Here is a 57,671-nt window from a genome sequence, read left to right as displayed (position 1 = left end):
GCACCACGTCGACCAATCCATCTCGCATGAGCTGGATCACGCAGTTCTGATCTTGCTCAGGGGTGCACAGACCGATGCGGTTGATTTTGCCTTCCTGGCGTAGTTTCTGAAGCACGAGCAAGGGCTGCGGGTCATCGTTCCAAGCCGCCGTCCACGAATGCAATTGCAACAGATCGAGGCATTCGACGCCGAGGTTGCGAAGACGCTCCTCGACATTGGCCCGAATGTACGCGGCCCCGTAACGATCTTGCCAACGACAGTAGGGGCTTGGCGGCCAGGGGCCCTCCGAAGGCGGCGTCTTGGTCGCCACGTGAATCTTTTCCCGCATCGATGCGGGCAATTGTTTTAGGAACTGGCCGATGACCTGTTCACTGCGACCGTCCCCGTATCCGGGTGCGGTGTCGATGAAGGTGACCCCATGCTCGATGGCATGCTGAAGCGTCGCGAGGGAGGCGTCGTCCTCTTGAACGCCCCACTGCCCGCCCAGGGCCCATCCACCGAAGCCAAGTTGAGAGACCGGGAAACCGTCGTGGCCAAGCGGGACTTGTTTCATAGCAAACGTTTCACGTCGTGAGTTTCTGGGGGGGTAAAAAAAGAATGGGTCTGGAAAGCGATGACGATTATCGGGCCGGTTCGTTCGACTCAAAAGGAAGTTGCCCGCTTTCGGGACGAACCGACTCGATCGTCTCAACTGGAATCATGCTCCCGTCCGAAATCCTTTCTCAGCGGCGACCCGAGGGTCTCGGTTAGCCCGGTAAGCAGAATCCTTGGCAGGTGCAGTGGTGCGAAAATTGTCCAACATCCCGCGTTTGTCGATCGTCGTCCCCCATGGTGGTGATGACGCGGCTTTCGAATCCTCGCTCGCAAGCGTATTGCAGCATCGCCCAGATGGGTGTGAGGTGATTGTGTCCCATGACGGGAACTATGACGACCCGTTTGATTTGGCCGAGGAGGTTCGGTTTGTCGACAGCGGCTCAACCAACGTTCTCCGCCAAATCACCGACGCAGCTGAACTGGCAATGGGCCGGTTCGTGCACGTCGTCGCGGACGGGCATGTCGCCACCGCGGACTGGACCGATGCGGCACTGGCCCAATTCGAAGGCCATGAGACTGGCGTCGTCGTGCCCGTTGTCCGCGACCCTGAATCGCAGCGGATCGAACACGCGGGCTGGCGAACGACCGCCTCGTCCGCCTGTGGACCGATCGGCTTCGGTGACAAACAAGTCGCTCGGAAAGCCGCCGCTCGCGTCGAAGGAGCCTTCCTCGCCGCGTCGTTCTGGCGCCGAGATCTGCTTCGCAGCTTGTCCGGAACGTATCGCGGCACCGACACCATCGAGGCCTCCGTCGGCTTCGGCCACCTGGTCACGCAAGCCGGCTGGCGATGTGTGATTGCCGAAGACAGCGTGATGGGAGTGGACTTCGAAACCGAAGTGCTCGACTACGATCTTCGCATCCAGCGGAACCATCGTCGACTGCAAGCCCTGTCGGACCACCTTCGCAGTGGTGGATCAGCGGGATGGGGACGCGGGGTCCAACGTCTGCTCACAACCACTCTGGCGGGCGGACTTCGCCCCTCGAGTTTGCTCGCAGGACTTCGACGGATGACCGCTCCCTTGGCCGGAAACGCGATCTCGCGTTCCGTGCAAACCGCGGGTGTGTTGTCCGTTGACGACAATCCCGAAACGTTGCCAATGCCAGCGATGGACCGAGAACCGCTTCGACGCGCGGCTTAGCCGGACGCGTTGCGTCTCGGCTCAGCCCATTGGAATGGCTGCTCGGACGACGGTCTTGCATGACCGTCGCGACTCGTACGATGGTCTTCCAAGACCGTCGCTCGGGTTTGGCTGGGCTCGGAAGCCCCGCCTACGATTCACTCGCCTACGATCTCACTCGGGAACAATCCGCAGCACCAAGTTGTTGCGGTGGATCACGTTCTCGTAGGGGCGATGCCCGAGGATCCATTCGATTTGCTCGCTGGGCTTGCCGGCGATGCGAGCCACTTCTTGGCTGCGATAGTTCGACAAGCCACGTCCGAACTCCTTCCCGTTGGGACCAACCAAGCGGACCACATTCCCGTGAGCAAAGGTTCCTTCGACTCGCTGAATGCCGATCGCGAGCAAGCTTCGGCCTTGCTTCTGGATCGCGTCCACGGCACCTTGGTCCAGGTGCAGCGTCCCTGCCACGTTGGCGGAACTGCCGATCCAACGTCGACGTCCTTTCAACGAGCGTTTAGGCGGAACGAAGAAGGTTCCCACCGCTTCGCCCGCGAAAATGCGATCCAGCACCGTGTCGTCGTTGCCGGGGCCGATGATGGTCGGATGCCCGTGTGAGTTGGCCAGCTTGGAAGCACGCAACTTACCGCCCATCCCGCCTTTGCTGACCGCGGAAATCTGGTCATCCACCAACGCCATCACCCCATCGTCCACGCCGTGGACCATGCGAATCGGCTGGCTGTCTTCCGCGTCCGGGTGACCATCGTACAACGCCGAAACGTCGGTCAACAAAATCAACATCGCATCGTTGAAGAGGCCCGCCACATGCGCTGCCAAACGATCGTTGTCACCGAAGGTCGTTTTCAGTTCCGAAACCGCCACCGAATCATTTTCGTTGACGACCGCGATCGCGCCGAGTTCATCGATCCCATTGAGCGCGTTGCGAACGTGCAGGTAACCACTGCGGCGTCGAAGGTCATTGCGAGTCAGCAGAACCTGCGCGGCGTGTCGCCCTCGTTTCTGCAGCGATTTTTCGTAGGCACCGATCAAGTCGGCTTGCCCAATGGCGGCGATCGCTTGCAGGGTCTTCAAATCGGTTGGACGCTGGGGCAACTTCAGCTTGGCAACGCCAGCGCCGACAGCACCGCTGCTGACCATGATGGTTTGCCGTCCGGTGTCCGCGATGCGGCATAGCTGCTCCGCCAGTCGATCCACGCGTTCGAGATCGAGCTTGCCGTCCGAAGTGGTGAGGACTCGCGTCCCAACCTTGACGACCACACATTTCGTTTCATCGAGGATCCGTTGCCGAATGGCGAGATCGTTGAGTTCAGTGGATTCTTTCAAAGCGTTGATTGCAATTCAGCCAATTGGTGCATGTCGTCTTTCAAACTGCTGTACAACGATCGGTACACAGGAAAGAGCTTGTTGTAAGTGTTTTTCGCGGAACGCTCCGCTTTCGTTTCGGCGGCCACTTCAATGGTCGCCTGGCAAGCCTGTGCGATGTGTTTGTAGGCTCCGTCGCCGACCGCGGCGAGCAGAGCGACACCGAAGGCCGGCCCCTGTTCCACCTTCAAGGTGGTGATCTTTTTGCCAAACACATCCGCCTGCATTTGACGCCAAAAGACGTTTTTGCTGCCGCCACCGCTGGCGCGGATTTGGCGAACTGGAACGCCCAGTGACTCGATGATCTCCAGGCTGTCTCGCAGAGCAAACGTGATGCCTTCCATCACCGCACGGGTCATTGCTGCTCGATCATGAGTGAGATTCATGCCGACGAAGGCACCGCGAGCGTTGGGATCCGCGTGCGGCGTCCGTTCACCATTCAAGTAAGGCAAGAACAACATCCCACCGCTGCCGGCGATCGCCTTTTCAGCTTCCGCCGTCGCGGCCTCGAACCGTTTCGAGGCGGGCACACCTGCCAAACCTTGCAAGACCTGATCCACCCACCATTGCAGCGAACCACCGCTGGTCAAGTTCACCCCCATCATGTGCCACTTCCCACGGACGGCGTGGCAGAACGTGTGAAGTCGCCCAGACGCATCGACGTTGGGTTCGTCACTGTGGACAAACATCACGCCGCTGGTTCCGATCGACGTGCTGAGCAAACCCGATTTCACGATGCCGTTGCCGATCGCACCCGCAGCGCAGTCGCCCGCGCCCCCGACGACTTTGCAATCCGTCGTCAACCCGAGTGCCTTGGCCGCCTCTTTGGTGAGCGTGCCGGTGACGTCTTCCGACTCCACCACACGTGGCAACAAATCAGGGGACAAATCCAGTTTCCCGAGCAATTGCTTCGACCAATCACGCTTTTTCACGTCCAGGAACAACGTGCCGCTGGCGTCGCTGACCTCGGTGACATAGTCGCCGATCAGTCGCCGGCGGATGTCATCCTTGGGCAGCAAAACCTTCGCCAGTTTGTCGAAGTTGCGTTTCTCATTGTCACGCAACCAAAGCACCTTGGGAGCCTGAAACCCCGTCAGAGCAGGGTTCGCGACCATCCCGATCAGCTTTTCACGGGAACCGGCTGCCGACGTGATTTGATCACACTGATCCGCCGTTCGTTGATCGTTCCACAGCAGGGCAGGGCGGATGACATTGTCGTCTCGGTCCAAGAAAACCGAGCCGTGCATTTGTCCTGACAAACCGATCGCTTTCACGTCAGCCTTGTCGACACCTGATTTTTTCATCACCGCCTTGACGGTCTTTTTCGTTGCCGCCCACCAATGCTCCGGATCCTGCTGGGTCCAACCTGGTTTGGGTTGTTCCATCGGATATTCGGCGTTGGCCTCCGCGACCACTTGCCCCGTTTCGTCGATCAGCAGGGTCTTGGTGCCGCTGGTGCCAATGTCGATGCCGAGATAGTGAGCCATGGTGCGTTGCTTCAGTGCAATGAATTCAAAGACAAGGGGGGATGAGAGCCGCTCTGAGAAAGCGAACTGGCGGGTAGTATAACGCGTACTTGCGTTTTCAACCACGCAACCAACCTTCCAACTGACGTCCCACGAGCTCCCACGATGCCTGCGAAAACTCGCCTCGCGAAGATTGAATCTGCCGATCGGGACGCGTTTCGTTCCGCTTCCGCCGACGATGCCGAGCAGCATCCGGCGATCCTAGCGTCGTCTTCGAGCCGCTCAATCCATTCCCAAAACAACCCACCAACCCTCTGGCAGCGCCGCCAGTGGTTGGCCTGGACGTCCATCGCCGGAACCGCCGTTTTGACGGGTTGCCGCGAATCCTCCTCGACCGACGAAGCCGAATCAGCGTCCATCATTCGGACCGACGTGCCACTTCGAATCGTTTGGACGGGAACCGATTCCGACGCCGAAACGTTGCGTCGAACCTGGCAATCGATCAGCGAACAACCGCTCCAAATCACCGTGGTCACGCCGCCGACGGAGTCCGCATCGTCCCAGGATTCCCCCGACAAACCCGATGGCGACGCTGACCAAGAAGCATCGATCTGGGATGCCGCAGCCAAGGCTGATGTCATCGTCTTCCCACTCAGCCAGTTGGGCGAAATGGTGTCGCGGGAGCGGATCATGCCATCGCGAAAGTCTCCATCCGGGACGAAACCGAACCCACCGGCGGTCCGAGTGGCCACGACGTTCGGACAAGAATCGCGAGCCCTCTGCTTGGGCGGGGCCTTGCCCGCTTTGTTGGTTGGCGAGAAAGCGACCTCCAAGGTTTCAACCTCCTCCACGATCACCTGGGACGACCTCGAAAAGCTTGCCGCAGAGTTTCCAGGAAAAGTCGCCGAGCCAACCGCGGAGGGCTGGGCTGGCGTGTCCTACCTTTGGCGACTCGCTTCGGTCCTCAGTGCCAGCTGGTTGTTTGACCGCGACACGCTGGAGCCGTTGCTGACTCAACCCGAATACGTCGACGTCTTGCGTCAGATGGTCGCCACGACCCAGCAGGGGCCTGATTCATTCATGACTCCTGGCGAAATCTTTCGCAATGTCGGTTCCGGTAAACTCGTTGCAGGCATCGGATTCCCGCAAGTCGAAATCGACCCAGTGGATGAAGATGACGAGTCCGCCTCAGCCGGCAACGTCCAAGTTTCCGGCTTGCCCATCGCCGAGCGCGGCGTGGCCAATGCCGACGGCGTGATCATGGAACGAACCGGCCGCGCAGTGTTCGCGCCGCAAACACTCGCGGGATCACTCGCCGCATCCTGCCGCCAGACCGCCGCCGCGAATCAGTTTCTCAAATGGTTGGCGGGAGGCGAGGGCAGCGAACCGTTGTACCGATCGATTCCCGGCCTGCAGCACCCCACGACCGAATCATCGATTGATGGTGCCGCCGGTGGCAACTACCAACCCTGGTTGCGATCGGCCTGGCAGAACCCCAACGTGATGCCGCCACTGAACCTGGTCGGCGGAGATCGCTACTTGGCAGTGCTGGATTCAGAGATCCGCAAGTGTTTGACAGGCGATCAAAGCCCTGAGGACGCTTGCGCCGCGATTTCCGAATCTTGGTCCGAACTGCACAAGGAGTACGGCGTGAAGAAACAAAAGCGTTCCTGGCAGCAGGCCCTCGGACTTCTTTGAAGCAGGTCAGCAGGAATGATTGGGCACAACCATGTGAGCCGTTTGGGCGTTGGCCTGGACTGCGAAAACTTGAGGGTTTACACGGACAATGCGGCATACATTTTGGTTCTGTCTCACGCCCCAACGGGGCGGCCCTAAGGACCACGTGAACAACAAGTGACGTAGCGGAAGGGCGCGAGCCCTCCGGTTCCTCACCGGGCGGCTTGCGCCACACCGCTAACATCGTCGCTTGTTGTTCACGCGTTGCTAGCCGTAACCCAGGGCGTTGCCCTGGGCTGTCATAGCGCTGCCCGGTTGGGGCGAAGTCGTGGAACAGAACTTGCGCAAACCGATACGCTCCACAACATCAAACATTCAGCAGTCCAGCGTTGGCCCCGGCGGGATGGAGAGTATTTCTTGGAGGCTCGTTTTCCGGGGGGTACGCTGCTACGCAGCAACCCCCGGCTACCATCTGAGATCCCTACCGGGACGAAGAAAGACAGCATCCAGAAGAAAAGTTGCATCCGCTATCAGAACGCCGATCGCGAACGTTTCGGTCTGGCTCAATACTCGAAACGTTTGAGATTCGGAAACATCGCTTCGAGTTCTTTGGCGGGGGCTTCTTCCAAACCAAGATTGGTGACGAACAAGGTTTCCAATTCTTGCAGTGGCTCCAGTTGCGGCAGGGAATCCGGTGCCACGCTGGTCTTGCCCAAGTGCAGCAACTTCAAGTGAGGCAGCGAGACGATCACCGGGATGGCTTCTTCGGTGATCGCAGGGCAATTGTCAATGTTCAAGATCGTCAAGGATGCTTTGCCTTCGAACGCCTTCAGGGACTCGTTGTCGATCTTGGTCAGCCAAAGATTGATCTTTTCCAAGCCTTCGATTTTCGCGATCGCCGGCATCCCCTGGGGACCGAAATCCGTTTCAGCCAATTCGAGATCCTTCAAAGGCAGCTTTGAAATGGGATCAAATGCATCGCCAGTGACTTGAGTGCCTCGCAGGTTGAGTTTGGCCAGTTTTGGCAAGGAGGAAATGGACTCCAGCACTTTGTCCGTGACCGGCGAGTTCATCAACGATGCCTCCTGCAGTTCATTCAATTCGGCCAGAACACTCGCTCCTTCGTCCGTCACGGACGTGTCCTGAAACGTGACCCCGATCAATGCTGGCAAACCGGAAATCGTTTTGGCTTTCGCATCGTCGAATGATTTGCCATAAACTCGCAGCCGCTTCAGATGGGGCAGTGCCGCCAATCGCAAAACCATTCCGTCGGTCCAAGCCGCAGCCGGCACGAACAACTCGCTGACCGTGCTGGTGTTGGACAACAACTTCACCGCGTCATCCAAATCGGGCTCGGCCACTTCCCGCAGGTCAACGACCACGACATCATCGCCTCGCAACTTGGTTTTGGCACCCGCGACACCATCCCATGCGGACGCCAAACTCTCGCCCGTGGATTCTCCACTTTCCGATTGGTTGTCAGCGGGAACAGGGATGGTTTTGCTGCTGCTGACACCGCACCCGAGCGTTCCAATGACCAGGCAACCGACCAGCAAGCTTTGTGCGAGCCGAACTTGTGAGAGATTCATCGGAACTCCGCTGAAGTGAAATTGAGAAACAAAAAATGAACAGGGATGGAATCATCAGCGACCACGACTCAGACGAACTCGACGATTCGAACCACACGCCCAGCGAGGAATCCGCCATCGATCCCGTGCCCGAATGGCAACAATTGCTGAACGACGACCCGCTGCCTCAGGAAGAGGACTGGGAAACGTCCGAGTCAGCCTCCACGGATGCGGATTTGGACGGCACCTACGTCTGTGACAACTGTGGCGAGGAAATCGTGATCCCGCTGGACATCGCCGCTGGACGCGACCAACAGTATGTCGAAGATTGTCCGGTGTGTTGTAGCCCGAGCGTGATTCATGTCCATTTTGACGATTCCGATCACGCCGATGTGTGGGCGGAAGCCGAACAAGACCGCTACTGATCGACTCGACACACCGCCCCACTGAAACCATCCCCTGATTTCAATCAACATGAAAATCGAAACTTGGCTGACGCCCAACGCCGCTGGTGAATCCGAACGAACCCGTGCTTCGGTCGTCGTTGTCATCGACGTCTTGCGAGCGACCACGGTCGCGACCACCGCGCTGTCCGCGGGCGCCAAATCGATCACGACCTGCGGTGAAATCGAAGAAGCTTTCGCGATGAAAACCGCCGCCGCACCCGACAACGTGCCGCTGCTGTGTGGCGAACGAGGCTGCCAGCCGATCGTGGGATTCGACCATGGCAATTCCCCCGGGGAATACTCGCCGGCCGGCGTCAGTGACCGCGAATTGGTGCTGACGACCACCAACGGAACCGCCGCGATCCAGGCAGCGGAAGATTGTGATCACATGTGGCTGGCCTGCTTCGCCAACTTGTCCGCGGTCATCGACCGCTTGGTTCGGTGGCACTCGGCCAACCAAGAGAATGATGCATTCGTGCGAATTGTTTGTGCAGGGACCAATGGCTGTGTCACCACGGAAGACGTGCTGTTGGCCGGTGCGATCATCGCGATGTGCCACCAACGTCTGGCCGACTCCCCTCGTTTTTACGACGGTCCGATTGAGCTTTTGAACGATTCAGGTGCCCTCGCGCTGTCCGCTTGGCAACACTGCATCACACACGATGGCGTCAACAGCTCCGAAACACTGGCCGAACGGCTAAAACTGACCCAAGGAGGCAAAAACCTGATTGCCGCCAACTACGCCGGCGATTTGGTGGATTGTGGCAGCATCGATGTCTTTGAGCTGGTCCCCACCAGGGACCAACGGGCCCCCGCTCGGTTTGTGGCGGGCTGATCCAAGACGACTTTCAATGCAAAAACGCATTCAGTTTGCTTGCTATTTCGACTAAACTGGCGGGTTGTCGAAAAGACTTCCGATCCACTCACTTGTTCCATTTGTCACGCCATGACGTTTGATTTGAAACGCTCTCTCCGCCCACTCGGCATCGCAGCCGTCTGCTCGATGGCAGCTGGGTCGATCCTTTCACCGGGCGCCTCCAATTCGGTGCACGCCCAAGAAGCCGCTGTGGAAACCAGCCAAGCGGCGATCGTTGGAATCGCCAGCGAAAAGCCCTCCGACGGCCCCTTCGTGGACCTGGGCGATGGTCGCTTCATGGTCTCTTACACTGAAAAAATCCCCGGCACCGACATCTCGTTTGAGATGGTCCCGGTTCCCGGTGGCACCTACACGATGGGCAGCCCCGAAGATGCCGACCCACGTGTGGAAGATGAAGGACCAACCGTTGAGATGAACGTCTCACCGATGTGGGTCGCCAAAACCGAGACGACCTGGGCGATGTACAAGGAATACATGCGAATGTACGCCGTGTTCAAATCGTTCGAAGCCGATGGCGTCCGCACCGTCGACGATTCCAACATGGCCGATGCGATCACCGCGCCAACTGAGCTGTACGACCCTTCGTTCACGTACGAGTACGGCGAAGAGCCCGAACAACCCGCCGTGACGATGACTCAGTACGCTGCTCAGCAATTCACCAAGTGGCTCAGCCTGATCACCGAAAATCAGTACCGATTGCCCACGGAAGCGGAATGGGAATACGCCGCTCGCGGTGGCACCACGACCGCTTACAGCTGGGGCGACAGCGCGGACGACATCGAAGACTACGCTTGGTACTTCGACAACTCCTACGACGGCCCTGCCCATGTCGGCACCAAAAAGCCCAACCCGTATGGCTTGCATGACATGCACGGCAACGCCGCGGAATGGACCGTCAACGAGTACTCCGAAGACGGGTACGAGTGGCTCAAAGAGTCCCCTGTCGACAACGCCATCGACGCGGTTCGTTGGCCCGAAAACCCTTGGCCGTGCGTCGCTCGTGGCGGCAGCTGGGAAAGCGACCCACCGGAACTTCGCAGCGCCGCTCGCTTGGCTTCCGATGACGATGAATGGAAGAACGAAGACCCGAACTTTCCCAAGAGCCCCTGGTGGTTCACCGACGACCCTTCCCGTGGAGTTGGTTTCCGCTTGTTCCGTTCACTCGAACCACTCGACCGCGAAGCGCTGAAAAACTTCTGGGAGCCCACCGCCCTCGAAACGGTCGACGATGTTCAAAGCCGCATCGACGGTGGCCGAGGCGGATGGGGACTGGTCGACAAGGACCTGCCCGAAGCCGCCGCAGAATGATCTTCCGCCACAACGAAATCACGCTGGCGTGAGCTTCACGCCAGCGGCACCAGGCCCGAGTTCACTCGGGCCTTTTTTCATGCGCCCCGCACACCAGTGAGCGTGGCAGAAGTCATCCCGACTTTCGCGAACCAGTGAGCGATTCCAAACTCGCGCTGAGTTGCTCTACCGGAACGAGCCATACGACTCACTCGCTCGCACGCCATTGAACTTGATCCGAGGCGTCCCGCGCTTGATAGATCGCCTTCGCGGTTGCCCACGCTTCGTCACTGGAATCGCGAATCGTCAGGGCATACGGCGCACGCCAAGCGGCCAAAGCATCCACATCGCCGTACTTCACGATGCCTGGGACGAAACTCTCGTCGTCCTGGTGACGCAGGTCAGCGAATCGGAAACCATTCACATCAATCACGGCTTCGGTCAGAAACGGCCCCGCGATCGCCGCCGCAGGCAACGCATACGCCGCGGCGCCTTGGGGTGCCACCAACGTCACATCACCGGGTGAGTTCTGAAACGCGGAGATCACCGCCAAAACATCCCCGCAGCGTGTCGCTGGCAACGGCCGGTTGTAACCATACGTGAAGGCCGCCGAAGCACGTCGCGGCTGCGGGTTCGTTCGCTGCTTCCCTGCCTCCGCATCCGTGGGCATCGAAGCGATGTCGATCACGATCAGCACCTTGGATTGTTCCAATTGATCAGCCAGGGCAGCGGACCATTCGGGTTCGCCCGTCGACTCCTGAGCCGTTGCCTGAACCCACAGAACCGTTGTCGGTGGGGAGACATCCTGGGCCGATTTCGCGATCCATTTTTGAATCGGAATCTCACGCCGACGAGCCCGATCGACCACCACTCCCGAGACAACCGTCGCGCCCGATTCATGCTGCACTGGCTCCGAGAATTTCACCGACACGCCGGAGGTCTCTGGCAGGGGCAGGTCAAACAACGTCGCCAGGGCAGGGCGGATGGTTTCATCGAATCCCGCTGCCGTTGCAGACTGCCCCAGGCAATCTGCCAGCAAGCGTTCGCTTTGCTGGTCCCACCAACTCAGGACCGACTTTTCATGTTGGGGGCCTCGCTGCGTGGGGGCAGGGTGCTCGTCATCCCAGACCGCACCTTCCTCGTCGGTGATCGCAGGAAAATCGGTCTCAACGATGGGGGTCTCCAACCCAAGCCCCAAGTGCTCGTTCATCCATCCGTACATGATCCGGCGGGTCACATAGTTGTAGTTGTGCTTGAACTGCACCACCGATTCACACAACACATTCTCAGGTTGCCCCATCATCGAATACAGTTGCTTCAGCTCGGGATACCCGTCCAACATCATCTTGATCGTCCAGTCATCGGCCGCCGTCATCCCCATGGGTTTGGGGGCCATCAAAGCGGCCAACTCCACGTTGCCCGTGCCAATGCGAAGCAAGCAGGCATTCTCGCAGGCACAGCCGCCTTGCATCGATGTCGACACCATCCCGTTGGGAAAGCTGGCCATGATTCGCGGCTCCAACGCATCCAACAAAATCGTTTGAGTCCCGCCGCCGCTTCCACCGGTGACCGCCAAACGGTTTGGATCCACATCCTCGAGCGAAGCCAGGAAATCAAAGGAACGCAACGCGTTGTAAGTTTGCAAACCCAGGATCGATTGCAGACGAGCGTCCGCCGGCGTACTGAAGAACAACTCCGGATCCGATCCTGCGGGGACGACTTCTTCCTCACGAGTCTCATGGCGACGGTGAGCGAACTCATAACCCAACTGCACGGAATCGGCGTAGCCGACCATGTCATAGATGAACGCCACACAGCCCATTCGAGCCAAAGTCGCACAGCGGGCCAACTTTGGAAGACTACCGGATTCCATGTACAGCTCATCGCCGTTTGCGATCAACGCCTTCATCCGGTCCGCATCGTTACGCATCATCCGGCCACCGTGCCCGTGCGGGTTCAGCACCCCCGGACGCTTGCCGTCTGCATTGAGCCCACGCGAAAGACTTTCGCCGGCGGGACGGAACAACAACCCGGTCACAAAGTGGCCTGGCAAACTTTCAAAGTAGACCTTTTCAACCTGAAACCCATCTCGCTTCACAACCGAATGAATCGTGGCCTGGATCGGTGGCCGCGGCAACATGGGATGCAGGCCAGTCGCCATCGCGACACGCGTTCGAAGTTGCTCCGCCCGAGATTCCCATTGCTCTCGTGACTCAGGAACATCAAAGGGGAAGTGCCCATCAAGTGTCTTGAGATCCGGCAGATCCTCCGAAGCGACCGTTTCTTCCAACTTGGTCTCCTCGGCTTGCAGGTCGCGCGGCAAGGCGACAGAAACCAAAACCATTCCGGCGAGCAGAACGGCCAAGCCATTCCCAAACACCGAGTTCGGGACGTGTTTCACTATCGGTCGGGTTCTCATGGAGATCTCTTTGGCAGGAGGGGTGCTGAAACAGCGGAGGGGAAAGAGTGCGTTGAATTCTAAGCTTCCAGGACCGACGCGATGCGAGTTCGCATCCGGCCGATGGTCGGAAACATCGCGACGACACCAACCAAGGCGACCACAGCGCACATCAAATTCACGGGTGACCGGGTCAAAAACATCATCACAAAATTGATCACAGCGGTGCCCTCCAACATGGCTTGCCCGATCAATCGAGCCGTTTGGTCAGCCTGACAGAATCGACTCAGCGGCATCGGCATTGGCTCTCGCTCGGGCCACTGAACCCAGCTGCGAGCGGACGCGACCGCCCCTTCGGCGGCTTTCAATCTCGTTGCCGCCGCCGATCGCAACATCGCGGGAACCAGAAACGCCAACACCGTGTTGAACACCAACGCCGCCACACCAATCAAGACAAAGAGGGTTGGGTTGCCTTCGGGTGCATCGTCGCTTCCTATCACCCCCAAGATCACTCCGATGAACACACATCCCGTGGCCAGCCCCAACGTGACCACCATTCCCTGAAAGGCCCAACCGGCCAAAGTCATGCCTCGCGAATCCATTGCGGAATGGGCGTCGGGGTTGGCGGCTGTTGAAGCGTCGTCAGACATTGGATTCATTCGTCTTGTCGAGTGCGATAAGGTGGTTGTGTGCAGCCCGGTGCTGCCCTTGAAACAGATTGCTGCGTTGACACACGTTGTCGACGACGCAGGACAAAGTTTACCTCTCAACCAACCCGCCTGCATTGCGTCTGTATTACACCGATCACTTTGACCTGCCGTTGCCTGACGGCCACCGGTTTCCGATGGCCAAGTACCGTTTGCTGCGCCAGAGGGTGGCGGAATCGGAGCATCATCGCGATGACGTGTTGGTCGTCCCCCAAGCTGCAACGGACGAGGAACTGCTGACCTGTCACACGCCGGATTATGTCCAACGGGTTCAAACGGGAACCCTGACCAAGCAAGAAATCCGGCGAATCGGATTCCCCTGGTCCTTGCAGATGGCCGAACGCTCGCGGCGAAGCACCGGAGCCACGATCTCAGCCGCACGAGCGGCCCTGGCCGAAGGAATCTCCGCCAATCTTGCCGGCGGCACCCATCACGCCTTTGCGGGCGAAGGGGAAGGCTACTGTGTTTTCAATGACGCCGCCGTGGCCATCCGAACTTTGCAAGCCGAAGGGCTGATTCAGCGGGCCGCGATCATCGACCTGGACGTCCACCAAGGCAACGGAACCGCATCGATCCTGAAAGAAGACCGAAGCGTTTTCACCTGTTCCGTGCACGGGGTCAAAAATTTCCCGCTGCGGAAAGTGCCCAGCGACTTGGACGTCAGTCTGCCAGACGGGACGGCGGATGAAGACTACTGTCAGGCATTGCAAATCGTTCTGAACACACTCCAGAAACACCAAAACCAATCAGGCCGATTTGAACTGGTCGTCTACTTGGCTGGCGCCGACCCATTCCAAAATGACCGCTTGGGCCGTCTGTCACTCACGATGGAAGGGTTGCGTCAGCGCGATGAGATGGTGCTCCAGTGGTGTCATCAAAACGAATTGCCGGTGGCAATCGCCATGGCTGGGGGTTACGCTAGTAGTGTCAGTGAGATCGTTGATATTCACTCCCAAACCCTCCATGTCGCCAAAGTTTGGTCACTGTCCCGCTGAGCTTCTTTGATGTCGTCGATCACGCAAATCCTACGAAGTAGTCAAAAAGGTGACGCGGCCAAAACCGACCAGATGTTTTCGTTCTTGTACGATGACTTGCGTCGGATGGCGGGTCGATTTCTGCAATCGGAACCGCAGCGGGAACGCCTGAGCAGCTCTTCGCTGGTGCACCAAGCCTATGTCCGAATGGTCGACCAAGACCATGTGGACTGGCAGGGTAAAACGCATTTCTTTGCCATTGGTGCCACCGTGATGCGTCGCATTTTGGTGGACCATGCTCGACGCACCCACGCCCAAAAACGCGGGGGCGGCTGGATTCGACGTCAGCTGGACGACGAAGTCACCTTTCTCCTGGATCAGGATGACGATGTCGTTGCTCTGGACGAACTGTTGCTGCAATTGGCGGCCTTGAGCCCCAGGCAAGCTCGGGTGGTCGAACTCCGATTCTTCGGCGGCTTGGGAATGAAAGAGATTGCCGCGGAACTCAACCTGGGACTTCGGACCGTCGAAAAGGAATGGGCCATGGCTCGCGCCTGGATGCGTCGCGAACTCCGCGACCCAGACGACGACGCCAATGACTCCAGCGCCGACAACGCTGCCCCCGACGAAAAATCTTCGACCTCATGATGGATGCGGATCGTTACCAGCGTGTCCGTGACCTGTTCTGGGAAGCTGAAGAGATCGCAGAGGACGCGCGGGAAGAGTTCGTTCGCACCCAAGCGTCCGGGGATGAAGACCTGGTCCGCGAAGTCCTTTCGTTGCTGTCCGAGCACGATCCCGACGCGGCTCGAGTGGAAGGCACCGCATCTCGAAAGACGCCCGGAAACGGTTTGTCGCATTTCGGACAAGGCCTTCCCACACCACGCGAGACCACCGAATCCGAAGTGGTGCGTGCGATCCGCTCCATGGCAGACACATCCTCGGGTCCCACGCCGGATTCGGTGTCCGATCTCGACCGCCCCCCGCCCTCCAGGACCGCCGCATCCAACGGTGTTCGTGAGAGCCACACGGTGCACTCCGCGCAGCGCACTCATGCGATGCCGCGTCACGATGTCGATCGCCCGCAACCCACTCCCGGGCGACATCGAAAGACACTGACCTCCATTGGTCCCATCGACCGAGCCCAACAGTACAGCTGGTTGGTTTGGCTTCTCGCTGCCACCACCATCAGTTGCATCTGGTTGGTAGCAGCTTGGGTCGACCATCGACTTCGACAAGAGAAAGAATCGTCCGCCCAACGATCGTTGTCGCTGACACTCGACCTCTCCACCCTCCAAGTCGAGCGGCTTCTCCGTCGCGACAAACAGTTTGCAATCGACTTGGCGGGGGACCCCAACGTTCGAGAGGCCATTCGTTCCCTCACCGGTGACACTTCCACGTCAATGGATCCCGACAAAGCCGATGACACCCAACAAAAGCTCAACGCTTCCGTTCGAGATTTGAACGCGGCATTGCCAGAGCGGAATCCTCCGGAACTGCCCCCTTTCCAAGCACCCGAAGTCGTCTTTTTCAATCGAGAACTGCAACCACTCGCCCTGATTTTTCCCGATGGAAGCAACGGTTCACTGAACGATCCAACGCTCGCTCCACTTCCTCCTGACGGCGCAGCAGATTTGGCCCGAGCACTCAGCGGACGAACCGTGCTGCATGCTCCCGCTCCCCTGGCAAGCTTGCTCGGCAAAGACCTGGCCAACGAATTCAACGCGTCACGATCCAACCCGTTGGCTTGGATCGTTCCTGTTCATGATCACCCTCCCACAAAGTCGAAATCGCAAACCAGCCTGCGTTCCGAGGTGCTTGGAGCAGCCGTTGTCATTCCACCGAGCACCAACCGCTGGCTGAATGACTCCCTGTCCTCGATCAGTCGCTCGCAGGATGTCGATGCGTACTTGGTCGATCGCGATGGTTTCATGCAAACGACCAGCCTGAACCTGCCCGACAAAATTGCTCCGTCACAGGGAACCCCATTCCGAGTGACAGAGAGCCCCAATCCATCGGAAGCCAAGGAACGCTTGGATCGCTTCATGGCCCAACTGGATCGGTTGACCGAATCAGCCTTGCTCGATGACGATCACGAATCCACTTTTCATCGCACCATTTACCCGCTGACCATCGCAGCGGCTTCGGTTTCACACAGCTCCGAACCTCAGGTTCATGGCCAGCTTTACCGAACCTACACCGGCAAGTGGTGCATCGGTGTTTGGCGATGGCTGCCAGAATTTGGTCTTGGCCTGATTGTGGAAAGTGATTCTCAGCAAGCGGCCTATCCGTTGGCGTCCACCTGGCCCTGGGCGTTGCTCCTGTCGCTTGCCTCGATTGCTCCGATTTTGCTCGCCAAGCGATTGTCCAAGGGCCCGGCACCCTCGGCGCTCAAGCAACCACTTGGACGGTACAACATCCACGAAGAACTGGGTGCCGGCGGCATGGGCGTTGTCTACCGAGCGAGCCACACCGAACTGGGACGAGAAATCGCACTGAAAGTCCTGCGGGTCGATCGGCAGGACGACGACGATCACCGACGCTTCGACCGCGAAGCCCGCTTGGCAGCCAGCCTGTGCAGCCCCCACAGCGTGACCATTTACGATTACGGTCGCAATGAACACGGGGAAGCATTCTGTGTCATGCAGTTGCTCGAAGGTTTGACGTTGTCAGAGGTCGTCGCTCGCAGTGGTCATCAAGCCCCCGGCCGGGCGATTTGGATCCTGCGTCAGGTCTGCCAAGCCGTCTTGGAAGCCCATTCCCAAGGCTTGATGCATCGCGACCTGAAACCGCAAAACGTCATGCTCAGCTTCGACACCATCGTGGGTGATTGGGCAGTGGTGTTTGACTTCGGATTGGCGAAACCGCTCGAACCCAACCAAGGTGTCTTTCAAACCGCCGAAACCGTTTGGGCCGGAACCCCCATGTACATGGCCCCCGAAAGGTTCCGGGCTCCATCGGTCATGGACCCCCGAAGCGATGTCTATTCACTCGGTTGTGTCTTATACTTCTTGTTGACAGGGCATCCGCCGTTCGCGGAATGCGACCCCGAATCCATGTTCGCTCTGATCCTGACGCAACAACCTCTCGAAATCGAAACGCATCGCGGCGAGCCGATCGATTCAGGCCTGAATGCGTTGGTCCAAGCTTGCATGGCCAAGGACAAACATGACCGAGTGGGATCGGTTGCGGATCTGATCCAGCGCTTGGATGCATTCGCCCCGCGGTATCCCTGGACGCAAGAAGACGCACACCAATGGTGGCAACGTCACGCCGATGAAGAACTCGCCAAAAAGCTTTGAACTCATGCGACGATGGTGGACACAACTTTGGCGACGTCCACGATCTTGGGTGATCCTGATCGCGTTGGTGGCCATCGCCGATGCGATCACGCCGCCAGACTGGGCCGTCGTGGTCGCCCATTTGATTCTGCTGCCGCTGGCCTGGCGAGTGCTTCACCGCCGCTTCATCACCTGGATGACCGCCATCCAAAGCCTGGCGGTCGCAGCCGTTGGCCTGCTGCATGTCTTTGGTCCGATCGCGCATCGGTTTTCGGGATCCGCCCCGACCGAGACATTCGCGTGGCTCGAACCGGTTCGTCTCTGGACCTTCTTTGCCCTGATGGCCACCGGCTACTTCCACATTTACTTGCAGGGCCGCTTGCGAACCCGGCTCAAGCACCAACGCATGCTGCAGCACCGTGTGCATCGGCGATCGCTGCAGATCCGACGCGTCAACCGTGCCCTTCGCAATGAAGTCACGCGACGACAAGAAACCCAACACCGCCTCGATCAAAGCGAAACCACCTTCCAATCACTGATCGATCGCATGCATTTGCAGGTCGCACGCAAAAGTGCCGAAGGGGTGTTCACCTACGCCAACGAACAGTTCTGCGCCGACATCGGCATGACGCCAGTCGATGTGATCGGAAGCACCGATGCGGAGTTGTTCGGGGATGCCATCGGCGAAAAATACCGCACCGATGACATGTCGGTGATGTCGACCGGACAAGCGGTCGACAAAGTCGAAGTGCACCCGGGTCCTGATGGTCGCGTCGGTTTTGCTCAAGTCTTCAAAGCCCCCGAGTACGACCAAAACGGACAATGCGTTGGCGTTCAAATTATCTTCTGGGACATCACCGAAAAACACCGCAACGAAATCGCACTCCGAGACAGTGAGGCTCGAAAACGGGCCCTGTTCGATGCGGCCGGTGACGCGGTGCTGTTGATCGATGACCAGCGTGCGATCGTGGAAGCCAACCCGTCAGCCAGTCAACTGCTGCAAGCTGGCGGCGGACGTTTGGTCGGTCGCCCATTGAATGACTTGATCTCGCCAGTGTCCAAACAGTGGGCCTCTCTGCCGTTGACCGAGCGACACCAATTGCAACTTCGCCGCGGGGATGGAAGCGCATTTGAAAGCGAGGTGTCCGTTCACGACATTCCGGTGGGCGGTGCAACCGGACATGCTGTGATCATTCGCGATGTCACTCTGCAGCGAGCTGCCTTTGAGGCCATGCGAGAAGCCAAAGCCGCTGCGGAACAAGCCAACCGTACCAAGACGCAATTCATGGCTGGCATCTCTCACGAGTTGCGAACGCCGCTCGGCGGGATCCGCGGGTTGACGGATCTGCTGGCGCAACAAACGCTCCCCAATGCCGCCCGCCGTTACGTCAACCTGATCGCTCAAAACACCGAATTGCTACGAGATGTCATCGAAGACATCCTCGACTTTGCCGCCATCGAAGCCGGTCGCGTCACGATCGACCCGGTTCCAGTGAACCTGCACGAAGTCGTGGGCGATGCCTTTGGTTGCCTTGCTGTTCGTGTCGCCGACAAACCCGTTCGACTGTGTCTGTCAATCGATCCCAACACACCGCGAAGCGTGATCGCTGATCCCAAGCGACTCCGGCAAATCGTGCTGAACCTGGCAGGCAACGCGATTAAATTCACCCATCAAGGCGAGGTGAGTTTGCGACTCAGCCCCATCGGTGAACCACGGAATCTTCGAGAAGACAACGGCACCTCCTCCAACGCCAACGTCGACCAACGCGACATCACCGCACCAATGGCATGGTTCGAACTCACCGTTGCTGATACCGGCATTGGCATTGCTCCTGAGAATCAATCGCGAATCTTCGATGCGTTTGAGCAAGCCGATCGTGGCACCAACAAGCAATTTGGTGGCACTGGCTTGGGGCTTGCGATCGCTCGCGGTTTGGCCCAACGAATGGGCGGCGACATCACCGTGACCAGCCACGTTGGCCAGGGCAGCCAATTCCAATGTGCGTTGGCATTGCCCCTGGATCCCCGGCCCGTCAAAGCAGAGAAGTCACACGCTGCCGTTCCGCCGGAAGGTGCCACCGCGGTGGTCTCGGTTGACAACGCCACCATGCAGGACGCCATTGCAGAAACGCTGCTGCATTGCCAATGGCCGATCCGCACCCCCTCCATGCTAGAACCCGACTGTGTTCACTTGCACTGGATCCTGACGGATCAAACGGCCGACGCCGCCTTCCGCATTCGAGCCCGAAAATCCAGTGACCGCGTGATTTGGCTCACCCGGGCTGGCGAGCCCACTCCCCGGCGTGCCAAGCGTGAAGACGCGATTGTGATTGAACCGCTTCATCCAGATGAGCTTCGCCGTTGGCTCTCGGGAAAACCCTTGCTGCAATCCAGCCGAGGCCAACGCAAACGACGCCGCGGAATCAAACCATCCTCGCCAACGGCCAGTGCTTCGGTCGCTCCCGTTCCGCCAGTGGGTCAAACGACGTCGACCAACGAATCAGACACGCCCCATGTGACGAACGACGCGCCCACCGCCGACGCCGGGTACCGGTTGCTTGTCGTCGACGACAGCGCGACCAACCGCTTGGTGATTCACGATCAATTGGTCGCCTCGGGGCATCACGTGCAGACCGCTGACTCGGGAGATGTCGCTGTCCAGAGGTTGGCGTCCAACACGTTTGACTGCGTCATGATGGACTTGCAAATGCCAAACATGGACGGCACCGAAGCCACCCGAATCATTCATCAACAATTCGAAAAAGCAGGCCGAACCCCGCCTCCGATCATTGCCCTGACCGCCCATGTGACCGACCAACACCGTCAACTTTGTCGCGAAGCCGGCATGGATGGCTACATCACAAAACCGGTCGACCTGGATTTGCTGCTGGGTGAAATTGAACGCGTGATGGCCGCATCGAAAACGCCTGAACCCGATGCCATGCTGCCTCCCGAATTGCCGTCGAACGACAACGCCCCTCAACCATTCGGGACAAACGAATCCCCCCTCCCTTCCACCAGCAACCCGACTTCGGTCGCGCCCCATTCGGAGTCGCCTGCAGCAGAATCTGCCGCGGAAGAGGCGTGGGACTGGCGATCTCAATTGTCAAAGCACTGCGGGAACGACCCTGATACGATGGACTCCGTCTGCGATGCCTTCTTGATGGAAGTCCCCTCGCTGCTGAAGAATTTGACGCAGGGTGCCAAGCGAGGCGATGCGAACAAACTTCGTTCTGCATCGCACACCTTGAAGTCATGCCTGCGCTACTTTGCTCCGCAACCCGATGTGGCCAAGGCCGCCGAAGTCGAGTCGGCCATCCAAGACCCCGAGTGGGTCGAGCGTCTGAAGGCAGCCACCAACCATCCCGACCCAGCCTCGCTGGAATCACCCGAGTCCCAGGCAATCGAGACTCTTCTCAACACGGCAACCAACTGGGTCTCGCGGATTCGCGAATCGTCCAATCAACGCTAAGATAGTGTTTCTGCTGTGTCACCTCGGACGCCCCTTGTGTGACCTTGGATTTCCCGTTTGATGAACGTCCTCTTCAACGAGTTCGACCCATGAAAGCTGCCTTCATCACTGAACCAGGTCCCGCCGATTCCATCCAAATCGCGGAGCAACCGGATCCCACTCCCGGACCTGGCCAAGTCTTGATTCGTGTTTACGCCTCAGCCATCAATCCGATCGACACGTACATTCGCTCCGGCGCCATCGCCATGGATTTGCCTCAGCCATTTGTGCCGGGATGCGATGCGGCGGGTGTGGTCGAAAACGTGGGGCCCGGTGTCAAACGGTTCACGATTGGCGACCGCGTTTGGTGCACCAACCAAGGACTGCTCGGCCGCCAAGGGACTCTCGCTGAATTGATTGCGGTCGAGGAAGGCTGGGTGTTCAAGTTGCCCGAACCCGTGCCCTACGAAGACGCCGCTGCGTGCGCTCTGGTCGGTGTCACCGCTCACCTCGGATTGTTCCGTGAAGCCCAACTGTCACCCGGCGAAAGCATTCTGGTCATCGGTGGAAGTGGGGGCGTGGGATCGATGGTGGTGCAAATGGCCGCTGCCAAAGGAGCCCGTGTGATCACGACCGCGGGCAGTGAAGCGAAAGCCCAAGTCTGTCGCGATCTCGGTGCCGAAGAAGTGATTCTGTACAACGAAGAATCCATTGCCGAGAAAACCAAAGCCTTCGCGTCCGACGGCGTCAACGTGTTCTGGGAAACTCGCCGCGAACCAGACTTCGATGTCGCCGTCGACTTGCTCGCGGGCCGCGGACGCATGGTGTTGATGGCAGGGCGAGACGCCCGGCCCGCCTTTCCGGTCGGCCCGTTTTATGTCAAAGAATGCTCGCTCCATGGCTTTGTGATGTTCAAAGCCACCCCCATGGAAATGAAGACTGCTGCCGAAGACATCTCCAATTGGCTCGCCTCCGGTAAACTGTCCGCCAACATCAGTGCTCGCTTCACTTTAGAAGAAGCCGCCCAAGCTCACGCCTTGCAAGAATCAGCGACGCTGGAAGACAGCAGTCAACTGGCCGGCAAAATCATCGTCAATCTCAACACCTAATCGCTTCCATGCCTTCTCCCATTCCCAACTTTGACGCCGGGGTTCCGTGCCCCAAGACCGGCCAACCACTGCTCCCCGCCATCGCGCAAGACGCCACCACCGGGCGAGTGCTGATGCTAGCGTGGATGAACCGCGAAGCATGGGACGAAACGCTGTCGGGCAACCGCGCCGTCTACTTCAGCCGTTCACGGGGCAAACTCTGGCGCAAAGGTGACACCAGCGGCCACGCCCAAGTCGTGCGTGAAATCCGAGTCGACTGCGACGCCGACACGATCCTGTTGTCCGTCGACCAAACCGGTGCGGCCTGCCACGAAAACTACGAAAGCTGCTTCTTCCGCCGCGTCGATCCCAACGGCAAAACTCACATCACCGAAGACCGCATCGCCTAAAAGGTGTCAGGTACCTTTTTGGTAAATTGGGTAATCTAGCTGCAATCGTCCACCTTGCCTGCTGAATGAATTCGGATGCCGATCCAGGTCGGCAATGCTCACGCAGAAGTGCAAGGCAATCACGCCAATCAACCATCCAGCTTCTCGACATCACGCCGAGTCAGGAACGAACAAATTGCCTATTCTTCCAAAAAGGTACCTGACACCTTTTGGGGCTGCAGGGCGGGGGGGAGGCCGTTCGGCAGGGGATGGATTTGTGGGTGCAGGGTGTTCGCAAGAATCTCTAAACTGTCCACCAATCTCGGGCCAGGTCGACTGAAGTAAGCGGAACCGTCCACCACGTGGACACGTTCTTCCCGCACACACTTCATCTCCGACCAACCGGGATAGCCACGCAGAATCGGCATGTCTTCCAAGGTTCGCGACACGCTGAAACCGCAGCAGGCGATGAACAAGACATCGGGATCCGCGTCTCGAATGCGATCCCACGACGTGGTCACGGAACGCTCGCCCGACTCGCCCACGCATTCGTGGCCTCCCGCCAATCGAACCAACTCGGGGCTCCAGTGCCCGGCGCTAAACGGTGGATCAATCCACTCCAACAGCATCACACGGGGCACTTCGACTCCCGGCCGAGCCAGCCACTCGGTCGTGCGTTCCTGCACTCGATCCACCCTTGCTTGCAAACTGCCAATCAGAGCCTCGGCCCGGTCGGGACACCCCGCGGCTTCACCGACCAGCGTGATGCAATCGAACATCTCGGACAGCGAGGTGGGTTCCAAATTCACCACACGCGGTTGCCCGGGCAGGGAGCAGGCCGCCGCGTTGACTTCAGACTCCGCCACCGCGCACACATCGCACAACGCCTGCGTCACAATCAGATCGGGGCACAACGATTCCACCACCGGCATGTCCAGCGAGTACAACGCCCGCTCGGTTTGCAATCGCTCCCGAACCATCGCATCAATCTCGCCACTGGTCGCATCGTGCGGGATCAAGGTCCGGGTCACCTTCGGAAGACTCTCGACACCAGGCGGAAAATCACACTCATGCGTGACACCGACCAATTGGTCTCGCAACCCCAGCGCGCTAACGATTTCGGTCGCACTGGGCAGGAGTGAAATGATGTTCATGAAGGGTTTGCTAGGGCTAGAGTGGCGATGGAAGAAACTTATCACGCTCCTGCAATCTTCCCACCCGTGATGCTTGCCTGATTGCCGGACTTGCTTGGCACCTGCCCAGCAACGATGATCAGAGCCCCCTCTCGCGAACTTACGAGCGAGGATCCCACCCAAGTCATCCCACCGAGCGATTCACCATGCATCCCCCCACCGGCCCGCAACCTGCCTTTCAATCAGCGAAGCACCTTGCTTCCTGGATCCGGCCTTGCACTTGCCTTGTCGTGCTTGCAGCCATCTGCGTCGCTTCCCTCGCCACCGTGGCCCACGCTGATGACGAAGCGCTCCGGACGGTTCAGGATGGCGTGCCCCAAGGCAAACTCACCAAGGGCGTGTTTGAGACCAGCGAAACGTTTCCGGGAACTCGTCGCGATTATGCCGTTTATGTTCCATCGCAATACGATCCGGAAACACCAGCGAACTTGATGGTGTTCATGGATGGCATGAACTACGCGAAACCCAATGGTTCGTTTCGTGCTCCGATCGTGCTCGACAATTTGATCGGCAAGGGGTTGCTGCCGCCAACGATCGCGGTCTTCGTCAACCCCGGCACGGTGCCCGCCACCAAACCAGGTGCCAAAGCTCGGAGCAATCGTTCGTTCGAATACGATTCGCTGGGAGATCGTTACGCGGGATTCTTGATCGATGAATTCCTCCCCGTGGCCTTGAAGGACCTGCAGGTTTCTTCCGATCCCAAACGACGCGCCGTGGCGGGCATCTCTTCGGGTGGCATCTGTGCGTTCACCGTGGCTTGGGAACGGCCAGATCAATTTGGCAAGGTGCTCAGCCACATCGGCAGCTACACCAACATTCGTGGCGGTTGGGCTTACCCTGGTTTGATTCGCAAAACCAAATCCAAACCCAAACCAATCCAGGTTTACCTGCAAGAAGGTCGCGATGACTTGAGCAACCTGCACGGCAACTGGCCGCTTGCCAACCGTGACATGGCCGCCGCACTTCAATTCGCAGGCTACCAATACAAATTCGTGATGACCGAGGGCGGGCACAGCGGCCAGTGGGGCGGAAAAGAACTGCCCAGCGCCTTGCAGTGGCTTTGGAACGACAACGCGGAATCCACCGTCATCCCTCCCGCATCGACCAAACCCAAATGGGAGCCTCACCCGCTCGCCGTCGTCAACGAAAACGTGCCGCAAGGCAAAGTGGAAACGATGCCACCTTGGAATTCGAAGATCTTCGGCAACACGATTCGTGACTGGGCGGTTTACGTTCCGGCTCAGTACGACGCGAGCAAACCAGCGGCATTGATGGTGTTTCAAGATGGCGAACGAATGCGAGACACCAAGGGTCGTTGGCGAATCCCAACCGTGTTCGACAACTTGATTGCCAGCGGTGAGATGCCTCCCACGATTGCAGTGTTCCTCAACCCAGGCCACGACAAATCGAAACCTCGCCAAGGCCGCAAATCATCCAATCGTGGCTTCGAGTACGACAGCCTCGGTGATCGTTACAGCCGATTCTTGCTGGAAGAAATCCTTCCTGAGGTCGAAAAGAAATACAACCTTTCCGACGATCCCAACATGCGTGCGATTGGCGGATCGAGCTCCGGAGCGATCTGTGCTTTCACCGTTGCCTGGGAACGTCCTGATCAGTTCCGCAAGGTTTACTCCAACGTCGGCAGCTTTGTGAACTTGCGTGGTGGCGACATCTATTCGTCCCTGATTCGCAAGACGGAACCCAAACCGATTCGCGTTTCCATGGCCGACACCAGCGGTGACAACGACAATCCTTTTGGGCACTGGCCGATCGCCAATCAACGCTTGGAATCCTCGCTGAACTACATGGGCTACGACGTGCGTTTGGATTGGGCGGAAGGTTACGGGCACAACGCCGACTTTGGCAGCATGCAATTCCCCGAAGCCATGAAATGGTTGTGGCGAAAGGAGACTCACACGCCTGCCATCGATACCTCGGACGACCTGCGAGGCGACCTGACGCTTCTGAATCTGTTGGTTCCTGGCAAGTCTTGGGAGGTGGTGGCAGACAACCTCGGCTTTGCCGACGCTCCCTGCAGCGACGCGGAAGGAAACTTCTACTACTGCGACATGCGTGCTCCCGCGGTTGTCCGAGTCAACGTGACCGACCAAAGCAAAACTGTCATCGCGAAAGAATCGGTCAGTGGGTTGATGTTTGGCCCTGACGGGTTGCTCTATGCCTGCCAGGGATCCAAGAAGCGTGTGATCTCAATCGACCCGAAATCGGGGGAAGTGAAAACGATCGCCGAAAACGTCGCCCCCAATGACCTGGCCGTTTCCGATGAAGGCGACTTGTTCATCACCGAAACCGGGGCTCACCAAGTCACTCGAATCAACATTGAAACGGGTGAGGTGACTTCGGCCGATGAAGGAATCTCGCGTCCCAACGGGATTGCGTTGTCCAACGACGGCGGCACATTGGCGGTGTCCGATTACGGTGGGGAGTTCACTTGGACATTCCGAGTCAATGCGGACGGTGTGCTCAATGCCAAGATGCCGACCATGCCGATGCGATTGCCAATCGACCCCAAGGGTGAATTCAAATTCAATGAACCACCGCCCTATCTCACCGCTTCCAAAGGTGACGGCATGGCGGTCGACAAGATCGGTCGGTACTACGTCACCAGCGAATTGGGCGTGCAGATTTTTGACCCCACGGGTCGTCCCTGCGGCGTGCTTCCCAAACCGAATCCGGCAAAGCCACTGACCAGCTGCGTGTTGGCAGGACCAGATCACTCCCATTTGTACGTGACCAATGGAACGACGATCTATCGCCGGGAATTGACCGTCAAAAAGTGACGTCTGCGGACTGGATTCGCTTCAAGGCAATCAAATGCGATTCCTTGAAGCGTCATCCATCAGCAACTCTTTCGTCCGCTTAGGCGGACATGTTCTTGGGGAGCAACGCTCGCAAGAACTGAGGCAACACGCCCATGTAGCAGCTGCACTTCGGGCAGACCGTGGATTGGTCGCTGACCAAGTACTCGCATCTCGGACACGGTCGATGTGACCCCGTGGATGGGTCGCTGGGTTGAGTTTCACTCTGCTGAACCGGCATGCTTGCCTCCCCCAGAATTCGCATCACCCCCGTGTCTGAAAGCGAATCTCGCTGAGGGGGTTGCTCGGGGACGGTGAAAGCATCCTCCCACGGTACGGTGACCGCGACGCCACAACGTGGGCAGGGCAAAGTTTTGCCAGCCAGCGCCCCAGCGGCTCGCAAATGGTGCCCATTGCTACAAGTCAGTGATTTTCGATTCATCTTTTCATCCTGTTTGGTGAAACCGTGTGAGTCTCCACTCTCGGCAAGGCTTCAATGCCGATATCGGGGCAAGGTTCCGCCAAATGAATCGGGAAATCGTTTCCCCAGGGATTCGTTTTCACACGCCTTTTCCGTCGGAACCTTTTTCCAGGACTGGGGTTCCAACGCCTGAACGTTCGTGCCCAAGCAGGAAAAAATGCAATGCAAGATCGACTGCTATTGGTCGAAGATGACACTCACTTGGCAGCGATGGTCAGCGATTTCCTCCATGAACACGGTTTCACGGTTGAAATCGAAAATGATGGTGAACTCGCAGCGAAAAGAATCGTCCACAATCGGTTTGATGCCATCGTGTTGGACATCGGTCTCCCCGGCATGAACGGGATCGATGTCTGCCGCGCGGTGCGCAACCAATTCTCGGGACCGATCATCGTGTTGACGGCTCGCGGCGAAGAAATCGATGAAGTCGTTGCGTTGGAGGTCGGCGCGGATGACTTCATGAGCAAACCAGTTCGTCCACGTGCCTTGCTCGCGCGTCTGAAAAACCACCTTCGAAAGTCTGACACGCAATTGAACGAAGAGGACCGAATCATTGTCGGCGATCTCATTGTGACGCCCGCCAAACGCCAGGTCACCATCGGGGGAGACACGGTCGAGATGACCACCGCGGAGTTTGACTTGATTGAGTACCTGGCAATACGAGCGGGATCGGTCGTCGCCCGCAAAGACATTTATGTCGACCTGCTGGGTTTGCCCTACGACGGCCTGGATCGTTCCATCGACCTGCGTGTCTCGCGTGTTCGTCGAAAACTCGGCGATGACCCAAACCAACCCACACGAATCAAATCGGTTCGCGGGGTTGGATACCTGATGGCGAAGTAAACACCACCCATCCTCTCGCATGCCAAGACGTCATTTCGCCGTCGCGTGCTGTTCCATTCGCTTCGCCAATTTGCGAGCCTGCTCGCCCATCAGCATCGTGAAGTGATCGCCATCGGTCTGTTCCACAATGACCTCTGTGTCGAGCTGAGACGCCCAATCCAAGTGGTCGGTCCAGCGTTCTCCCGAGGAACCCTCCAGCGCGGTGGTCTTCACTGGCAGGATCAGCTGCACACTTGGGCTGGCCGGATCAATCTCATACGACTTGATGAACTGAACATGCCGCCGACTGGTGTCGATCAACTTGCGAACCATCTCGGCAGAAGCTGACTGACTGAGAACCCCGGCACGCTGCGCTTCTTCCAACACAAGCTGCCAGATTTTGTCTGTCCCACGCGCGCCTTCCAACTCTTCCGCGGTCAGACGCATGTTGGTCCCGGAAAACGCATTGGAGAACTGAATCAGATCGGCGACAAACTGAACGTCATCGTTCGGATCCACGTTGCGGTAGATCGATGGAAGCGGGGTGTCCAACAAAGTCACCGACACATCGTCGCGACCTCGTTTTTCCAAACGCCGGGCCAACTCAAGAGCGAACACGCCGCCCGCAGACCATCCAATCAACCTCAGTTCCTCATCGGCAAACTGTTCCTGCACCAGATCAACGTACTCGTCCATCATCGCATCGAGCGTTGCCGGTGGCTCACTGACTCCGTCGGATCCCCCGCCTGCCAACGCGTGCACGGGCTGGTCGTCATCCACCTGTTGCGAGAAATCGGAGTAGCAGGCCGTGGATCCACCCAAGGGATGAATGCACAGCCAAGGCGAACGGCTTCCCTCGGCTTTCAATGGAACGATCAACGCAGTCCGATCGTTCGCGTTTCGTGTTGGTTTGCCACGCGCGGCTTTCATGCCTCCATCCTCGTCAGCGAACTGCGAGACCACATGGCCAACCAAACTGTTGATCGAGGGGGACTCAACGAGTGCTGACATTGGGATGGTGATGGCCAAACGTTGTTCGAGATTGTTCTTCAACTCCATCGCGATCAACGAATCCATGCCCAGCTCACTGAGCTTTTGCGTGACGTCAATTTGCTCGGCTTCCCATCCCATCAATCGAGCCAACTCGGACGCGAAATAATGACGCAACTGGTCGGTTCGTTCGTCTTCTGGGATTCCCGCCAACCGAGCCCGGAATTCATGATCAACCTGATCCACCTTCGAATTGGAATCGGCCAGTGAACTGTCTGCGAATTCGGTGAAGAAAGGCCGGGTGCGACGCATGCTGTTTGTCATCGCTGGCCAGTCCACATCCATCACCGCGACGTAGTGATCGCCGGCCTCAATGAGTTCTTGCATCGTTTGCAAACACGCCTCGGCGGGAAGCAAACGCATGCCCCGAGATTCCAACTGAGACGAGCGGTCTTCCGTGGCCGCCATGCCCGATTCCGCCCAGGGTCCCCAGGCGATGCTGGTCGCGGGCAAACCTTTGCCACGCCGATACTCAGCGAGAGCGTCCAAGAACGAATTGGCCGCAGCATAGTTGGCTTGTCCAGGCGATCCCAAGCACGCGGCGATGGAAGAGAACAAGACAAACGACTCAATCGGAAAATCTTTGGTCGCCAAGTGCAAATTCCATCCGCCTTGCACCTTGGGCCCCATCGGAACGAGCAACTGCTCCGCCGTCATGTCCATCAACAAACCGTCCTGAAGAACACCGGCCGCGTGATAGACGTGTGCGATTGGTGGCATGCCATCGGGCAGTTGCTTCAGCGCCGAACGCAGCGATTCCAGATCCCCCACATCGCCTTGCAACACGATCACGTTGGCATCGTCCGATTCTTCCGTCAAAGCATCAATCTTTGCCGCGACCTCGCCGGTTGGCTGACGACGGGACAGCAGTGCAATGCTGGTTGCCCCCTCATCGATCAATCGTTTGGCCAGCTTCAATCCGATCGCGCCGGTCCCGCCGGTGATCAAAACCGTCGACGCAGCCGACTCATCCTTCGCCTCAGTCTCAGCGGTGGAATCCATCGTGCTCTGCGTCGACATTCGCGTGATGACTTTGCCGATGTTCTTTCGCTGCGCCATGTAGCGGAACGTTTCGACCATTTCGGTCTGATCAAACTCGGTGCAGGCAATCGGTTGCAAGTCGCCTGCTTCGAATCTCTCAGCAAGCTCCGACCACAATTTCTCGATCTTCGCTGGACGCTGCCGCAACACGCGATCCAAGTCGATCGCGTGATAAGACAGGTTGTCTTGGAAGGGCAGCAACCCCACTTTGCGGTCTTGGTAAATGTCGGTCTTGCCGATTTCCAAGAAGCGACCGTAGGCGTTGAGCACACCGAGACTTTTCGGAATCGCTTCGCCGGGAAGCGAATTCAAAACCACGTCCACGCCTTGGCCGCCAAAGGCACGCCGAATGTCGTCAGCAAACGCCGTGGTCCGCGAATTGAAGACATGCTTCACCCCGCAGCCACGCAGAAAATCGCGTTTCTCATCGCTGCCCGCCGTCGCGATGACTTCGGCACCCAGGTACTGAGCGATCTGAGTGGCGGCCAATCCAACCCCGCCGGCCCCAGCGTGGATCAACACGCGTTCGCCAGGTTGCACATCGGCCAAATGCACCAGCCCATACCAGGCGGTCAAAAACGCGATCGGGATCGTGGCGGCCTCGACATCATCGATGCCGGCCGGCCGTTTGACCAGCGTGTACTCCGGTGTCTTCGCGTGCGAACCAAAGCTGAACGGAGCGACTCCCATCACTCGATCGCCAACTTGAAAGCGTTTTGCATCTTCGCCGACCGCAGTGACAACGCCGGCGCATTCAATCCCCAGTGGCACCACTTTGTCAGTGATACCGGGGTACAACCCCATCACCTTCAGCACATCGCTGAAGTTCAACCCGGCGGCATTGACCCGCAGTTCAACTTCACTTCCCTGAGGTGCCTCGCGTTCCATGGGCTCAAAGTACAGCGAATCGAAACTGCCGGTCTGACGAAAACGCAAGCGGTGTGGCTGCGACGGAATGGTGATCGTCGTTTCGCCACCTGCACCGTCCTGAGCATGTCGTTTCACCAAGCGAGCGAGATAGAGTTTGCCACCTCGATAAGCAACGTGATCTTCCTCATTCTCCGCAACCGTCTCAGCCATGACCGCGGATGCATTGGATTGGTCCGTCGCCGATGGATCCAGATCCAACAAACGAGGCTTGAGATCCGCGAGCTCCATCATCGCAACGCGAATCATCCCCCACACAGGCGCGTGAGCCAAATCAATGTTTGTCTCCGATGCAGAAACCGTTTGGGCTCCCTTCGTGACATGCCACCACCCTCGAAAGTGTTTTCCAGGCGTGACGTGCTCAATGGCCGAGCGGACTTGCGTGAGCGCCTCCTGACACGCGACTTCCGCGTCACCCGCCGGGTCGCTCGATGCTTCGTTTGAATCCCAAAGGGTGATGATCGCCGCGAGTGGCTTCGTCGACTCCTCCCGCGCGGCAAGTGATTTCAAATCACACTCCAACTCGCCGGTCACGACCTGCGCCCCGAGACCAACCAACTGCTTGGCAACCGAATCTCGCAACGATCCACCTCCGCCGAGCAACCATACCTGCTGCCCATCCAAGTCCACCTCAGCAGGCACAACCGGCGATGACTCAGCGTCCTGCCAATCGATCTGATACAGCGAATCGTCCAGTGACTCTGACGCACCACCACCCACGCGTCCGACACGTGTCACACGAACGCCAGTCCATTCGGCCACGACCTCGTCGCGTTCGTTGACCAGCCAAACGTCGCCTTCCACGAATTCGGGATCCAAGACCTCTCCCGCTGAAGTCCGCCGGCCATACGTCCGAAGCGTTCCCGAGGGACGCTGATGAACCACCGCCCGCGAAACTTTCGTGGGCATGTATGTCGCTTCGCTGAACGTGTCGTGATCTGGACGCGGAACCAATGCCGAGAACGTTTGCATCAACGCATCGCCCAACACGGGATGCAAGATGTAGTCATCGAATTCAGCTCGCGTGGTATCGTCGCACTGAATTTGGCCCAGTGCCTCGTCGATCGAATAGTCGACGCGATGCAACATCCGGAATCGTGGTCCGTACTCCAGTCGTCGATGCGACATCAAGTCATAGAATTCGTCGTGACCTTTTCCCCCGACAAAACGCTGAGCAACGGTCGACATGCCGGATGGCGGCAAGACGACTTCCACCTCGGTCGATTCGTCGGACTGTTCCGCAGGGACCAGCGAAGCGGACATGTGCCGTTGCCAAGGCTCACTGGCATCGACACGATCGCGAGAAAAGACCTCCAGTGAAAGACTTTCATCCACGATGGTTTGAAACGTCTTCCAACGATCTTCGCTGACGAACATGGCGTGTTCGATGTTCGCATCCGTGATCGCATGCGAACCAGCACCGAAGCGATCTCGAGCCGCGGCGAAGGCGACCTCCATGAACGCAGCTCCGGGCAAATTGACCGATCCTTGCACCGCATGATCGGCCAAGAACTCCGGTGAGCGAGCAGACAAAGCGTTTTCATACAACCGACTCTGCAGCGCCGATGGCTGCAATCGGCCCAGCATCGGATGCAGGAATTCGCCTGCCCCCGAGCGACTGCGAGATGGATCCTCGACGATGTCATCCGATGGATCCAACCAATATCGCTGGCGATCAAAGGGATAGGTTGGCAACACCAAACGTCGTCGTTTCCAAGGTTGATCGAAGGCACGCCAATCAACCTTGCCGCCGCGAGCGTGAACGTCGCCCACCGCTTCGTACAGGACTGTTTCGTCGTCGTTGCCGGACCGGAGCGATGGTGTCCAAGTCGCGTTGGATTCTGGCAAGCAACGTTTCCCCATGCCGGTCAAAATCGGTGACGGACCAACCTCCAACATCACATCGATGTCCATCTCGGAAAGAGCTTGCATACTGGGTTGGAAACGAACCGCGTTGCGAATGTGATCGCACAGGTAGTCGGCGTCCCAAGCCTTGGTCAGTTGCTCCCCGGTCAGGTTGCTGATCAAAGGAATCCGTGGTGCCTTGAATTCACATTGCTCGGCGATCTTCCGGAACTCATCCAGCATCGGTTCCATCAACTGCGAATGAAACGCGTGAGACACCTGCAAGGCTTTGGAAGCAATGCCAGCTTCCTCGCAGTGTTTGGCGAACGCGTCGAGATCCGACAACGGTCCAGACACGACCGTGTTCTGCGGCCCATTCTCAGCGGCGATCGAAAGAGTCCCGCTGCCCGACGTCTGAAACTCTCCAAGTTGTTTGGCGATGACTTCCGCCGATTCAAACATCGCTGTCATGCCACCGCCGGCAGCCAACTCACCCATCAAGCGGCCGCGATGAGCGATCAAGCTCAATGCGTCGTCCAGCGACACGACTCCCGCGATGCAAGCGGCCGCGAATTCTCCGACGCTGTGTCCCAACACGACCTGTGGTTTCACGCCCCACGACAACCACAGCTTCGCGAGGGAATATTCGATCGCGAACAGGGCAGGTTGGGTGTACCGTGTTTGATGAACCAAATCCGAATCCGGGCCCTCCCCGTACAACACATCCAGCAAACGCTTGGGCAACACCTCCGACAGGATTTCATCGCACTGCAGCATCGCCTTGCGAAACACCGGCTGGGTTTCGAACAAACCTTTGCCCATGCCCGGCGATTGCGATCCTTGGCCAGTGAACAAGAAAGCGATTCGCGTGGCGCGGCTGGTCACGGTTTGTCCGCTGCGGATACCGGGACCTTTCTTGCCTTCGCTCAACTGCGTCAACTGCTGGCCAAGTTGCACAGAGTCCGCAAAGACGACCGTGGATCGGTGGGTGTGGTGAACGCGTCCCACGTTCATCGTGTGAGCCACATCCACGATGTTGCCATCGTTGCGTTCCAGGTGCTGCTTCAATCGCGAGGCAACCTCCGCGATGGCGGCTTCGCTCTTACCACTCAAGGCCAGCACATGCCGAGTTCGCTCCTTCGTTTGGGACTCGTTCGAACCAGCGACCTCGACCGTTTCCTTCGGCAAATACTGCTGCATCAACAAGTGCGTGTTGGCTCCGCCAAAGCCAAACGAACTGACACCGGCGATCAATGGCTCATCGTCCACAGGCCAAGGGGGTGATTGAGCGGGAATCACAATGCGGGAACGCTTCAGCGACATTCGCGGGTTCAGCTTTTTCAGATGGAGCTGACCGGGAATGGTTTGGTGACGCATCATCAACAACAACTTGATGATGCCAGCCACACCCGAGACCGTTTCCATGTGGCCCACATTGGCTTTGACACTGGTCACATAACAAGGCGGGTCGACGCCGGGTGTTCCGGAGAAGACCTGGGTCAGCGCATCAACTTCGATCGGATCGCCCAGTGGTGTTCCAGTGCCGTGGGCTTCGATGTAATTGACTCGGGAAGCGGGCAAACCTGCTTCGCGAAGTGCGGTCCGAATGACCGCTTGTTGCGACACACCGTTGGGCGCCGTGATACCACTGGTTCGACCATCTTGGTTGGTCGCGCTGGCCAGGATCGTTCCCCAGATGTGATCGCCATCTCGCTCGGCATCGCGGAGTCGTTTCAACAACAACATTCCACTGCCTTCACCGCGAACGTAGCCATTGGCATCGGCGTCGAAAGGTCGACACTGACCATCCGGCGACAGCATTCGAGCTTTCGAAAACGCGATGGTTGTTTCGGGGGTCAAAATCGCATTCACACCGCCGGCGAGCGCCGCGTCGCATTCGCCGGATCGCAAACTTTGCACGGCCAAGTGAATCGCCATCGTCGAGGACGAACACGCGGTGTCGATCGCCATGCTGGGACCACGAAGATCCATGATGTAGGACAACCGGTTGGCGGCAATCGAAAGGGCGTTGCCTGTCCCAACATGCGCATCGATGTACTGGTAGTAACCGTCGTAGGTCGACGGGACCTTCGAGTAATCCGTGCCGCCGATTCCGACGTAGGCCCCAACGGGAGTTCCCGCCAAACTGGAAACAGGGATGCCCGCGATCTCAAATGCTTCCCAACTGACTTCCAACAACAACCGTTGTTGGGGATCCATCCGCGCGGCTTCACGCGGCGAGATGCCAAAGAACCTGGGATCGAATTGATCGATGTTGGCGACCATTCCCGCGCGACGAACCGACATCCGTCCGGCCTTTTGCCCGGTGGGGTCGTAGAGCGAATCCACGTCCCAGCGTTCCGGCGGGATCTCCGCGGTCGCATCGATCCCTTCGGAAATCACCTTCCAATAAGCGTCCAAATCCGGCGCACCGGGAAACCGGCACGACACGCCCACGATCGCGATCGGTTCCGCAGTCGCCGTCGATGGGCGCGAACCCGCCGAATTGGTGGCAGGGGAGGGCGTCGAGGAGGATGAACGGGCCAAACGTTTTCGCAGGGCAGCTCTCTGCTCCGGAGAGAGTTTCGCGAGGCGTTCGGAAAGGTCACGTTCAGGTGAATTCACGATGCAGTGTTCAGGTTAGATGTTCAGGCGGGAGGCGAACGAATTCGCGAAGCCGAGATGTCTTCACAAGTTTGCTTAAGCGACGAAGAATTACTAGCACCGGGGGGGACTTCCCAAAGCCTTGATTGTGAGTCGTCGTTTCGGTCATTTGCATCTATACTAACCCCCAAACCGCCTCACCCATGGGTCCGTTTCTGCTCGGAGTGGCCCGCCCGGTTTCGCGAGACGTCCGTCTTCCCTTCTGCCAACGATTTCTTGATGCCGATTCGCTTGCAATGCTCTTGTGGCAAACAACTTAGCGTCCGCGATGAATTTGCCGGAAAAGCAGTCAAATGCCCCGGATGCAGCAAGGCAATTCGCGTGCCGGCTGCCGGCGGGCCCGCCAAGCCAGCCGCACCGCGGACCGCGAAGCCTCAAGCCGCGGCCGCTCGGCCCGCCGCATCCCGTCCGGCCCCCCAAGCACCGCAATCTGACTCGCTGGACGATTTGTTCACCGAAGAAGGTTTCGATCGCCAGATCGCGGGGGTGTGCCCAGCCTGCAAATACGAAATGGCAGCGGGAGCCGTGCTGTGCACCAAATGCGGCTACAACAAAGAAACCGGCACCAACATGGAAGGGCACAAAGTTGCCGGTGTCGACATCGACATGGGCACCCTGGCCCTGATGAAAGCGGAAAAGGACATGGTCCGCGATGTTGCATTGCAAGAAAAAATGCACAAGGGAGCTGGCATGCCACCCTGGATGCTGGCGTTGATCCTGTTCATCGTCGGCAGTGCCGTTGTGATCGCCGTCCTGGCCGTCAACGCCTCCCGCCGCACCGAGCAACTGCAATTCAAGCCGCTGCAAATGTTTTGCAATTTGGGCGGTTCCGCGTTCGCCATGGTCGCCATTGGCTGCGTGCTGACGCTGATCGCTCGCGCTTTCAAAGTCAGTCGCAACGAGGGCCTGCTCTCTTTGACGATCCTATACGTTCCGATCTTTGTCATCCGCCACTTCCGCGACAACTGGAAACCTGCCGTGACCGCGATCATCTGCGGCGGTTGTGCAGGCGGTTTCTTCGCCATGGCCTCGCGAATGTGATCCTCTTCGGATCGCCGCCTACCGAAGTGTTTGCGGGTGCACCTCACCTTCCGTTGTCCAGCAGACGGGATCGGACGACCATTCAAACGAGCGTTTGCTGATCGCCGTTTCTGGGCTTCTGCACGACTCCCAAATCGAGGTCAAGTTTCCTCTCACCAGCTCTCGAACACCGATGTACGAGGTCGTCAGCCGTGGATTGATCTCGATCACGCAGTCCTCTTCGGGACGATCCCCCAAGATGAAGTCGATCCCCAAAAATCCTCGCGGCAGTTCTGGCATGGCCCGCAACACTTGATCTGCCAACGCCCGCCCACGCGACTGCAAATCAGATTCGATTGGACCGCTGCCGCCTCGGTAGCGAGCCCCTGAGCCAGCGGGTTGGCTGGGAAATGCAAGGTCGTCCACGCACCATTCGCAATCCTGCCACATCGCGGGACAGATGACTGGCTGATCTCTCCCATCGGTCATTGCACCAACGATCAAGATCGATGCCGGTCGGCCTTCGATCCAAGCCTGCACGATGTCGTTGCTCTGACTCCCCAAATCGGCCGACACCCGATCATCGAAAACACGGACCGACTCGGAACCACAGCCATCCCTGGGCTTTCGAACCCAACGTTTGGCATCCAGCCCGACGGATCCCCACCCGTCCATTTCGCGAGCTGCATCGTCTGATAGCTGGCATTTCTGGGCCCAAGTCACTGGCGTCGCGATCTTGTGTTTGGCCAACCACTGGGCGGTCAGCCATTTGTCCGTCGCCATGCGAACCAGCGTCTGATCCACCGCCAACACCTCCACCCCGGACTCGCGAAAAACCATGATCATCCGGTGGAGTTCGCCGTCGGTCTCGGGTGCGACAACGATCGCCACGTCACACGTTTGGGCCGCTTCCAACCAAGCTTCTGCGACGTTCGCGGATGCATTCACAGTGAGCCGCTGAACGTCGCGGGGCAGAACATTCGCGAGATTTTCCAGCCTGGCATCCAGCGGCGTGAGCACATCTGCCCAAGCCGCGAAATCGGTGACCAAAGCCTGCCACATCGCTCGACCTTCGCTCAGCAGCGAAGGCGGGATCTGTTCCAGCGGCGTGGACGCCATGCCACCGCCGCACAAATACTCGCCCACAAAGACTCGCATGAGCAGGTGCCGTCAGCGAGTTTTCAGGTTGGGCAACCGAGCCAGTTTCCCGCTGCGATCGACGCAGGCGATCACGGAATCCGCTTCGACGAGCAACTGCCCATCCCGATGAATTTGATAGCGGTGTCGCATTCGAACTTTGCGAACTTCCATCACAGTGGTTGTCAATTCCAACCAATCATCGAACTCCGCCGGAGCGAAGTACTTCACATTCATTTCAGCGACGACCAGCATGTGGCCGTCGTCTTCAATCGATTTGTAGTTGTGACCGAGTTCGCGCAGCATCTCGACCCGCCCACGCTCGAAATAATTCAAGTAGTTGGCATGGTGAACTCGACGCTGGCCATCCGTCTCTTGATAGGCCACGCGGAATTCGTACTTGTGTGCAGGCAGCGAATCCGTCACCGCGATTAAAAGATGCCGAGGTGATCGCGAGCTTCATCGGTCATGCAATCCGGTGTCCAAGCCGGTTCCATGACGACTTTCACATCGCAGGTGTCGACTTCTTCCAGTGACTCCGCTGCATTCTTGGTTCCCGCGACCAGTTGAGGCCCGGCGGGGCACATCGGGCTGGTCATGGTCATTTCAACGTTGACGTCATGACGGCCGTCTTCTTTTTCCTCGCCGACTTGAACGACGTACACCAACCCCAGGTCAACAATGTTGACGTACAACTCGGGATCGATGACCTCTTTGAGGGCTTCGCGGACTTTGTCTTCAGCCAGAGCCATTGGAATGCTCGTTTGAATCAAGTGGTTGGGAATCGTTTGCCAGCGTCAACGCACGGACGCGGTCAGTCAGAAAAGTCGCCCCGAGGCGACTCTCGGGAGACGTTCATCATGGCCACCACCCCCGAAATCGTCAAACCGACGGATTCAATGATCCTTCAAGACCAAGTGATCCGGGGCGGAAATGGGACGGGAAGGCTCCCGAGCCGACTGGGACACGTGGACCCAAGGCCGCAAGGATTGCAACAGCTTGGGACCGACGCCGTGAACCGTCATCAAACCTTCCACCGACCCAAAGGGACCGTGAGATTCGCGATGCCGGACAACCCGATTGGCCAATTTTGGACCAATTCCAGGCAACAGAGACAATTCACGAGCGTCGGACGTGTTCAACCCAATGCTCAACGGCGAAGAAACACCCGGTGATTCCGGAGGCGAATCCGTGGAGACGCTCCGGGTTGTGATTTGCGTCACCCAACACGTCGCCGCCAAAACCACCAGACTCATCCCCAACTGCAAACCGGGGTGGGTCAGCACACAAGCCGTTCTGCCGCCGCAAGGCTCAGTGGAGACGTCCCTGGCGGGAGCTTCAGTGACTGGCATCGACATTCCCAATCGAGCTTTCTGACGCGGGTGTTCCGGACACATCGTTCTTCGCCAATGCCCATGTTCGATCGGCCACGGGTCAGGGCAAGGTGCAAGCCTCGCAGGGCAGGGTCCAAGGAGCCCGATCGGCTCCGCATTGGCAATCCCAGTGCACGATCGCCCGACCTGTTGATTCGTTTGTGGTGTCGCTAGATTGAGGCGTTGGCGGCGTGATCGCCGATCCCTTACTTCCTTCTCAGACGGTTCAATTCGGTGGCAGATTCAACAGGTCCGATTTCCCTCACGGTTCATGGTGCAGCCGGTCGCATGGGACGCCGCGTCGTGGCTCTTGGCATGGCGGACTCCAGCTTCCATTTGGTCGGAGCCATCGACCACGCCCAATCCGATCATCTCGGAAAAGACGCGGGTTCCGTGGCTGGTGAAGCACCCTCAGGCGTTGAAATTTCTTCGACTTGGCCGACGCTGGGCGACCAAACCGGCCCTCAAGCCGTCGTCGATTTCTCCCTTCCCGAAGCCCTGGATGACTGCCTCGCCCACTGCGTGAAAGTCGGGTCGCCACTGGTGGTGGCAACCACCGGTTTGACCGACGAACAAAAGCAACGCCTGTCCGACGCAGCGGCCTCGATCCCGATCGTGTGGGCTCCGAGCATGTCGCTGGCGGTCAACCTGTCGATGAAAATCGCCGAGCAGATCACCGCGGCACTGAAAGACGTTTCAGGCGGGCTGGATGTCGAAATCCTGGAACGACACCACCGGTTCAAAGCCGACGCGCCCAGCGGCACGGCTCTGAAATTTGGTGAACTGATTGCTGGACAGTTGGGTGAATCCACCACGCATGTCCACGGTCGAGAAGGTCACACGGGCGCTCGAACTCGCGAAGAAATTGGCTACCACGCGATTCGCGTCGGCGACAATCCTGGCGAACACACGATCGTGTTCGGAATGCTGGGCGAGAAGATCGAACTGAATGTCGCCGCCAGCAACCGCGACTGCTACGCGTCGGGAGCCCTAGCGGCAGCGAAGTGGCTGATCCAAGAAAACAAAGGCCCGGGTCTGTACAGCATGTTCGACGTGCTGGGCATGTCCGACAACTGAGCAAGTGGCCCCGTCCATCCAATCGGCATCCAAACGGAGCCACCCAATCAACACTGCGGCACAACAACTTCGCATCGGTGAAGGTCCCGAACTGCACCTGGGAATCTCCACGTGTCCCAACGACACATTCGCTTTTTCGCGATTGTTGGATGCGGCGATGAATCAGGGCAGCGAGCCATCGTTTGACACCGGCGGGTTCACCTGGCGAATCGAACTGCTGGACATTGATGAGCTCAACCAGCGGCTTTTGGCGGGCGAATTTGATCTCGCCAAAACCAGTTTTCATGCGGCCCTGTTGATGGCCGATCAAACTCGAGTGCTGCCGGTGGGATCGGCGCTCGGATTTGGCGTCGGCCCGCTGCTGCTGGCCGCTCGAGCCGGTGAGACCCCGCAGACGCTCGCTCAAACCACGCTTTGCCCCGGCGAACACACCACCGCTCACTTGTTGTTCCGGCTGTTCTACCCGGAATCCAACCCTCCGGCCGGTTCCTCAGCCCCGGACGTTTCTCCCCCTCGGGCCAAAACCTCGGTCAGGCAGGTCGTGTTTTCCGAAATCATGCCAGCTCTGCAGCGGGGCGACGCGGACTTTGGCGTCTGCATCCACGAGGGACGCTTCACCTACGCCGAGTCGGGACTGCATTTGGCGGCCGACCTGGGCAGTTTGTGGGAAAAATCCACTCAGAGACCACTCCCCTTGGGAGGCTTGGTGATGCGAGACCGACACTCCCCAGCGACGATGAAATCCGCCTGCGAAGTGATCCGGCGGTCGCTGCAATCAGCCCGTCAAACACCGGATTCAGCACTCCCCGCCATGCGTCGATACGCCCAGGAAATGGACGATTCGGTGCTGATGCAGCACGTCGATTTGTATGTCAACGACTGGACCGTGGACCTCGGGACGGTTGGCCAGGAAGCCCTGACGACACTCTCCGAAATGGCCCAGCAGATTGGGTTGGGAGCAGCGAAGCTCCGTTTTTTCTGCGGTGAAACCGGTGCCTGAGCACTGAGATTGTTTGCCCAGACCGGGGGAAAGAACTATCCTGGAAGTGAACGGATTGCCTCTTCTCTTCAGTCTTTTCCGCCGCTGCGTCGCATGGATTCCCGGTCGCTCCCCTCCTCCGATTCCTCGCAACCGGACCGTTCAGCGGTTTTGCCGGAGGGATCGACGGTGCACCGACCGAAACCAGCCTCCCAATCAACAGGCCCCGACACCTCGCCGCCTGATTCGACCGATGCATCGGGAACCGCCACTCAACCATTCGGCGTCCCCGTCGAAGAACCGGGTCGCGACCAACGGCAAAATTCAGCCGGACCGCCTCCCGCTCCCAATCCGCTTCGTGCGCCGGACGATGTGATCGAGGGAGCCGAAACGGTGATTCGAGCGGGCTCCAGCCGGTCCCATGTCTCGGCCACGCGTTCGCACCGATTGCCCGGCAACTCGTTTCGATTGCGAGACTCCTCCCACGCCTCGCATCGACACGCCACCCCGGCATCGATCACCCGTGAACTGGGCGGGCAACGGCTCAACCACTTCTTGCTGCTGGATCAAATCGGCGGGGGCGGGATGGGCACCGTCTTCCGAGCTCGCGACGAACAACTCGGTCGAACCGTGGCGGTGAAGGTCATTCCCTTCGCGGCCGATGACCCCGACCTGCAACGACGTTTCCGCAACGAAGCCCAAAGCGCCGCCAAGCTCGATCACCCGCTGATCGCGCGCGTCTTTGACGTCGGCAACGATGGCCCCTGGCACTACATCGTCTTTGAATACATCGACGGTGCCAACGTTCGGGACATGGTGGCAAACGGTGGTCCACTGTCGCTCGATGATGCCCTGTTCTTCACCATCCAAGTTGCCGAGGCGATTGGGCACGCGTCGCGTCGCGGCATCGTCCACCGCGACATCAAACCCTCCAACGTGATCGTGACCACCGATGGTGCCGTCAAGCTCGTTGACATGGGTCTGGCTCGCTCGGACAACTTCGACACCAGCGAAGACATGACGGCCAGTGGGGTCACGCTGGGAACGTTCGATTACATCTCGCCTGAACAAGCCCGCGATCCGCGACTGGCCGACATCCGCAGCGATTTGTACTCGCTCGGTTGCACCCTCTTCTACATGCTGACGGGTTCCCCGCCGTTTCCCGGTGGGACCATGTTGCAGAAACTTCTCAGCCACGGGAACGCCGCGATCCCCGACATCCGGGAACACCGCGAAGACGTTCCGGCTGAGATGACGGCGATCTTGAACAAGATGCTCGCCAAGCTTCCTGAGCAACGCTATCAACGCAGCGAAACCCTGATCGCTGATCTCAGAGAACTGGCCTCACGTGAGAACCTGCCGCGCAGTCGCGGCGTCGCGGTTCCCACTCTGGAAGACGACGATCACCGCGAATCGATGCGTCGATTGCGTCGCCATTTGCCTTGGATGATCGCGGCAACCGTGCTGCTGTTCAGCGCTTTCGCGGTGGAATTGCATTCGCAACCTTCGCGTCGTGAACTCAGCCGCGCCATCGAGGCCTCGATCTCGCCGGATTCCGTCGAATCCGTCGCCCCACGATTACCTCCCAGCGTGGGCGAGACAAATGATTCCGCCGCAGCGGGGTCGCCACGAACCCCCACGCCTGGATCGGCGAGCGGCCCTCGCGTCGACGACTCAGCCTCCCCCAACTCGTCCCCGGCAACAGTTCGTGAAACGACCGACGGGGGTGCCACCTCGCCAATGAGCAACGGATCTGCGACCGGGCAGGGTGCCTTGTTGCCGCCGGGGCAACTGCCAGCCACATCCGTTGGCGATCGATTGCCCAACGGATCATCGCCGCCCACGACGCTCGACCAACCCGGTGCTGCGAGTGCCGCTGCAAACGATCCGACGATGGCGATCGATCAGTTAGCAGAGGACGCCGCAACAGTCCGAAACACCAGCACGCCGCGCGAGCCATCCATTCCACCTTCGATCGATCCCGATGCCGTGATTTCGGGGGCGACACCGTTGGCCGGCGGAATGACCATGAGCGACTCCGTGAGCTCCATCACTGGAGCCGATGGCGTGGGTCTGAACAGCGACTTTCCTTCGCAGGGGGCTGACCCACCTCGCCTTGGCAGCCTGCCTTTGCCACCTGGCATGACGGACGAGACCTACCAACCGCTGCCTTTGACTCCGACCGTCCCCAGCGTCGTCAATCGCGATGGGGAACGAAGCACGAGCCCGATCTACCCTGCCAGCCCGATGAATGGCAGCCCGATGAATGGCAGCCCGATGAACGGCAGCCCGATGATTGGCCCCATCAATGCCAGCCCGTTGACCGGCGATTCCAGCACCGCGTCGACCGCCCCCGATTCCATCGCCTCGAACATGCTCAGTCCTGGCACAACGAGCTCCACCCGGCCGCTGACGACAGGCGACTCGGCCAGTGAACCCGCCGCCTCAGTGGATCCCAAAACCAGTCGCCCCAAGGCAGCGAATCCGGAACCCATCCGCGTCCAAATTGTTTCCACCGAAGCCCTCCGAGTTCCCCAGCTTCGCGAAGAAGCCGCTCGTGCCGGCGTTCAGCTTGCCACCACGCTGGCGGATGCCTTGCAGTTGGCCGATGAATTGGAAATCGATCGCATCGACATTGCGACGCCGCAACTTGTGTCCGCGCCAGTCACCATCCCTCGCAGTGACCTGATTCTCTCATCCAGTCTGCCTGGTGGCACCGAAATCGTGTTCCGCTCGACCGAGAACGTGGACATGCAGCGAAGCGAAATGATGACGATCGGTTCGCACCGAATCGAAATGTCAGGACTGCATTTTTTCTGGACCGTCCCCGCCACCGAAACGGACGGCGGGGCAATGTTCGCGATCAACGACAACCGTCGCGTTCGTCTGCGCGACTGCACCGTGACGATCGACAACGCGTCGCGACGAGATGATGTGCAAGCTTTCAGCGTTGTCACGGATCCAGAGCGACTGCCCTACGACCGAGTGGAGAGCGGTGCCGTGTCGGACACCAGCGGAGCCCTGCCGCTGGTATCCATTGAACTGTCCAACGTGATTGTCCGTGGTCAAATCACGATGTTGCGAATGGACGTGGCCGCGGAACTCCAACTGCTCTGGGAAAACGGACTGTTGGCCGTCTCTCGCCGAATGATCGAAATGGGCGGCGCTCTCCAGCCCCCTCATCCGTCCTCGGGATCCGTCCGGCTGTCGCTGGAACAACTGACTGCGATCACCCCCAAAGGCCTGCTGCAAATGCGGATGGGCGTCAGCGCGCCCTACCCGATCGAAATTGAGCGACGGGCCGAGGAATGCGTGTTTGTCGTCGACACAGGAATTCCTCACATTGAATTAACAGGAATCCCACGTGTCGACCGAGATGAAATTTGGGTGCGACTTCGCGGATCTGGCAACGCCTACGACACCGACACCAGACTGGACGACCCCATGCTGCTGATTCGCGATGAATTGGGGCAAACCAGGGTCACGACGATGAGCGATATCCTGGAAATCCTGGAAGATCCGCCGCCCTGGATGAACGAACGGCCACCGCGATGGACCGTCCGTTGGACCGAGCGACTGCCCGAATCGACCCCCTCCAGCCGGTGGTCTCCGCGTAATTTTAGGCAAGATGGATCGGTTGTGGGTGGATTCCAGGAACGGTCTCTACCTAGAATGCCGATGGAACCTACATTTGACTTTCCCCCCACACCGTGACTTTAATGGTGCGTCGGCGGTCTCGTCGGCTCCCGCCTGAAATCCCACCTGATCTTTACTTGAGGAACCTGCTTGATGAAACGCTTGGCTCTTGTTCTGGGCATCGCTGCCTGCTTTTCCACCCCATCGTTCGCGATCAGCGAATTTGGCAAACAGTGGAAAGCTGACTACATCACCGAAGACACCGACGCTGATTTCGTGAAAGCGACCCGCAAAGCTGGTTGCAACCTGTGCCACGTCAAAGGCGCACCAGAAAAGAAAGAAGCTCGCAACGAGTACGGGCGAGCCCTGCAGAAGCTCCTCGATAAGAAGGACTTCCCCAAGGAATACTTCAAAGAGCATCCAGAAGAAGCCGCTGCAAAGATCACGGCTGCTTTCAAGAAGGTTGCCGAAGTGAAGAGCACCGACGGCAAGACCTTCGGTGAAAAGATCAAGGCCAACGAATTGCCAGCGACCGACGCAGGTCTTTGATTGACCTGCCCGCCGCGTGAGGTTCGAACAGAACCCCATGACGCGTGGTGAATTCGACTAAACTACGAAGCCCGATGAGTGTCCCACTCATCGGGCTTTTTTCATGAGATGCCCCACCATTCTCCCCACCTGGATTCTCACCATGCGTCCCGCCTCTTGGCCGAGTCATCGCTTGTCGATGTGCTCGATGATTCTCGCCACGCTGCTGCTCATCCCCGCTTCGCAAACGAAAGCCGAAACGACTCATGACGTCGTCGTCTACGGCGGCACCGCCGCGGCCGTCACCGCGGCGATCCAGTCCGCTCGCATGGGCCAATCAGTCGTCATGGTTTCACCCGACGTGCACCTGGGCGGCCTGACCAGTGGAGGCCTGGGCTGGACCGACACGGGCAACAAAGCCGTCATCGGTGGACTCGCCAAAGACTTTTATCACCGTGTCTACAAGCACTACCAAAACGACTCCGCGTGGAAGTTCCAAACTCGCGAAAAGTATGGCAACCGAGCCCAAGGGCACCGGGCCAGCGACGATGACCAAGCAACGATGTGGGTCTTTGAGCCGCATGTCGCTGAAAACATCCTTGATGAGATGCTGGCAGAACACGACATCACCGTCCTCCGCGACGCGTGGCTGGATCGGGAAAAAGGCGTGACGAAGCGGGATGGTCGCATCGTGTCCATCCAAACATTGGATGGCAAAACGTATGCGGGCAAGATGTTCATCGACGCCACGTACGAAGGCGACCTGATCGCCGCAGCCGGGGTCGCAACGGCGCACGGTCGCGAAGGAATCAGCGACTACAACGAACCTCACGCGGGTGTTCAAACCGGCGTCCTGCATCACTCGCACCACTTCGACGTGTTGCCGCGACGGGTTGATCCCTACGTCGTGCCAGGTGACCCGAGCAGCGGGGTGATCCCCTTGGTCAGCCCCGATCCGCCAGGCGAATTTGGTTCCGCCGATGATCGTGTCCAAGCCTATTGCTTCCGAACTTGCATGACGAACCATCCAGAAAATCGCGTGGCGTGGACACGGCCCGAGGGCTACGACCCGGCCACCTACGAAATCATGGCCCGCACCTTCGAAGCGGGATGGCAAGATGTGTTCAATAAATTTGACCCCCTGCCGAACTACAAAACGGACACCAACAACCACGGTCCCGTCAGCTTCGACAACATCGGTGCCAACTACGACTACCCCGAAGCCACCTACGAACGCCGCCAGGAAATCATCCAGCAACACGAAAACTATCAACGCGGGTTGCTGTACTTCATCGCCACCGACCCTCGGGTGCCGAAGGAAGTCCAAGACAAGATCAACCAGTGGGGCTTGTCGGCGGACGAATTCGCGGACAACGACCATTGGCCGCATCAAATGTATGTTCGCGAAGCCCGGCGGATGGTGGGCGAATTTGTGATGACGGAAAACCATCTTCGAAAGGAGTTGGCCACGCCTGATTCTGTCGGCATGGGCTCCTACGGAATCGACTCGCACAACACCCAGCGTTACATCACGCCGGAGGGCTACGTCCAAAACGAAGGTGACCTGGGTGTCTCCACACGCGGGCCCTACAAGATTGCGATGGGTGCGTTGCTGCCGAAACGCGACGAATGCGAGAACCTTCTCTCTCCGGTTTGCGTCTCAGCCACCCACGTTGCCTTTGGTTCGATCCGCATGGAACCCGTGTTCATGATCCTCGGTCAATCGGCCGCAACGATCGCCGCGCTCGCCAATCAATCCGAACGTGCCGTTCAAGACATCCCGTACGCCGACCTTCGCAAACGGCTGCTCGACGACAATCAAATCCTGGAAATACCAGCCGACATTTCGAATGCCAGCTACCCGGAATCACTGAACCTGAAGTCGGTCGAAGGCATCAGCGTCGATGACACGCAAGCCGACCGCATCGGCGGTTGGATTCAAAGCCACGCCTCAGGCAATTTCTATGGCTCGGGATATCACCACGACGGCAAGGCCACGGACCGCGTCCGACAAGCGATCTACCAAACGGACTTGCCCAAGTCCGGCCTGTACGAAGTGCGGGTGAGTTACCCCACCAACTCCAATCGTTCCAAGCAAACACGGATCGACATCCACCACAGCGCAGGCACCACGACTCACCGAATTGACCAGACTCAATTGAAGCCCGCGTCCAAGAAGCAGCCCTTGCTGGCGCTTGGTCGGTACGCCTTCGACACCACGCGTCCCGCCAAGGTGGTCATCTCGAACGAAGACGCGAACGGCTACGTCGTGATCGACGTGGTCAATTGGCTCCCGGTCGAAGAGAAGTGAATCGTAGAACCGTTGTCCCCCGCTGGTCTGTTGAACAGCCCTCAAAGGCCAAGCCTCATCCCAACTGAGTCGGCATCCAAACGTTTGCGTCACGCGGCTCGCCAACATCCGCGACGGCTTGTTGATTGAACCCTAACCCGAAGCGTGAGCTTTGAAGTTGCGCGTCGGGTTGTGAAATCGAATGAATCAACAAGCCGGAGAGCCTTGGGATTTCAACCCAAGGTCATCCGCCGACTCAGTCATCGAGGCTGAGACCGTAGTCCTTCATTTTCTTTGACAACGTGTTTCGGTTCATCCCCAAACGCGTGGCGGTCTTGGTCTGCACACCGCCGCATCGCAACAACAACTGAGAAATCAATTCGCGTTCGACTTGATCCACCACCACCGAATGCAAATCCTCTGCCTCGTCGGCTTCGTCCAACCCTCGCTGAACAACGATTCGAGCGAGTGTCTTCAAATCCATTCGACTGAGATCAAACGCCGCAGCTGCTCCCGAGGATGCCTCCGCGGATTCAGGCGGCGTGTCGATGGAACCGTTGCCCATTGGTGCGATTGAACTCAACCCGCCTGCGGAGCTCGCCGATTCGCGCGTCGCGACGCTGCGTTGGGGATCACGCACACACAAGGGCAGCGCATCGAGCACCAACTCGTCTGTGTCGCTCATCACGACCGCTCGCTCCACATAGTTTTGAAGTTCGCGAACGTTTCCGGGCCAGTGGTAGTCCTGCAAAGCTCGCATCACACCGTTCCCGAGGTGCGAGACATAGCGGTCATTGACTTCGTTGTAGTGATCCAAGAAGAACGCCACGAGCGCCGGGATGTCTTCGCGTCGGTGTCGCAACGCTGGCAGCTCGATCGGCACCACATTCAAACGCCAGTAAAGGTCTTCCCGAAACTCATCGAGCTGCACTTGCCGCATCAAGTCACGGTTGCTGGCCGCGATGATTCGCGCGTCAGTTCGATGACTGGAAGTGTCACCGACTCGTTCGAATTCCTTTTCCTGCAACACCCGCAGCAGTTTGACCTGCAACGTCAACGTGGTGGAGTTGATCTCATCGAGAAAGATGCTGCCGCCGTCGGCGGCTTCGAAACGACCAGCGCGATTGGCAACGGCACCGGTGAAGGCACCTCGCACATGCCCAAACAATTCGCTTTCCAGCAAACTTTCGCTCAGCGCGCCGCAGTTGACTTTGACGAACGGGCCTCCGCTGCGGTGACTCAATCGGTGCACCGCCGAAGCGATCAACTCCTTTCCTGTTCCGGTTTCTCCAAGGATCAGCACCGACGCATTGCTCACGGCAACCTTGCGGGTCACGCGATCGACTTCACGCATCGCGGGCGAATTGCCAATGACGCCGGGTAGGAGCTGTCCTCGAGAACTCACAGAATCACAACCAAGATGCGGATTGCCCGAATGCGTCCATGAAGACCTGATTCTTCAGTGGCGTTCGTTCTCGGACACCGCTCTGGCGGTCTTCTAACATCTGTTCCGCATCGGAGTTGGGTTCGCGTTCGTCGGCATAACCCATGGCGATCGCGGTGGCGGGCTCGTAGCCTTCCGGAATCTGATACTGGCCTCGGACCTGGCTCAGATTGACACCTGCCATTTGGTGCGTCTGCAAACCCAACGAGGTCGCTTGCAGAGACATCAGTGCGGCGGCGGCACCGAGGTCGTGCAGGGCGACTCGATTGGGTTTCTGGTTGTAAGAAAAATTGGTTCGAATGACGGTGCAGATCAGCACGCCTGCATGGGACGCCCAATCACGGTTGGCTTCCAACAGGCACTGCAACATGGCTTCAAAAGCCTCCCCGTCTTGGCGACGTGCGACAATCCACGACCATGGTTGATCGTTAAAACTGCTGGCAGCCCAGCGAGCGGCTTCCAAGCACTGACGCAATTTGTCATCTTCGACTTCACGCCCATCAAACCGATATGGGCTCCATCGATCAGCGATGACGGGCAAAACTTCCAGATCCGTTTCGTTGACTGCCATCTTCCATCCAACGCTTTGCAAGATTGTTTTGAACAACGTACCCCAGGTCGCCACGCCCAAAAACGCGACGCCAAACCGCCCCGGTGAGGTGCCGATAGGTTATCACGGCGGTGCAAAGTGGGCTACGTGGTCGATTCGCCAACGCTGTCAAATTGTGAGTCGTGCACGCGACGAAATCGCTTCGCGAGTCGATCAGTTGACACACTTCAGCCGGAGCAAACAACGGACCGACGATGCAGAAACGGTGGCGTCGGAATTGCTCCCCTTGTGCGAGGCATTGCGGTGGATCGGCAAGCATGGGAAGAAGACGCTGGCACCCCGAAAAGTTGGATGGATCGGGCGTCCAATGTGGATGTGGGGCGTCCGCAGCGTCGTCCAACGAGTCCCCCTGGGGCGAGTCCTGATCCTCGGAACCTGGAACTACCCGCTGCTGTTGCCTGGCGTTCAAATGGCACAGGCCCTCGCCGCGGGGAATGAAGTTTGCCTCAAACCCGCCGCCGGGACCGAAGCCGTGTCCGCCGAATTGATCGCCGCTTTTTATGCCGCGGGCGTACCGGAACATGCGATCACGTTGCTGAATTCAACCACCGAGGCGGCGATCGAGGCCCAAGCCTCAGGCGTCGACTTGGTCGTCTTGACCGGATCCGTCGAAACCGGCCGAAAAGTCCTGCACCAATCGGCCGAGAACCTGACCCCTTCGATCATGGAATTGTCCGGGGTGGATGCGGCGATCGTGCTGCCTCAGGCCGACCTCAACCGCGCAGTCGAGGCAGTCACGTTTGGTCTGCTGTTCAACAGCGGTGCAACTTGCATCGGCCCGAGGCGACTGATGATCCAAACCGATCCATCCACCGCCGCCTTGCCAGAACGACTGATCGATCGATTGCGAAAGACCAACGAAGTCACCCTTCATCCCGCGGCGCGGACCAGCACCGCCGACTTGCTGGACGATGTTCTCCGAAAAGGTGCCAAGGACAGCCTGGGCCGGTACGATTCTGCCACCCTTCGCACCACCGGCAAGATGCACGCCGTGGTGCTTGAAAACGTCCCCGAGAGTCATGCCATTTTGCAAAGTGACGTGTTCGCGCCCGTCATCTCGATCATCCCGGTCAAGCTGCCCGAGCACGCGGTCCAGATGGTCAATGCATGCCCGTATCGTCTGGCCGCCTCCGTGTTCGGCCCGACTTCCCAAGCTGAATCCATCGCGAAACAACTGGATGTCGGCGTGGTGACGATCAATGACTTGGTCGCACCCACGGCCGACCCCCGCTTGCCCTTTGGTGGTCGCGGCCAAAGTGGCTTCGGCGTGACGCGAGGCCCAGAAGGATTGCTCGCGATGACCACGCCTCGAGTCATTGCCACCCGACGCGGCCGCGTCGCGATGCACTTGTCACCTCGAAACGATGCCGATGCGGAATTGTTGTCCGGCGTACTGCAGTGGTCGCACAGCACCGGATGGACGCGGCGAATCGCAGCCCTCCGGCGAGTCACCACTGCCGCCGCTCAGTGGCGTGCATTAAAAAAGTAGTGCATGACGCACCCGCATTTGCCCGGAACGTTTCCCCACGGATCGAAAGCCCCCGATGATCGCCCCCCATTCCGCCGCAAATGAACCCTACGCCCCGGCTGAGAAAACATCCAATCCACAACATGTCGTGGTGGTTGGCGGTGGATTGGCCGGATTGTCATCTGCCTGCGTGTTGGCCGCCCGCGGTCACAAGGTCACGCTTTGCGACAAAAACGATTGGGTCGGCGGCAAAGCGGCCGTGCATCAAACCGAAGGCTACCGATTCGACATGGGGCCGACGATCCTGACGCTGCCGAGTGTCTTGCGTCGGGTCTTCACCGAAGCCGGGCGAAAGATGGAGGACTACCTCGATCTCATCGCCTTGGATCCGCAGTGGCGATGCTTCTTCGAAGGCACACCCCAATCAGGCACCCAAGAGAACACGGTGCTGGACTTGGTCGCTGACGTCGAACAGATGAAACGTCACCTGCGTGACTTCACCGGGGGCGACGCAACCGGCCAAGGTTACGAATCATTCATCGAGCGAAGCAAGCAACTTCACGGTGTCTCGGATCGATTCTTCTTTTGGCGATCGATCGGTGGGTTGGCCGACACCATGGAAGTCGGGGGTGCGTTTTCCGCCGCCGTGTTGAAAGATGTCCTGTCACTCAAGATGGGTCGCAGCGTCGCTTCGATCGTCCGCTCACACGTCCCTGAACATCGTGTGTCGCAAATGATGGATCACTTCACCCAGTACGTTGGCTCGTCGCCCTACGCGTCGCCTGCCGTCTTGTGCAGCATCGCTCACATGCAAACCGAAGAAGGCATTTGGTACCCGATCGGCGGCACGCGAGCGGTTCCCGAGGCATTGTCAAAACTCGCTGGCGAACTCGGCGTTGACATCCGAACCGGAACCGACATCCTGCGGATCGAAACCGGAGGCGGATCGGTCAGCGGCGTGACCACAGCGGGCGGCGAAACGATTGCCTGCGATGCCGTGGTCAGCAACTGCGACGCGATTCGAACCTACCGCGAATTGCTCAGCGGTACACCGGAGTCGACCAAGTTCGAAAAGTCCAATCACTACGAAGCGGCCTGCAGTGGCGTGGTGCTGTACCTGGGACTGAACCGCCGCTACGAACAACTGCTGCACCACAACTTCGTGTTCTCCAAAGATCCGGAAGAAGAGTTCGACTACATCTACAAAAAAGGCCAACCAGCGCCCGATCCAACCGCGTACGTCTGTGCTCCCACGATCAGCGAACCCGAAGTGGCACCCGATGGCTGTGAAGCCCTCTATATCTTGGTGCACACGCCTTACCTGCGGCCCGGTCATGACTGGAAAGCCATGCTGCCGAACTACCGTGACGTGATTCTGGACAAACTGGAACGAACCGCTGGGATGGAAGGCATTCGCGATGCGATTGTGACCGAAGATTCACTGACACCGGAGGGCATCCACAATCGTTACCGCGTTCTCAACGGCGCGATCTATGGTTTGGCCAGCCACGGCAAGTTCACCGGCGCCTTCAAACCTGGCAACCGTCGCAAGGACCTCCGTGGTTTGTACCTGGCCGGCGGGGCGGCTCACCCCGGCCCTGGCATGCCGATGGTCTTGATGAGCGGCTGGATCGCAGCGGATTCGCTGGACCAAGACGTGACCAACGGAAAATTCGCGTGACGGCAGCCTCCGACGTCATTGCGAAACCGGCGGATTGGTTTCAAAACGGATTTCATCGGTTCCTGCACTCCTACCTTCGTCGCAACTTCCACGCGATCGCGTTCGCACGTGAAACGGAATTGCAGACGCAGTTTCATTCGTTGGCCGAAGCAAACCCAGAACACGCCCAGGCCTCACCGCTGCAGGACGGCAGCCTTCCGCTGATCGTCTACAGCAATCACGCCTCGTGGTGGGATCCATTGCTGGCTCACGCGATCAACGAACGGCTGCTCGCGCCGCGACAGTTCTATGCACCGATCGATGCAGAGGCACTCCAGCAATACAAGGTTTTCGAAAAGCTGGGCTTCTTCGGCGTGCAATCGGATTCGAATCGAGGCGCCGCCCAATTCCTCAAGACCACCGCGGCCTTGTTCCAGCGTGAACACAGTGCGTTGTGGGTCACCCCCGAAGGACGCTTCGCAGACGTTCGCGATCACGAGGCGGAATTGATGCCCGGCCTGGCTCACGTGTGTTCGAAACTGGACCGCGGCTGGGTCCTGCCGCTGGCGATGGAATATGTGTTTTGGGACGAGCGTTTACCGCTGGTCTTGTTCCGCTTCGGCGATGTCATCTCAATCCCCACCGTGAGTGACTGGGACAAATCTCATTGGTCGGCCGAGCTCACGCGGCGTCTTCGGACCAGTCAATCGCGATTGGCGGAATTGTGCATCCAGCGATCGAGCGAACCGTTTCAAAATCTACTGCCAGGCAAACGCGGAGCTTCCGGTATGTATGACACGGCTAGGCGATTGAAATCGTGGATGACCGGCCAATCATTCCAAGCCAGTCACGGGGACCAGTTTCAATGATCGCTTGGATGGAATGGTTCCTCATCGCGGTCCTGCCGTTTGTCTCGTTGGTTCTGGCGGCGCTGGCGGCGGGCATGTTCGTTTCCAATTTGCCACTGTTCATGGACGGCAAACGATCCGATCACGTCGACGCATCTGAACCGGGCGTCACCGATCCTCCTCGCGTGTCGGTGTTGATCCCAGCCAGAAACGAAGAGAGCTCGATCGCGGCTTGTATCGAATCCGTGTTGCGATCCGTGCAGGTCGACCTGGAGGCCATTGTACTGGACGACGGCTCCACCGATCAAACCGGAACGATCGTTCGCGAAATCGCACAGCGAGACTCGCGAGTAAAGTTGCTCGAAGGCATCGAACTTCCCGAAGGCTGGAATGGCAAGCAACATGCCTGTTACCGACTGGCTCAGCATGCCGAATGCGAACACCTGTTGTTCCTGGACGCCGACGTGCGACTGGAACCGACCGCCCTGATCGATCTTTGCCGACGTTTCGCGGTTGAACACGATGGCGGCAAAATGGGTTTGCTCAGTGCTTTCCCTCGGCAGGAAACCGGCACACTGGCCGAGAAACTCTTGATCCCGATGATGCACTTCATCTTGCTTTCGTATCTGCCGTTCGCGCGGATGCGAGGCAGCACGCACCCGGCGTACGCGTCCGGATGTGGGCAACTGTTCTTCACAACCCAGGCCGCCTACCAGGCCGCGGGGACTCATGCTGCAATTCGATCGAGTCGCCATGATGGGCTGAAACTACCCAAGGCCTATCGAGAAAACGGGATGCTGACGGACTGCGTGGACGGGTCGCAGTGGGCGGTTTGCCGGATGTACACGTCGGCGGGGGAGGTGGTGCAGGGGCTGCTCAAGAACGCAGACGAAGGCATCGCGAATTCTCGGTTGTTGATTCCGTTCACGATTTTGTTGGGCGGAGCCAATCTGTTGCCGTGGATCACGTTGGTCATTGCCTTGGCAAAGCGGTCCAGCCTGATCGTTGAAGGCTTGCCGGTTTCGACGTCGGTGGTGATCGGGATCCTGGTCAGCACGATCGCGATTTTGGTGAGCTACGTGCCTCGAATGACCGGGGCGATCCGGCTGGGGCAGAGCGTCACGGGAGCGATCCTGCACCCGATTGCGATCGTCAGTTTCCTGCTGATCCAGTGGTGGGCATTCTGGAATCACCTCCGAGGCCGACAAGTCACCTGGCGCGGCCGCCTGGGCTAACGCTGGGCTGACGCACGCTGCTTCCCACCGAAGATGACCTTGGGTTGAAAACCCAAGGCTTTCGGCTGCCGTCGCTCCGCGACTGGTTGTGCGTGTCGGGGTGAGCTAACAACCGCGGAGCGGTGACAGTTGTCAGCCTCGGGTTTTCAACCCGAGGTCTCGGTCACCCCCCCCTGACTCGACAAGCCGCTCGGGACGCGCGAAAAACAAATGGTGGCTGGCGTCTGGGTTTCGCCCCGGATGGGGCCGTCGTGGGATTTTGGGGAGTCCCTCGCTCACGCGTCGGGTTGTGATGGGTGGTCTTGGTGAGACATTGGATCGAGTCTTTTCAGATTCTTGGCGAGCGGGCGGATTGCCGCACCCCGTTTTCCTGCGTCTTTTTATCCGGTTGGCTCCCTGGAGCAAATGTGTTCCGATTTGGGGGTTCGCTTTGTTTTCAAGTGCAAGGATTTCTTCGTTGTTTAGGCCTCATTCACGTCTTTGGTTGCTGGCCGCTGCGTGCTGCCTTCCTGTCGCGGTTGGCTGCAATGACAGCGAGATGGAGTTTGAATCCAATCGTGTTCATGCGATGGCGCTCGAACGTTCACGGGATCTGCCTACCGAAGCGGCATTGGCGGATGTCGAATTGGTGCTGGCCGAACTGTTCGGAACCCCCGCAGAACCCGCCTGGCCGGCCGATCGACTGACCGCCGACCAACGTGCATTGGTTTCGCTGGAACGGCTTCAACAAGCCTCCGGGTCCGTCGAAAGCGACGCTGAGAACGTGCACCGCGGGCTGTACACCGAGCACTGCGTGATCTGCCACGGCATTTCTGGCAGCGGCACCGGTCCTGCATCGATGTACCAGTGGCCTTACCCCCGAGATTTCCGGGTCGGTGTGTTCAAGTGGAAATCAACGCAGCGGGATGCCAAGCCGACTCGCGATGATCTGCGGCGATTGCTGGTAAACGGGATCCCAGGCACTCCCATGCCTTCGTTCATGACCGTGACGCCAAGCGACCGCGAAGCGCTGATCGACTACCTGATTTATCTCTCGATTCGCGGCGAAGTCGAGCGTCAACTGCTGGCTCTGGCGATCGATGACCTTGGCTACGAAGACACACCGCCGACCGATGACCTGCGTTTGCGAGTGACGGTCACGGAACAAGCCAATCCGGGAAGAAACGAGGCAGGGGAGATCGTTTTTACCGATTTGACACAGTCCAGCCGTGATGCGAAGCCCCAGGCACCTGACGAGGGCAATCAACCTGAATCGACGGCCGTGGAACCGACCGAAGGCGAATTGGCGGTCGAGGAAATCCTGCAGGCGGTGGCCAGCGAATGGGTTCAGCCGCAGGCGTCTCCCGTGCCACCAGAACAAATCCCCCATGCCGCCGATGAACTGCACGCCTCGATCGCTCGCGGTGCCAAGCTGTTCAGTGGCCAAGTTGCCAACTGCGCGGGGTGCCACGGTCCGGCGGGGCAGGGCGGGTTGCCGCTGAATGACCTGGATGACTGGACCAAGGAATTCACGACTCGGATTGGGATCACGCCCACGGATGCCGACGCGGTCAAACCTTTCCGCAAAGCCGGCGCACTGCCACCGCGAATCATCGAGCCCCGCCGACTGGCTGGTGGGGTGTTGCGAGGCGGCGACGATCCTGAGACCCTTTTCCGCCGGATTCAGCACGGAATCGCAGGAACGCCGATGCCGGGAATCGAACTCAGCGAGTCAGCCACGGGCGCAACAGGACTAACCCCTGGAGACGTTTGGGACTTGGTTCATTACGTTCAGTCGCTGGTCCAGCCCACGCCCAAACCGTCCGTGCGTGTGGTGGACGACGAAAATCCCTCCGCTGCCGTAGAAACAGGTGTCTCCTTATGAGTCGCGACAATTATCGAACCGTTGGCGCGATCGTGGGTTTGGCGTTGGGAATCGGTGCCATGTTCCTGTTCGGCATGTCCGGAATTGTTCCCGGAGCCATGTTTGGAGCGGGTGGATGCGTGATTGGCGGGATTGCCGGAGAACAGATTTTTGATCGACGAGGGCAGCAATGAACCAAGCTGCTGACACCCAAAACGCATCCGAATCCGGCCCCGAATCCGAAATGGAACGCCCCGCGGACGCGAACACCAGCGATGCACCGAAGGAGGACGGCTCGCAATCCGTTCCCCCATGGCCTCACCGGCTGACTCGCGTGATGGTCTGCTTGACCTGGCCGCTGATCTGGGTCGGGGGGTTGGTGACGACCTACGACGCGGGCATGTCGGTTCCGGATTGGCCGGGAACGTACGGGTACAACCTGCTTCTGTATCCGATCTCGACTTGGTTGCTGGGGCCGTTCGATTTGTTCATCGAACACGGCCACCGATTGCTGGCCGCCCTGGTTGGCTTCATCGCAATCGGGCTGGTCATCTCTTCCTTCCTGGCTGAAAAACGTCGCTGGGCAATTGGTTTGTCGGTGCTGGTGCTTGCCGCCGTGATTGGGCAGGGCGTTTTAGGCGGCTTGCGTGTGACGCTGAGTGCACGGACGCTGGCGATGATCCATGGATGCGTCGGCCCCGCGTTTTTTGTGCTGTGTGTGATCGCGGCCTGCGTGACCGGCCGGAACTGGCTGGCCGCTTCGGTGCGTAAGTCCGCCGAGGGCACTTCCCCGCAAACCCCGACCGCGTTTTGGCCGATCGCGTTGTTGGTTTTGGCTTACATGCAGTTGGTTTTGGGAGCGATGATGCGGCATGCCTTGCCCGGTTTCAGCCCGGTCGGATTTGCCCACATCGTCAAGACGCACATCACGATTGCCTTCGTCTTGTGGCTGATGACGGCTCTGGCGTACTGGCGAATGC

At 58.8% G+C, this 57,671-nt stretch carries 41 protein-coding genes (2 of these 41 cut by a window edge); 26 read left to right on the top strand and 15 right to left on the bottom strand.

Translation table 11 applies throughout. From position 1 onward, the window contains the following. Positions 1-553, bottom strand: partial view of an aldo/keto reductase gene (locus tag UH5x_RS20770; protein ID WP_482633543.1) — the 5' portion only. 446 nt of this gene lie to the left of the window's left edge; only the first 553 of its 999 coding nucleotides appear in the window; its start codon is at positions 551-553; the stop codon falls past the left edge of the window. A 229-nt stretch (positions 554-782) separates the two neighbouring features. Here UH5x_RS20770 and UH5x_RS20765 point away from each other — a divergent pair, with 229 nt between their 5' ends. Further along, positions 783-1,733, top strand: a complete 951-nt coding sequence (locus UH5x_RS20765) for a glycosyltransferase family A protein (RefSeq protein WP_047813317.1) — start codon at positions 783-785, stop codon at positions 1,731-1,733. Positions 1,734-1,886: 153 nt separating this feature from the next. On the opposite strand, the gene proB is transcribed toward UH5x_RS20765, so the two are convergent. Then, on the bottom strand, positions 1,887-3,056 hold the full coding sequence (gene proB / locus UH5x_RS20760; RefSeq protein ID WP_047813245.1) for a glutamate 5-kinase: 1,170 nt from the start codon (positions 3,054-3,056) through the stop codon (positions 1,887-1,889). Beyond that, a complete protein-coding gene (gene xylB, locus UH5x_RS20755) occupies positions 3,053-4,582 on the bottom strand; it encodes a xylulokinase (RefSeq protein ID WP_482633542.1) in 1,530 nt (509 codons plus the stop codon). The genes proB and xylB overlap by 4 nt, the downstream gene beginning before the upstream one ends. A gap of 144 nt (positions 4,583-4,726) precedes the next feature. Between xylB and UH5x_RS20750 the strand changes: the two genes are divergently transcribed. Further along, positions 4,727-6,259 (top strand): ABC transporter substrate-binding protein, encoded by a 1,533-nt coding sequence (locus UH5x_RS20750; RefSeq protein ID WP_482633541.1) that lies wholly within the window; start codon positions 4,727-4,729, stop codon positions 6,257-6,259. A 542-nt stretch (positions 6,260-6,801) separates the two neighbouring features. On the opposite strand, the gene UH5x_RS20745 is transcribed toward UH5x_RS20750, so the two are convergent. Further along, positions 6,802-7,827 (bottom strand): leucine-rich repeat domain-containing protein, encoded by a 1,026-nt coding sequence (locus UH5x_RS20745; RefSeq protein ID WP_482633540.1) that lies wholly within the window; start codon positions 7,825-7,827, stop codon positions 6,802-6,804. Positions 7,828-7,862: 35 nt separating this feature from the next. Here UH5x_RS20745 and UH5x_RS20740 point away from each other — a divergent pair, with 35 nt between their 5' ends. The 3 genes from UH5x_RS20740 to UH5x_RS20730 all read left to right on the top strand — a co-directional run bounded on the left by UH5x_RS20740 (position 7,863) and on the right by UH5x_RS20730 (position 10,437). Then, complete coding sequence (locus UH5x_RS20740) at positions 7,863-8,231, top strand: CPXCG motif-containing cysteine-rich protein (RefSeq protein ID WP_482633539.1); 369 nt, start codon at positions 7,863-7,865, stop codon at positions 8,229-8,231. 49 nt (positions 8,232-8,280) lie between these two features. Next, positions 8,281-9,087: a 2-phosphosulfolactate phosphatase gene (locus UH5x_RS20735; RefSeq protein WP_047813250.1), complete on the top strand. Its 807-nt coding sequence runs from the start codon at positions 8,281-8,283 to the stop codon at positions 9,085-9,087. Positions 9,088-9,198: 111 nt separating this feature from the next. Next, positions 9,199-10,437: a formylglycine-generating enzyme family protein gene (locus UH5x_RS20730; RefSeq protein WP_482633538.1), complete on the top strand. Its 1,239-nt coding sequence runs from the start codon at positions 9,199-9,201 to the stop codon at positions 10,435-10,437. A 187-nt stretch (positions 10,438-10,624) separates the two neighbouring features. On the opposite strand, the gene UH5x_RS20725 is transcribed toward UH5x_RS20730, so the two are convergent. Together UH5x_RS20725 and UH5x_RS20720 are read right to left on the bottom strand one after the other, a co-directional pair. Then, complete coding sequence (locus UH5x_RS20725) at positions 10,625-12,835, bottom strand: acetylxylan esterase family protein (protein ID WP_482633537.1); 2,211 nt, start codon at positions 12,833-12,835, stop codon at positions 10,625-10,627. Positions 12,836-12,894: 59 nt separating this feature from the next. Then, positions 12,895-13,464: a hypothetical protein gene (locus UH5x_RS20720; RefSeq protein ID WP_482633536.1), complete on the bottom strand. Its 570-nt coding sequence runs from the start codon at positions 13,462-13,464 to the stop codon at positions 12,895-12,897. Between the two features lie 86 nt (positions 13,465-13,550). Between UH5x_RS20720 and UH5x_RS20715 the strand changes: the two genes are divergently transcribed. The 6 genes from UH5x_RS20715 to hisI all read left to right on the top strand — a co-directional run bounded on the left by UH5x_RS20715 (position 13,551) and on the right by hisI (position 22,725). Continuing rightward, positions 13,551-14,516: a histone deacetylase family protein gene (locus tag UH5x_RS20715; RefSeq protein ID WP_482633535.1), complete on the top strand. Its 966-nt coding sequence runs from the start codon at positions 13,551-13,553 to the stop codon at positions 14,514-14,516. A gap of 9 nt (positions 14,517-14,525) precedes the next feature. Further along, complete coding sequence (locus UH5x_RS20710; protein WP_047813253.1) at positions 14,526-15,143, top strand: ECF-type sigma factor; 618 nt, start codon at positions 14,526-14,528, stop codon at positions 15,141-15,143. Continuing rightward, a complete protein-coding gene (locus tag UH5x_RS20705) occupies positions 15,140-17,797 on the top strand; it encodes a serine/threonine-protein kinase (RefSeq protein ID WP_482633534.1) in 2,658 nt (885 codons plus the stop codon). The genes UH5x_RS20710 and UH5x_RS20705 overlap by 4 nt, the downstream gene beginning before the upstream one ends. Before the next feature lie 4 nt (positions 17,798-17,801). Continuing rightward, complete coding sequence (locus UH5x_RS20700) at positions 17,802-21,248, top strand: hybrid sensor histidine kinase/response regulator (RefSeq protein ID WP_482636044.1); 3,447 nt, start codon at positions 17,802-17,804, stop codon at positions 21,246-21,248. 89 nt (positions 21,249-21,337) lie between these two features. After that, on the top strand, positions 21,338-22,336 hold the full coding sequence (locus UH5x_RS20695) for an NADPH:quinone reductase (RefSeq protein WP_047813321.1): 999 nt from the start codon (positions 21,338-21,340) through the stop codon (positions 22,334-22,336). 8 nt (positions 22,337-22,344) lie between these two features. Further along, complete coding sequence (gene hisI / locus UH5x_RS20690; RefSeq protein WP_482633533.1) at positions 22,345-22,725, top strand: phosphoribosyl-AMP cyclohydrolase; 381 nt, start codon at positions 22,345-22,347, stop codon at positions 22,723-22,725. Between the two features lie 179 nt (positions 22,726-22,904). On the opposite strand, the gene UH5x_RS20685 is transcribed toward hisI, so the two are convergent. Continuing rightward, positions 22,905-23,858, bottom strand: a complete 954-nt coding sequence (locus UH5x_RS20685; protein ID WP_047813256.1) for a cobalamin-binding protein — start codon at positions 23,856-23,858, stop codon at positions 22,905-22,907. Between the two features lie 269 nt (positions 23,859-24,127). Here UH5x_RS20685 and UH5x_RS20680 point away from each other — a divergent pair, with 269 nt between their 5' ends. Beyond that, positions 24,128-26,695, top strand: coding sequence for an alpha/beta hydrolase-fold protein (locus tag UH5x_RS20680; RefSeq protein WP_482633532.1), 2,568 nt, complete (start codon positions 24,128-24,130; stop codon positions 26,693-26,695). A 79-nt stretch (positions 26,696-26,774) separates the two neighbouring features. Here the strand turns inward: UH5x_RS20680 and UH5x_RS20675 are convergent, their stop codons facing one another. Beyond that, a complete protein-coding gene (locus UH5x_RS20675) occupies positions 26,775-27,155 on the bottom strand; it encodes a hypothetical protein (RefSeq protein WP_047813257.1) in 381 nt (126 codons plus the stop codon). A gap of 201 nt (positions 27,156-27,356) precedes the next feature. Between UH5x_RS20675 and UH5x_RS20670 the strand changes: the two genes are divergently transcribed. Further along, positions 27,357-28,037 (top strand): response regulator, encoded by a 681-nt coding sequence (locus tag UH5x_RS20670; protein WP_236696046.1) that lies wholly within the window; start codon positions 27,357-27,359, stop codon positions 28,035-28,037. 30 nt (positions 28,038-28,067) lie between these two features. Here UH5x_RS20670 and UH5x_RS20665 read toward each other — a convergent pair whose 3' ends face one another. After that, positions 28,068-35,504 (bottom strand): SDR family NAD(P)-dependent oxidoreductase, encoded by a 7,437-nt coding sequence (locus UH5x_RS20665; protein WP_482633531.1) that lies wholly within the window; start codon positions 35,502-35,504, stop codon positions 28,068-28,070. Positions 35,505-35,762: 258 nt separating this feature from the next. Here UH5x_RS20665 and UH5x_RS20660 point away from each other — a divergent pair, with 258 nt between their 5' ends. Further along, the gene (locus UH5x_RS20660) at positions 35,763-36,584 is read left to right on the top strand and encodes a hypothetical protein (RefSeq protein ID WP_482633530.1); all 822 of its coding nucleotides are present in this window, start codon (positions 35,763-35,765) and stop codon (positions 36,582-36,584) included. 18 nt (positions 36,585-36,602) lie between these two features. Here the strand turns inward: UH5x_RS20660 and UH5x_RS20655 are convergent, their stop codons facing one another. The 4 genes from UH5x_RS20655 to UH5x_RS20640 all read right to left on the bottom strand — a co-directional run bounded on the left by UH5x_RS20655 (position 36,603) and on the right by UH5x_RS20640 (position 39,052). Next, complete coding sequence (locus tag UH5x_RS20655) at positions 36,603-37,721, bottom strand: ATP-grasp domain-containing protein (RefSeq protein ID WP_482633529.1); 1,119 nt, start codon at positions 37,719-37,721, stop codon at positions 36,603-36,605. Positions 37,722-37,733: 12 nt separating this feature from the next. Further along, on the bottom strand, positions 37,734-38,126 hold the full coding sequence (locus tag UH5x_RS20650; protein ID WP_047813262.1) for an acyl-CoA thioesterase: 393 nt from the start codon (positions 38,124-38,126) through the stop codon (positions 37,734-37,736). A gap of 5 nt (positions 38,127-38,131) precedes the next feature. After that, positions 38,132-38,452, bottom strand: coding sequence for a metal-sulfur cluster assembly factor (locus UH5x_RS20645; protein WP_007326213.1), 321 nt, complete (start codon positions 38,450-38,452; stop codon positions 38,132-38,134). A 144-nt stretch (positions 38,453-38,596) separates the two neighbouring features. Then, entirely contained in the window at positions 38,597-39,052 is a 456-nt protein-coding gene (locus UH5x_RS20640; RefSeq protein ID WP_482633528.1) for a ComEA family DNA-binding protein, read from the bottom strand. Positions 39,053-39,361: 309 nt separating this feature from the next. Between UH5x_RS20640 and dapB the strand changes: the two genes are divergently transcribed. The 5 genes from dapB to UH5x_RS20615 all read left to right on the top strand — a co-directional run bounded on the left by dapB (position 39,362) and on the right by UH5x_RS20615 (position 47,604). Continuing rightward, the gene (gene dapB / locus UH5x_RS20635) at positions 39,362-40,150 is read left to right on the top strand and encodes a 4-hydroxy-tetrahydrodipicolinate reductase (protein WP_482636043.1); all 789 of its coding nucleotides are present in this window, start codon (positions 39,362-39,364) and stop codon (positions 40,148-40,150) included. 4 nt (positions 40,151-40,154) lie between these two features. Continuing rightward, on the top strand, positions 40,155-41,150 hold the full coding sequence (locus UH5x_RS20630) for a 1,4-dihydroxy-6-naphtoate synthase (protein WP_482633527.1): 996 nt from the start codon (positions 40,155-40,157) through the stop codon (positions 41,148-41,150). 93 nt (positions 41,151-41,243) lie between these two features. Then, a complete protein-coding gene (locus UH5x_RS20625) occupies positions 41,244-44,843 on the top strand; it encodes a serine/threonine-protein kinase (RefSeq protein WP_482633526.1) in 3,600 nt (1,199 codons plus the stop codon). Positions 44,844-44,918: 75 nt separating this feature from the next. Next, positions 44,919-45,314: a hypothetical protein gene (locus tag UH5x_RS20620; protein WP_482633525.1), complete on the top strand. Its 396-nt coding sequence runs from the start codon at positions 44,919-44,921 to the stop codon at positions 45,312-45,314. 142 nt (positions 45,315-45,456) lie between these two features. Further along, the gene (locus UH5x_RS20615; protein ID WP_482633524.1) at positions 45,457-47,604 is read left to right on the top strand and encodes an FAD-dependent oxidoreductase; all 2,148 of its coding nucleotides are present in this window, start codon (positions 45,457-45,459) and stop codon (positions 47,602-47,604) included. A gap of 235 nt (positions 47,605-47,839) precedes the next feature. Here UH5x_RS20615 and UH5x_RS20610 read toward each other — a convergent pair whose 3' ends face one another. After that, a complete protein-coding gene (locus tag UH5x_RS20610; RefSeq protein WP_083434800.1) occupies positions 47,840-48,988 on the bottom strand; it encodes a sigma-54 interaction domain-containing protein in 1,149 nt (382 codons plus the stop codon). Between the two features lie 4 nt (positions 48,989-48,992). Continuing rightward, positions 48,993-49,598 (bottom strand): nitroreductase family protein, encoded by a 606-nt coding sequence (locus tag UH5x_RS20605; protein ID WP_047813325.1) that lies wholly within the window; start codon positions 49,596-49,598, stop codon positions 48,993-48,995. A 154-nt stretch (positions 49,599-49,752) separates the two neighbouring features. Between UH5x_RS20605 and UH5x_RS20600 the strand changes: the two genes are divergently transcribed. From UH5x_RS20600 to UH5x_RS20570, 7 genes are all read left to right on the top strand, one after another. Further along, positions 49,753-51,126: an aldehyde dehydrogenase family protein gene (locus tag UH5x_RS20600; protein WP_482633523.1), complete on the top strand. Its 1,374-nt coding sequence runs from the start codon at positions 49,753-49,755 to the stop codon at positions 51,124-51,126. Between the two features lie 55 nt (positions 51,127-51,181). After that, positions 51,182-52,786, top strand: a complete 1,605-nt coding sequence (locus UH5x_RS20595; RefSeq protein ID WP_047813269.1) for a phytoene desaturase family protein — start codon at positions 51,182-51,184, stop codon at positions 52,784-52,786. After that, positions 52,783-53,634, top strand: coding sequence for a lysophospholipid acyltransferase family protein (locus tag UH5x_RS20590; protein ID WP_047813270.1), 852 nt, complete (start codon positions 52,783-52,785; stop codon positions 53,632-53,634). The genes UH5x_RS20595 and UH5x_RS20590 overlap by 4 nt, the downstream gene beginning before the upstream one ends. Then, the gene (locus UH5x_RS20585) at positions 53,631-54,848 is read left to right on the top strand and encodes a glycosyltransferase family 2 protein (protein WP_482633522.1); all 1,218 of its coding nucleotides are present in this window, start codon (positions 53,631-53,633) and stop codon (positions 54,846-54,848) included. Before UH5x_RS20590 ends, UH5x_RS20585 begins: the two co-directional genes overlap by 4 nt. A 457-nt stretch (positions 54,849-55,305) precedes the next feature. Beyond that, positions 55,306-56,712 carry a cytochrome c gene (locus tag UH5x_RS20580; RefSeq protein ID WP_482633521.1) on the top strand — a complete coding sequence of 469 codons (1,407 nt, stop codon included), beginning with the start codon at positions 55,306-55,308 and terminating at the stop codon, positions 56,710-56,712. Further along, positions 56,709-56,885 (top strand): hypothetical protein, encoded by a 177-nt coding sequence (locus tag UH5x_RS20575; protein ID WP_053061070.1) that lies wholly within the window; start codon positions 56,709-56,711, stop codon positions 56,883-56,885. The genes UH5x_RS20580 and UH5x_RS20575 overlap by 4 nt, the downstream gene beginning before the upstream one ends. Positions 56,886-56,935: 50 nt before the next feature. Next, positions 56,936-57,671: the 5' portion of a COX15/CtaA family protein gene (locus UH5x_RS20570; RefSeq protein WP_482636042.1), read on the top strand. 290 nt of this gene lie beyond the right edge of the window; the window shows 736 of its 1,026 coding nt (coding positions 1-736); the start codon lies at positions 56,936-56,938; its stop codon lies off the right edge, out of view.

Source organism: Rhodopirellula sp. UH5, assembly GCF_056839225.1.
This window is presented reverse-complemented; position numbering and strand designations above follow the sequence as displayed.

Coding starts and splice junctions, on each gene's coding strand:
- xylB (WP_482633542.1), bottom strand. CDS start 4,582: ATGGCTCACTATCTCGGCATCGACATTGGCACCAGCGGCACCAAGACC.
- UH5x_RS20750 (WP_482633541.1), top strand. CDS start 4,727: ATGCCTGCGAAAACTCGCCTCGCGAAGATTGAATCTGCCGATCGGGAC.
- UH5x_RS20745 (WP_482633540.1), bottom strand. CDS start 7,827: ATGAATCTCTCACAAGTTCGGCTCGCACAAAGCTTGCTGGTCGGTTGC.
- UH5x_RS20740 (WP_482633539.1), top strand. CDS start 7,863: ATGAACAGGGATGGAATCATCAGCGACCACGACTCAGACGAACTCGAC.
- UH5x_RS20735 (WP_047813250.1), top strand. CDS start 8,281: ATGAAAATCGAAACTTGGCTGACGCCCAACGCCGCTGGTGAATCCGAA.
- UH5x_RS20730 (WP_482633538.1), top strand. CDS start 9,199: ATGACGTTTGATTTGAAACGCTCTCTCCGCCCACTCGGCATCGCAGCC.
- UH5x_RS20725 (WP_482633537.1), bottom strand. CDS start 12,835: ATGAGAACCCGACCGATAGTGAAACACGTCCCGAACTCGGTGTTTGGG.
- UH5x_RS20720 (WP_482633536.1), bottom strand. CDS start 13,464: ATGTCTGACGACGCTTCAACAGCCGCCAACCCCGACGCCCATTCCGCA.
- UH5x_RS20710 (WP_047813253.1), top strand. CDS start 14,526: ATGTCGTCGATCACGCAAATCCTACGAAGTAGTCAAAAAGGTGACGCG.
- UH5x_RS20705 (WP_482633534.1), top strand. CDS start 15,140: ATGATGGATGCGGATCGTTACCAGCGTGTCCGTGACCTGTTCTGGGAA.
- UH5x_RS20700 (WP_482636044.1), top strand. CDS start 17,802: ATGCGACGATGGTGGACACAACTTTGGCGACGTCCACGATCTTGGGTG.
- UH5x_RS20695 (WP_047813321.1), top strand. CDS start 21,338: ATGAAAGCTGCCTTCATCACTGAACCAGGTCCCGCCGATTCCATCCAA.
- hisI (WP_482633533.1), top strand. CDS start 22,345: ATGCCTTCTCCCATTCCCAACTTTGACGCCGGGGTTCCGTGCCCCAAG.
- UH5x_RS20685 (WP_047813256.1), bottom strand. CDS start 23,858: ATGAACATCATTTCACTCCTGCCCAGTGCGACCGAAATCGTTAGCGCG.
- UH5x_RS20675 (WP_047813257.1), bottom strand. CDS start 27,155: ATGAATCGAAAATCACTGACTTGTAGCAATGGGCACCATTTGCGAGCC.
- UH5x_RS20670 (WP_236696046.1), top strand. CDS start 27,357: ATGCAAGATCGACTGCTATTGGTCGAAGATGACACTCACTTGGCAGCG.
- UH5x_RS20660 (WP_482633530.1), top strand. CDS start 35,763: ATGCCGATTCGCTTGCAATGCTCTTGTGGCAAACAACTTAGCGTCCGC.
- UH5x_RS20655 (WP_482633529.1), bottom strand. CDS start 37,721: ATGCGAGTCTTTGTGGGCGAGTATTTGTGCGGCGGTGGCATGGCGTCC.
- UH5x_RS20645 (WP_007326213.1), bottom strand. CDS start 38,452: ATGGCTCTGGCTGAAGACAAAGTCCGCGAAGCCCTCAAAGAGGTCATC.
- UH5x_RS20640 (WP_482633528.1), bottom strand. CDS start 39,052: ATGCCAGTCACTGAAGCTCCCGCCAGGGACGTCTCCACTGAGCCTTGC.
- dapB (WP_482636043.1), top strand. CDS start 39,362: ATGGGACGCCGCGTCGTGGCTCTTGGCATGGCGGACTCCAGCTTCCAT.
- UH5x_RS20625 (WP_482633526.1), top strand. CDS start 41,244: ATGGATTCCCGGTCGCTCCCCTCCTCCGATTCCTCGCAACCGGACCGT.
- UH5x_RS20620 (WP_482633525.1), top strand. CDS start 44,919: ATGAAACGCTTGGCTCTTGTTCTGGGCATCGCTGCCTGCTTTTCCACC.
- UH5x_RS20615 (WP_482633524.1), top strand. CDS start 45,457: ATGCGTCCCGCCTCTTGGCCGAGTCATCGCTTGTCGATGTGCTCGATG.
- UH5x_RS20605 (WP_047813325.1), bottom strand. CDS start 49,598: ATGGCAGTCAACGAAACGGATCTGGAAGTTTTGCCCGTCATCGCTGAT.
- UH5x_RS20595 (WP_047813269.1), top strand. CDS start 51,182: ATGATCGCCCCCCATTCCGCCGCAAATGAACCCTACGCCCCGGCTGAG.
- UH5x_RS20585 (WP_482633522.1), top strand. CDS start 53,631: ATGATCGCTTGGATGGAATGGTTCCTCATCGCGGTCCTGCCGTTTGTC.
- UH5x_RS20575 (WP_053061070.1), top strand. CDS start 56,709: ATGAGTCGCGACAATTATCGAACCGTTGGCGCGATCGTGGGTTTGGCG.